At 63.6% G+C, this 55,515-nt stretch carries 60 protein-coding genes and 1 pseudogene (1 of these 61 only partly in view); 14 read left to right on the top strand and 47 right to left on the bottom strand.

Going from position 1 to position 55,515, the window contains the following annotated elements; genetic code table 11:
- Together IV500_RS21500 and IV500_RS13180 are read right to left on the bottom strand one after the other, a co-directional pair.
- Positions 1-129, bottom strand: the 5' portion of a protein-coding gene (locus IV500_RS21500) for a hypothetical protein (RefSeq protein WP_230854928.1). 126 nt of this gene lie to the left of the window's left edge; 129 of the gene's 255 nt are visible here — the first part of the coding sequence; its start codon is at positions 127-129; its stop codon lies off the left edge, out of view.
- On the bottom strand, positions 126-440 hold the full coding sequence (locus IV500_RS13180; protein WP_196397271.1) for a HigA family addiction module antitoxin: 315 nt from the start codon (positions 438-440) through the stop codon (positions 126-128). The genes IV500_RS21500 and IV500_RS13180 overlap by 4 nt, the downstream gene beginning before the upstream one ends.
- Here IV500_RS13180 and IV500_RS22435 point away from each other — a divergent pair.
- Complete coding sequence (locus tag IV500_RS22435; protein ID WP_446680231.1) at positions 379-711, top strand: hypothetical protein; 333 nt, start codon at positions 379-381, stop codon at positions 709-711. The two genes, IV500_RS13180 and IV500_RS22435, sit on opposite strands and share 62 nt — an antisense overlap.
- Before the next feature lie 18 nt (positions 712-729).
- Here the strand turns inward: IV500_RS22435 and ychF are convergent, their stop codons facing one another.
- Positions 730-1,815, bottom strand: a complete 1,086-nt coding sequence (gene ychF / locus IV500_RS13170) for a redox-regulated ATPase YchF (protein WP_196397269.1) — start codon at positions 1,813-1,815, stop codon at positions 730-732.
- A gap of 111 nt (positions 1,816-1,926) precedes the next feature.
- Here ychF and IV500_RS13165 point away from each other — a divergent pair, with 111 nt between their 5' ends.
- Complete coding sequence (locus IV500_RS13165; RefSeq protein WP_196397268.1) at positions 1,927-3,111, top strand: DNA recombination protein RmuC; 1,185 nt, start codon at positions 1,927-1,929, stop codon at positions 3,109-3,111.
- Positions 3,112-3,168: 57 nt separating this feature from the next.
- Here the strand turns inward: IV500_RS13165 and IV500_RS13160 are convergent, their stop codons facing one another.
- Together IV500_RS13160 and IV500_RS13155 are read right to left on the bottom strand one after the other, a co-directional pair.
- Positions 3,169-4,254 (bottom strand): 4-hydroxy-3-methylbut-2-enyl diphosphate reductase, encoded by a 1,086-nt coding sequence (locus IV500_RS13160; protein ID WP_196397267.1) that lies wholly within the window; start codon positions 4,252-4,254, stop codon positions 3,169-3,171.
- A gap of 9 nt (positions 4,255-4,263) precedes the next feature.
- Positions 4,264-5,121 carry a hypothetical protein gene (locus IV500_RS13155; RefSeq protein WP_196397266.1) on the bottom strand — a complete coding sequence of 286 codons (858 nt, stop codon included), beginning with the start codon at positions 5,119-5,121 and terminating at the stop codon, positions 4,264-4,266.
- A 347-nt stretch (positions 5,122-5,468) separates the two neighbouring features.
- Here IV500_RS13155 and xseA point away from each other — a divergent pair, with 347 nt between their 5' ends.
- Together xseA and IV500_RS13145 are read left to right on the top strand one after the other, a co-directional pair.
- Entirely contained in the window at positions 5,469-6,722 is a 1,254-nt protein-coding gene (gene xseA, locus IV500_RS13150; protein ID WP_196397321.1) for an exodeoxyribonuclease VII large subunit, read from the top strand.
- Between the two features lie 45 nt (positions 6,723-6,767).
- Positions 6,768-7,028, top strand: a complete 261-nt coding sequence (locus tag IV500_RS13145) for an exodeoxyribonuclease VII small subunit (RefSeq protein WP_196397265.1) — start codon at positions 6,768-6,770, stop codon at positions 7,026-7,028.
- Here the strand turns inward: IV500_RS13145 and IV500_RS13140 are convergent.
- The 9 genes from IV500_RS13140 to IV500_RS13100 form a co-directional block, all read right to left on the bottom strand.
- Positions 7,025-7,894: a PPK2 family polyphosphate kinase gene (locus IV500_RS13140; RefSeq protein WP_196397264.1), complete on the bottom strand. Its 870-nt coding sequence runs from the start codon at positions 7,892-7,894 to the stop codon at positions 7,025-7,027. The genes IV500_RS13145 and IV500_RS13140 overlap by 4 nt on opposite strands.
- 72 nt (positions 7,895-7,966) lie before the next feature.
- Positions 7,967-9,184, bottom strand: coding sequence for a pyridoxal phosphate-dependent aminotransferase (locus tag IV500_RS13135; protein ID WP_196397263.1), 1,218 nt, complete (start codon positions 9,182-9,184; stop codon positions 7,967-7,969).
- Positions 9,185-9,376: 192 nt separating this feature from the next.
- Positions 9,377-10,327: an ABC transporter substrate-binding protein gene (locus tag IV500_RS13130; protein ID WP_196397262.1), complete on the bottom strand. Its 951-nt coding sequence runs from the start codon at positions 10,325-10,327 to the stop codon at positions 9,377-9,379.
- Positions 10,324-11,025, bottom strand: coding sequence for an ABC transporter permease (locus tag IV500_RS13125; protein WP_230854944.1), 702 nt, complete (start codon positions 11,023-11,025; stop codon positions 10,324-10,326). The genes IV500_RS13130 and IV500_RS13125 overlap by 4 nt, the downstream gene beginning before the upstream one ends.
- A gap of 65 nt (positions 11,026-11,090) precedes the next feature.
- The gene (locus tag IV500_RS13120; protein WP_196397260.1) at positions 11,091-11,789 is read right to left on the bottom strand and encodes an ABC transporter permease; all 699 of its coding nucleotides are present in this window, start codon (positions 11,787-11,789) and stop codon (positions 11,091-11,093) included.
- Complete coding sequence (locus tag IV500_RS13115; protein ID WP_196397320.1) at positions 11,789-12,892, bottom strand: ABC transporter ATP-binding protein; 1,104 nt, start codon at positions 12,890-12,892, stop codon at positions 11,789-11,791. The genes IV500_RS13120 and IV500_RS13115 overlap by 1 nt, the downstream gene beginning before the upstream one ends.
- 328 nt (positions 12,893-13,220) lie before the next feature.
- A complete protein-coding gene (locus tag IV500_RS13110) occupies positions 13,221-14,609 on the bottom strand; it encodes an NAD-dependent succinate-semialdehyde dehydrogenase (protein ID WP_196397259.1) in 1,389 nt (462 codons plus the stop codon).
- A gap of 310 nt (positions 14,610-14,919) precedes the next feature.
- Positions 14,920-15,837 (bottom strand): N-acetylglucosamine kinase, encoded by a 918-nt coding sequence (locus tag IV500_RS13105; RefSeq protein ID WP_312875926.1) that lies wholly within the window; start codon positions 15,835-15,837, stop codon positions 14,920-14,922.
- A 63-nt stretch (positions 15,838-15,900) separates the two neighbouring features.
- Entirely contained in the window at positions 15,901-16,731 is an 831-nt protein-coding gene (locus IV500_RS13100) for an alpha/beta hydrolase (RefSeq protein WP_196397258.1), read from the bottom strand.
- An 87-nt stretch (positions 16,732-16,818) separates the two neighbouring features.
- On the opposite strand from IV500_RS13100, the gene IV500_RS13095 reads away from it, so the two are divergent.
- On the top strand, positions 16,819-18,105 hold the full coding sequence (locus IV500_RS13095) for an MFS transporter (RefSeq protein WP_312875922.1): 1,287 nt from the start codon (positions 16,819-16,821) through the stop codon (positions 18,103-18,105).
- On the opposite strand, the gene IV500_RS13090 is transcribed toward IV500_RS13095, so the two are convergent.
- Complete coding sequence (locus IV500_RS13090; protein WP_196397257.1) at positions 18,102-19,106, bottom strand: Rossmann-fold NAD(P)-binding domain-containing protein; 1,005 nt, start codon at positions 19,104-19,106, stop codon at positions 18,102-18,104. The two genes, IV500_RS13095 and IV500_RS13090, sit on opposite strands and share 4 nt — an antisense overlap.
- A gap of 190 nt (positions 19,107-19,296) precedes the next feature.
- On the opposite strand from IV500_RS13090, the gene IV500_RS13085 reads away from it, so the two are divergent.
- The gene (locus tag IV500_RS13085) at positions 19,297-19,815 is read left to right on the top strand and encodes an Lrp/AsnC family transcriptional regulator (protein ID WP_196397256.1); all 519 of its coding nucleotides are present in this window, start codon (positions 19,297-19,299) and stop codon (positions 19,813-19,815) included.
- Here the strand turns inward: IV500_RS13085 and IV500_RS13080 are convergent.
- Both IV500_RS13080 and IV500_RS13075 read right to left on the bottom strand, forming a co-directional pair.
- Positions 19,812-20,975 carry a trans-sulfuration enzyme family protein gene (locus tag IV500_RS13080; protein WP_196397255.1) on the bottom strand — a complete coding sequence of 388 codons (1,164 nt, stop codon included), beginning with the start codon at positions 20,973-20,975 and terminating at the stop codon, positions 19,812-19,814. The genes IV500_RS13085 and IV500_RS13080 overlap by 4 nt on opposite strands.
- Before the next feature lie 272 nt (positions 20,976-21,247).
- On the bottom strand, positions 21,248-22,504 hold the full coding sequence (locus IV500_RS13075; protein WP_196397254.1) for an MFS transporter: 1,257 nt from the start codon (positions 22,502-22,504) through the stop codon (positions 21,248-21,250).
- A 164-nt stretch (positions 22,505-22,668) separates the two neighbouring features.
- Here IV500_RS13075 and IV500_RS13070 point away from each other — a divergent pair, with 164 nt between their 5' ends.
- The 3 genes from IV500_RS13070 to IV500_RS13060 all read left to right on the top strand — a co-directional run bounded on the left by IV500_RS13070 (position 22,669) and on the right by IV500_RS13060 (position 25,252).
- Entirely contained in the window at positions 22,669-23,142 is a 474-nt protein-coding gene (locus tag IV500_RS13070) for an Lrp/AsnC family transcriptional regulator (RefSeq protein WP_196397253.1), read from the top strand.
- Positions 23,143-23,217: 75 nt separating this feature from the next.
- Positions 23,218-24,213 (top strand): magnesium/cobalt transporter CorA, encoded by a 996-nt coding sequence (gene corA / locus IV500_RS13065; protein WP_196397252.1) that lies wholly within the window; start codon positions 23,218-23,220, stop codon positions 24,211-24,213.
- A 94-nt stretch (positions 24,214-24,307) separates the two neighbouring features.
- Positions 24,308-25,252 (top strand): alanyl-tRNA editing protein, encoded by a 945-nt coding sequence (locus tag IV500_RS13060; protein ID WP_230854927.1) that lies wholly within the window; start codon positions 24,308-24,310, stop codon positions 25,250-25,252.
- Positions 25,253-25,324: 72 nt separating this feature from the next.
- Here the strand turns inward: IV500_RS13060 and IV500_RS13055 are convergent, their stop codons facing one another.
- The 30 genes from IV500_RS13055 to IV500_RS12910 form a co-directional block, all read right to left on the bottom strand.
- On the bottom strand, positions 25,325-26,302 hold the full coding sequence (locus IV500_RS13055) for an aldo/keto reductase (RefSeq protein ID WP_196397251.1): 978 nt from the start codon (positions 26,300-26,302) through the stop codon (positions 25,325-25,327).
- 86 nt (positions 26,303-26,388) lie between these two features.
- The gene (gene csrA / locus IV500_RS13050; protein WP_196397250.1) at positions 26,389-26,667 is read right to left on the bottom strand and encodes a carbon storage regulator CsrA; all 279 of its coding nucleotides are present in this window, start codon (positions 26,665-26,667) and stop codon (positions 26,389-26,391) included.
- Positions 26,668-26,776: 109 nt separating this feature from the next.
- Positions 26,777-27,742: a hypothetical protein gene (locus IV500_RS13045; RefSeq protein ID WP_196397249.1), complete on the bottom strand. Its 966-nt coding sequence runs from the start codon at positions 27,740-27,742 to the stop codon at positions 26,777-26,779.
- Positions 27,720-29,717: a flagellar biosynthesis protein FlhA gene (locus tag IV500_RS13040; protein ID WP_230854940.1), complete on the bottom strand. Its 1,998-nt coding sequence runs from the start codon at positions 29,715-29,717 to the stop codon at positions 27,720-27,722. Before IV500_RS13040 ends, IV500_RS13045 begins: the two co-directional genes overlap by 23 nt.
- A 55-nt stretch (positions 29,718-29,772) precedes the next feature.
- Positions 29,773-30,906 (bottom strand): EscU/YscU/HrcU family type III secretion system export apparatus switch protein, encoded by a 1,134-nt coding sequence (locus tag IV500_RS13035; protein ID WP_196397247.1) that lies wholly within the window; start codon positions 30,904-30,906, stop codon positions 29,773-29,775.
- The gene (locus IV500_RS13030; RefSeq protein ID WP_196397246.1) at positions 30,907-31,665 is read right to left on the bottom strand and encodes a flagellar biosynthetic protein FliR; all 759 of its coding nucleotides are present in this window, start codon (positions 31,663-31,665) and stop codon (positions 30,907-30,909) included.
- A 1-nt stretch (position 31,666) separates the two neighbouring features.
- Entirely contained in the window at positions 31,667-31,945 is a 279-nt protein-coding gene (gene fliQ, locus IV500_RS13025) for a flagellar biosynthesis protein FliQ (protein WP_196397245.1), read from the bottom strand.
- On the bottom strand, positions 31,945-32,688 hold the full coding sequence (gene fliP, locus IV500_RS13020) for a flagellar type III secretion system pore protein FliP (protein WP_230854939.1): 744 nt from the start codon (positions 32,686-32,688) through the stop codon (positions 31,945-31,947). The genes fliQ and fliP overlap by 1 nt, the downstream gene beginning before the upstream one ends.
- Positions 32,689-32,903: 215 nt before the next feature.
- A complete protein-coding gene (gene fliO / locus IV500_RS13015) occupies positions 32,904-33,404 on the bottom strand; it encodes a flagellar biosynthetic protein FliO (protein ID WP_196397244.1) in 501 nt (166 codons plus the stop codon).
- Positions 33,405-34,109 (bottom strand): flagellar motor switch protein FliN, encoded by a 705-nt coding sequence (gene fliN, locus IV500_RS13010; RefSeq protein ID WP_196397243.1) that lies wholly within the window; start codon positions 34,107-34,109, stop codon positions 33,405-33,407. It lies immediately after the preceding gene.
- Complete coding sequence (locus tag IV500_RS13005) at positions 34,106-35,053, bottom strand: flagellar motor switch protein FliM (protein ID WP_312875921.1); 948 nt, start codon at positions 35,051-35,053, stop codon at positions 34,106-34,108. The genes fliN and IV500_RS13005 overlap by 4 nt, the downstream gene beginning before the upstream one ends.
- A 39-nt stretch (positions 35,054-35,092) precedes the next feature.
- Positions 35,093-35,971, bottom strand: a complete 879-nt coding sequence (locus tag IV500_RS13000; protein WP_196397242.1) for an OmpA/MotB family protein — start codon at positions 35,969-35,971, stop codon at positions 35,093-35,095.
- Positions 35,968-36,810, bottom strand: a complete 843-nt coding sequence (locus IV500_RS12995) for a motility protein A (protein ID WP_196397241.1) — start codon at positions 36,808-36,810, stop codon at positions 35,968-35,970. The genes IV500_RS13000 and IV500_RS12995 overlap by 4 nt, the downstream gene beginning before the upstream one ends.
- Positions 36,811-36,814: 4 nt before the next feature.
- On the bottom strand, positions 36,815-37,117 hold the full coding sequence (locus tag IV500_RS12990) for a flagellar FlbD family protein (protein ID WP_196397240.1): 303 nt from the start codon (positions 37,115-37,117) through the stop codon (positions 36,815-36,817).
- Positions 37,118-37,231: 114 nt separating this feature from the next.
- On the bottom strand, positions 37,232-38,404 hold the full coding sequence (locus IV500_RS12985) for a flagellar hook protein FlgE (RefSeq protein ID WP_196397239.1): 1,173 nt from the start codon (positions 38,402-38,404) through the stop codon (positions 37,232-37,234).
- A gap of 98 nt (positions 38,405-38,502) precedes the next feature.
- A complete protein-coding gene (locus IV500_RS12980; protein ID WP_196397238.1) occupies positions 38,503-39,033 on the bottom strand; it encodes a flagellar hook assembly protein FlgD in 531 nt (176 codons plus the stop codon).
- A 17-nt stretch (positions 39,034-39,050) separates the two neighbouring features.
- Complete coding sequence (locus IV500_RS12975) at positions 39,051-40,793, bottom strand: flagellar hook-length control protein FliK (protein ID WP_196397237.1); 1,743 nt, start codon at positions 40,791-40,793, stop codon at positions 39,051-39,053.
- Positions 40,790-41,320, bottom strand: coding sequence for a flagellar FliJ family protein (locus IV500_RS12970; protein ID WP_196397236.1), 531 nt, complete (start codon positions 41,318-41,320; stop codon positions 40,790-40,792). The genes IV500_RS12975 and IV500_RS12970 overlap by 4 nt, the downstream gene beginning before the upstream one ends.
- On the bottom strand, positions 41,320-42,666 hold the full coding sequence (locus IV500_RS12965; RefSeq protein WP_196397235.1) for a FliI/YscN family ATPase: 1,347 nt from the start codon (positions 42,664-42,666) through the stop codon (positions 41,320-41,322). The genes IV500_RS12970 and IV500_RS12965 overlap by 1 nt, the downstream gene beginning before the upstream one ends.
- Positions 42,663-43,358: a FliH/SctL family protein gene (locus tag IV500_RS12960; protein WP_196397234.1), complete on the bottom strand. Its 696-nt coding sequence runs from the start codon at positions 43,356-43,358 to the stop codon at positions 42,663-42,665. Before IV500_RS12960 ends, IV500_RS12965 begins: the two co-directional genes overlap by 4 nt.
- On the bottom strand, positions 43,348-44,412 hold the full coding sequence (fliG, locus tag IV500_RS12955) for a flagellar motor switch protein FliG (RefSeq protein WP_230854925.1): 1,065 nt from the start codon (positions 44,410-44,412) through the stop codon (positions 43,348-43,350). Before fliG ends, IV500_RS12960 begins: the two co-directional genes overlap by 11 nt.
- Positions 44,409-46,004, bottom strand: a complete 1,596-nt coding sequence (gene fliF, locus IV500_RS12950; protein WP_196397233.1) for a flagellar basal-body MS-ring/collar protein FliF — start codon at positions 46,002-46,004, stop codon at positions 44,409-44,411. The genes fliG and fliF overlap by 4 nt, the downstream gene beginning before the upstream one ends.
- Complete coding sequence (fliE, locus tag IV500_RS12945; RefSeq protein WP_196397232.1) at positions 46,004-46,309, bottom strand: flagellar hook-basal body complex protein FliE; 306 nt, start codon at positions 46,307-46,309, stop codon at positions 46,004-46,006. The genes fliF and fliE overlap by 1 nt, the downstream gene beginning before the upstream one ends.
- Positions 46,309-46,701: a flagellar basal body rod protein FlgC gene (locus IV500_RS12940; protein WP_196397314.1), complete on the bottom strand. Its 393-nt coding sequence runs from the start codon at positions 46,699-46,701 to the stop codon at positions 46,309-46,311. Before IV500_RS12940 ends, fliE begins: the two co-directional genes overlap by 1 nt.
- On the bottom strand, positions 46,698-47,039 hold the full coding sequence (locus IV500_RS12935; protein ID WP_196397231.1) for a flagellar basal body rod protein FlgB: 342 nt from the start codon (positions 47,037-47,039) through the stop codon (positions 46,698-46,700). Before IV500_RS12935 ends, IV500_RS12940 begins: the two co-directional genes overlap by 4 nt.
- A 150-nt stretch (positions 47,040-47,189) precedes the next feature.
- Positions 47,190-47,471 (bottom strand): hypothetical protein, encoded by a 282-nt coding sequence (locus IV500_RS12930; protein WP_196397230.1) that lies wholly within the window; start codon positions 47,469-47,471, stop codon positions 47,190-47,192.
- Positions 47,458-47,886 carry a flagellar export chaperone FliS gene (gene fliS, locus IV500_RS12925; RefSeq protein WP_196397229.1) on the bottom strand — a complete coding sequence of 143 codons (429 nt, stop codon included), beginning with the start codon at positions 47,884-47,886 and terminating at the stop codon, positions 47,458-47,460. The genes IV500_RS12930 and fliS overlap by 14 nt, the downstream gene beginning before the upstream one ends.
- Positions 47,887-47,891: 5 nt before the next feature.
- Positions 47,892-49,229, bottom strand: coding sequence for a flagellar filament capping protein FliD (gene fliD / locus IV500_RS12920; RefSeq protein WP_196397228.1), 1,338 nt, complete (start codon positions 49,227-49,229; stop codon positions 47,892-47,894).
- Positions 49,230-49,395: 166 nt separating this feature from the next.
- Positions 49,396-50,253: a flagellin N-terminal helical domain-containing protein gene (locus tag IV500_RS12915; RefSeq protein ID WP_281064037.1), complete on the bottom strand. Its 858-nt coding sequence runs from the start codon at positions 50,251-50,253 to the stop codon at positions 49,396-49,398.
- 138 nt (positions 50,254-50,391) lie between these two features.
- Positions 50,392-51,216 carry a sigma-70 family RNA polymerase sigma factor gene (locus IV500_RS12910; protein ID WP_196397227.1) on the bottom strand — a complete coding sequence of 275 codons (825 nt, stop codon included), beginning with the start codon at positions 51,214-51,216 and terminating at the stop codon, positions 50,392-50,394.
- A gap of 206 nt (positions 51,217-51,422) precedes the next feature.
- On the opposite strand from IV500_RS12910, the gene IV500_RS12905 reads away from it, so the two are divergent.
- The 5 genes and pseudogenes from IV500_RS12905 to IV500_RS12885 all read left to right on the top strand — a co-directional run.
- Complete coding sequence (locus tag IV500_RS12905; protein WP_196397226.1) at positions 51,423-51,905, top strand: flagellar protein FlgN; 483 nt, start codon at positions 51,423-51,425, stop codon at positions 51,903-51,905.
- Positions 51,906-51,915: 10 nt separating this feature from the next.
- Positions 51,916-53,349, top strand: a complete 1,434-nt coding sequence (flgK, locus tag IV500_RS12900) for a flagellar hook-associated protein FlgK (RefSeq protein ID WP_196397225.1) — start codon at positions 51,916-51,918, stop codon at positions 53,347-53,349.
- Between the two features lie 4 nt (positions 53,350-53,353).
- Positions 53,354-54,268, top strand: coding sequence for a flagellar hook-associated protein FlgL (flgL, locus tag IV500_RS12895; protein ID WP_196397224.1), 915 nt, complete (start codon positions 53,354-53,356; stop codon positions 54,266-54,268).
- Positions 54,265-54,651: a flagellar assembly protein FliW gene (gene fliW, locus IV500_RS12890; RefSeq protein WP_196397223.1), complete on the top strand. Its 387-nt coding sequence runs from the start codon at positions 54,265-54,267 to the stop codon at positions 54,649-54,651. The genes flgL and fliW overlap by 4 nt, the downstream gene beginning before the upstream one ends.
- A gap of 355 nt (positions 54,652-55,006) precedes the next feature.
- Positions 55,007-55,515, top strand: a pseudogene (locus IV500_RS12885) (hypothetical protein); the annotation flags it as partial.

Raw genomic sequence — 55,515 nt, 5'->3', positions numbered from 1 at the left:
GTACGGCTGGCCCGGATCCCACTCGCCGAAGTCCGCGAGATACTGTCGATCGAACAGCTCTCGAAGCTCATCGACGAGCGCCGTTGTCAACGCGGAGTGCGGGACGACGTCGATAGAACCTGCCTTCACGCGACCTTGAGCGGGGTTATGGCAGCGATCTGCCCGGCCACACGATCCTCGGCGAGCTCCAACTCATAGTGAGTCTGCAGGTTCAGCCAGAACTGCGGGTCAATGCCGAAATAGCGCCCGAGACGGAGCGCCGTGTCAGCGGTGATCGCGCGCTTACCATGAACGATTTCATTGATGCGTCGCGGCGGCACGCCGATCGACACCGCGAGCTTGTTCTGCGTGATCCCAAAACCGTTGATGAAGTCCTCCATGAGCACCTCCCCAGGGTGGACGGGAGCCCACTTCTCAGTGGTAGTCGACGAGTTCGACATCTTCAGCACCTCCTTCTGTCCAAGTGAAACAAATCCGCCACTGATCGTTCACGCGGACACTGTACTGACCCACTCGATCCCCCTTCAGCTGCTCCAGCCGGTTTCCCGGTGGTACACGCAAAGATTCGAGGAACCGGGCCGCGTGGATCTGCGTCAACTTCCGGAGGGCGACCTTCTGTACACGGGGATCGATCGACGGCACCCGGTCCCGCTGCCACAGTCGCTCGGTCGCCCTGTCAGCGAAGGATCTGATCACGAGACCAGTCTATAACGCAGCGCGTCAATAACGCTAGACGTTAAAGCGGAACTCCACCACGTCGCCGTCGACCATCACGTACTCTTTGCCTTCAATCCTGACCTTGCCGCGGGACTTCGCCTCCGCCATCGTCCGGGCCGTCATGAGATCATCGAAACTAACCACCTCGGCCTTAATGAAGCCGCGCTGGAAGTCCGTGTGGATCACGCCGGCGGCTTGGGGCGCCGTATCACCGCGGTGGATGGTCCAGGCCCTTGTCTCTTTAGGCCCGGCGGTCAGGTAGGTCTGCAGGCCCAGGGTGTGGAAGCCGACCCGCGCCAACTGGTCCAGCCCGGATTCCTCCTGGCCGCTCATTTCCAGCATCTCGCGGGCTTCTTCCGGATCCAGCTCCACCAGATCGGATTCCAGCTTGGCATCCAGGAAAATCGCGTCCGCCGGCGCCACGAGGTCGCGCAGCTCCTGCTGGCGTTCCGGGCTGCCCAGCACCGCGTCGTCAACATTGAAGACGTAGATGAACGGCTTGGCCGTCAGCAGGCTCAACTCGCTGAGGTATTCGGGCTCCAGCTTGTCGGAGGTGACGGAGGAAAAGATGGTGTCGCCGCGCTCCAGGACGGACTGGGCCTTCTGAATTGCTGCCAGTTCCGCTGGCTCCCGCTGCTTGAGCTTCACAGCCTTCTCCACGCGGGGGATGGCCTTTTCAATGGTCTGCAGATCCGCCAGGATCAGTTCCGTGTTGATGGTTTCCATGTCGGAGCGGGGATCGACCTTACCGTCCACGTGCACCACGTCGGGATCATCAAACACCCGGATGACCTGGGCGATCGCCTCAGCCTCGCGGATGTTTGCCAGAAACTTATTGCCCAGCCCCTCGCCCTCGGAAGCGCCCTTGACGATGCCGGCAATGTCGACGAATGAGACGGTGGCCGGCAGCAGGCGCGCGGAGCCGAAGATTTCGGCGAGCTTGGCAAGCCGGGGATCGGGAAGGCTGACGACGCCGACATTGGGCTCGATCGTCGCGAACGGGTAGTTCGCCGCGAGCACGTTATTGCGCGTCAGCGCGTTGAATAGGGTTGATTTGCCGACGTTGGGCAGTCCGACAATGCCAATAGTAAGAGCCACGGTATGAAAGCTTACCGTCCCTGCACGGTCCGGCGATGTCCGCGCCGCCGTCGCTCCTGCGCCGCTGTTGATGTCAGGGGTGATGTCGGTGCCGCATGGGAAGGTAGTCAGATGAATGGATTTGTGGTTTTACTGGTGTGTTTGATGTTGCTGATTGGTCTGATTTCCGGTGCTGCCATTGCGGCGGTGTACTTCCGCCGGCGGCTGGCGGAGGCGGAGAAGGATTTCGACGGCGTCAGTAACCGGCTGGGGCAGGTGACAGCTCAGCTGGCGGGGGCCGACGCCGAACGCCGCCTGCTCGGCACGGCTAACCGCGCGCTGGACGAGCGGCAGGCCACTGACGCTTCTGTGCTCAACGCACTGGGTCCGGTGGCGGAAAAGCTCTCCGAGGTGCAGCGTCAGGTTGCGCTGCTGGAGCGGGACAGGGTGGAGCAGTACAGCCAGCTCTCCCAGCAGCTTCGCGATGCCAAAGATGCCGATGCACAGCTACTGCTGACGACGACGTCCCTGGCGTCCGCGCTCAGGTCCAACAGCGCGCGGGGAAAGTGGGGCGAGGTACAGCTGCGTCGTGTGGTGGAGGCCGCTGGAATGCTGGCACACGTGGATTTCACCGAACAGGTCCACACCGCCACCGCGGACGGGGTAAGCCGGCCGGACATGGTGGTCCGGCTGCCCGGCAATAAGGAAATTGTCCTCGATGCCAAGGTGCCGTTGTCAGCATATTTGCAGGCCCATGAAAACACCGCGGCGAGCACCGCAGAAGAGCTGCTGCTCCGTCATGCCAAAGCCCTGAAGGCGCACGTGGACGCGCTGGCAGGCAGGAAGTATTGGGAATCCGGCGCCAACACCCCAGAACTGGTGATTTGCTTCGTGCCGGCGGAGTCCATCTTGTCCGCGGCGCTGCTGACGGATCCAATGCTGCTCGATCATGCAATAGCGCGCAATGTGGTGCTGGCCTCCCCCGTCAGCCTGCTGGCGATCCTCAAGGCGGTGGCTTTCAGCTGGCGCCAGGATGTGCTGACCGAAAGCGCCAAGGAACTTTTTGAACTCTCCAGCGCCCTCTACACCCGGCTGGGGACTCTCGGGGATAACGTGGGCAAACTTGGTTCGTCGCTAAAGTCCTCGGTGGATCGTTATAACGCGCTGGTGGGCACGCTGGAGGCCCGGGTTCTCCCCACCGCCCGCAAGCTTAACTCCCTTGATCCGCAGACGCTGGCTACTCCACCGTCCGTGGAGGTCTCTCCGCGATCGGTGAGCGCGCCCGAACTGCTGTCCGCCCCGGCCGGCCCCAACTAGGTAGCAGCAACTGCACTCATTGAGGCTTTTGGGTGCATCTGCTGCTACCTAGTTGGGTCAGCTCGCTGGGCGGGTGCCTCGTCCGCCCAGCCCCCGGCTGGTATCGCCGGCAGCCTTCAGCGTGGCGCGTAGCTCCTTGGGCAAGGAGAACAGCAGGTCTTCTTCCGCGGTGACGATTTCCTCAACGTCTGCGTATCCGTAATCCGCGAGCAGGCGCAGCACATCCTGCACCAGAATCTCCGGCACCGACGCGCCACTGGTGACACCAACCGTTGCCACACCCTCAAACCAGCTTTCATCCACTTCATTGGCGAAGTCCACGCGATACGAGTTCTTGGCCCCGTACTCAAGAGCAACTTCCACCAGACGCACTGAGTTGGAGGAATTTGCCGAACCGACAACAAGCACCAGATCCGCACGCGGGGAAATGTTCTTGATGGCGACCTGGCGATTGGTGGTTGCGTAGCAGATATCATCGCTGGGCGGGTCCTGCAATGTGGGGAAGCGTTCTTTAAGCAGCCGGACAGTTTCCATCGTCTCGTCCACGCTCAGCGTCGTCTGCGACAGCCAAATGACCTTTTCCGGGTCGCGGACCTTGACGTCGTCCACTTCGTGCGGACCATTGACTATCTGAATGTGTTCGGGAGCCTCGCCGGCTGTTCCCTCGACCTCTTCGTGGCCCTCATGCCCGATCAGCAGGATGTCGAAATCGTCCTTGGCGAAACGCACGGCCTCGCGGTGGACCTTGGTCACCAGCGGACATGTTGCATCGATGGTGCGCAGTCCCCGGTCCGCGGCGGATGCTATGACGGCGGGCGAAACTCCGTGCGCCGAAAAAACGACGAGTGCGCCTTCCGGCACTTCCTCGTTCTCCTCGACAAAAACCGCGCCCTTGGCCTCCAACGAGCTGACGACGTGCACGTTGTGCACAATCTGCTTACGGACGTAAACGGGCGGTCCGTAGTGTTCCAGCGCCTTTTCCACCGCTATCACTGCCCTGTCAACCCCGGCACAGTAGCCGCGCGGCGCGGCCAGCAGAACCTTTTTTGGTCCGGCAATTGGCATTGCATCCGCGATCTGGGCGGGCGTCCGGCGCCTGCGCGGTACCGCAGGCATGGGGATGGAAACGGCAGTGCTGGTCATAAAGCCATTCTACGTGCTGCCCCGGGGCCGTCTGGAGGAACCACGCTCTCGGCGCAACACCCTCCCCAGGCTGCCCACCACTACCAAAAGTACAGCGACCAAAAGAGCGACTACGATCCATTGCCCGAAGTCCTTGGTGGCAGCGGAAACAAATTGTTCCTTGAAGAGTTCCGCGATCGCATTACCGCTGCTGCTCGCCAGCACTGCTGCGCTGATACGATCCAGGGCCAGCTTCCATAAACCGGCAACAACAGCGAGACCAAGCCCAGTCAAGACCAGGGTGCTCGATCGCCGTCGTGCAATCACCAGAGCAAGCAGCAGGGCAAGCCCAGCCCCGCCGGCCAGCCAATAGCCGAGGGGCGCGTACGTGCTCAACCGGACGATGGCAGTACGCTGGGCGGGCTGACCAACCTCGATCAATACCTGCTCAGGCGGCGTTACTGCCACGTCAAGGCCGGCCGCGACTTTATTCTCCAGCAGCGTCAGCAGCGGCGCGATATCCAATGTCAACCGGTCCGCTCCGCCGGAGCCGGGCGTGTCGGCAACCGTGAGCCGGTGGCTGCGGCGCAGGGTTTCGGTCCAGGCGGCAGGGTAGCCCGGGTCGGAACTGAGCGCCTTCGCAGCCGCCTCGATGCTGGGCTGGACCAGGGCCAGCAGCGCGGAATTGAGGTCCAGTTGCGAGGACACGGACTTTACTGTTGCGTCCGCCAATGCCTGCTGGAACTCGGTGTCCGAGCCCAAGGGTGCCGCCATCGCGACGAATCCGTCTTCCTGGACAACATTGCGGTCAGCCCAAATGGCCGGGACGGCGACCGCAGTCAAAACCAAGGCCAGCAACACCATGATGGCGGCGACAAGAGTGCGCATCAATCTCCCATAAGTTCAGCCGTCAGTGCGTATTCGTTCATGCCGGGGCAATTTAAGTCTGTTGGTGCATGCCGGTGCAGTTTAAGTCTGTTGGGGCATGTCAGTGCACAACTGTATCCGGGCGCGAGGTCTCCGCAGTCATCGGAGCTAAAGGACAAGGTGTCGGTGGGCTGGGGCATGATGTGGTTAGAGTGGAATTGTGACCGAATCTGGAGGTACTTCCCGTGGCTGAAATATCCTTTCCGCCCAGCGGCAGCCCTGCTCCGGGAACCTCTCCCGGAGTATCCGTCGGCGACGAGACCGGATGGGCCAACGACGCCGGTTCCGGTTCCGGTTCCGGAGGAGCAATGCCGGCGCAAATGGCTATCCCGGCGACGGCGGGTGAGACGACTGCCGAAAATCCCTGGCCGTTGCATCTGCTTTCCGAAAAGCTTAAAGCGCACATTGAACGCGCGCCGTCCGCTTGGGTGGAAGGGCAGGTCATTGAACTCAATCGCCGCGCCAATGTCAGTTACGTGACGCTGCGGGACATCGACGCTGAAGTTTCACTCAGCGTCACGGTATGGGGCTCTGTGATGGCGGCTATGGAGCGCCCTTTGGAGCGTGGTGCCCGGGTGGTGGCCCAGCTTAAGCCGGATTTTTGGGTCAAGACCGGCCGGTTGTCCATGCAAAGCCGCGATATTCGTCCCGTCGGGCTGGGAGACCTCCTGGCGAGAATTGAACAACTGCGGCACACTCTGGCTGCCGAGGGTCTCTTCGACGCGGACCGAAAAATGAAGCTCCCGTTACTCCCGCATTGCATCGGGCTGATCACTGGCCGCAATTCGGATGCCATGAAGGATGTCTTGCGTAACACCTCGCTTCGCTGGCCTGCCGTACAGTTCGAGGTCCGGGAAGTAGCCGTTCAGGGTGTCAACGCCGTTGCACGGGTAAGCGGTGCACTGGCCGAGCTCGATGCCAACCCGGCCGTGGATGTGATCGTCATTGCCCGTGGCGGCGGTTCCCTCGAAGACCTGCTCGCATTCAGCCATGAACGTCTGATCCGCGCCGTGGCGGCGGCACGAACCCCGGTGGTCAGCGCCATCGGCCATGAAGCGGATCATCCGCTGCTGGACGAGGTCGCTGACCTTCGAGCGTCCACCCCGACCGATGCCGCCAAACGGATAGTTCCTGATGTCGCGGAGGAACGTGCCCGCGTCCAGCAGGCACGGGAGCACCTGCACCGGAGAATCCATTCATTGATTGAGCGGGAAACGGAACGCCTCCACCAGCTGCATTCGCGCCCGGTGCTGGCTGATCCCGCCGGCATGGTCACGGTGCGGCAGGAGGACATCTCCCGCTTGCGCTCACACTCCTGGTCCGCCATGGGCGCCAGCCTGGACCGGCACACGGATAATATCAGGCATCTGTTAGCCCAGGTCACAGCCTTGTCACCGCAGAAAACCCTGGACCGTGGGTACGCCGTCGTGCAGTTACCGGACGGAAGCGTTGTCCGTGCACCGGATCAAATCTCCCGTGACGTTGCGCTGCGCATTCGCGTAGCTGCCGGTGAGTTCGCAGCGGTGGTTGCCGACCCGGGTAAGACACCTCTGCCCGCCTAAACCCGTTTGTCCCCCAGCACTGCCGATATCGAAGAACGGATCCCCATGAGCACCAACCAGAACAGCCCGGCTGCACCGGCACCGGACACCGACGTAGCTGCCCTAAGCTACGAACAGTCACGGGAGCAGTTAGTCAGCGTCGTCAGCCAGCTTGAGGCCGGCGGGGCCAGCCTGGAGGAGTCGCTGGCACTGTGGGAGCGCGGTGAAGCGCTGGCAAAAAAGTGTGAGGAATGGCTGGAGGGCGCCAAGGCCCGACTTGCGCGCAGCGCCGACTCAGCAGGCACGCCCGGCGAAGTCCAGAGCTAGGCTTCGGCGACCTTTCGACGTTCCTCGGCGAGGTTGAAATCACCTTTCGGCCACGTCAGCCCCAGGCCGGTAAGAGTTTCCAGCAGGATCTCCTGCACGGCCAACCGGGCATACCATTTCTTCCCCGCGGGTACCACGAACCATGGAGCAGCCGTTGAACTGGTCCGCTCGATCGCTACCTGGTAGGCCTCCATGTACTGCGGCCAGAATGCTCGTTCGGCCAGGTCGCTTTCCCGGTATTTCCAGTACTTCGTGGGATTCTGCAGGCGCGCTGCCAGTCGTTCCTTTTGAATCTCCGGATTGATATTGAGCATAATTTTGATGATGTGCGTGCCGCTGTCCGTCAGCCTTGCCTCAAAATCGTTGATGGCTTTGTAGCGGCGATCCAGTTCCGCGGGGGTGGCCCAGTGATGGACCCGATGAATCAGCACGTCCTCGTAATGCGATCGGTCAAAGACTCCGATCATCCCGGCCCTGGGCGCTTCCTTTTCGATCCGCCAGAGAAAATCGTGCCGTTTTTCCGCCGCTGTAGGCGTTTTGAACGCCTTCAGCTGCACCCCCTGCGGGTCGACGGATCCCACCACGTGGGAAACGATCCCACCTTTTCCGGCCGTATCCATCGCCTGCAGAATCAGCAGCACCGAGTTGACACCGCTGTACTGGCCTTGCGCGAACAGCTGCTCCTGAAGCACACCTAAGCTCTCCGCCCGGTCGGCCAAGAGCAGCCGGCCGTCGCGCTTTTTGCCGATGAATCCGGGGGCTGTATCCGTCGGCGCGTCTTCGAGCACAAAACCCGCTCCTGCCTTGAGCAATTTGACCGGATCCTTCACAAAACCGGAATTCTTTGCCTTGTGCCGCTTCGCCATGTCCCGTCCTTTACACGTCGTTTCTGCCGCCGATGCCACCGCCGCATCGGTTTGGTCCAGCCTAGTCCGCCATCACGGCCGGTAGTGGCTGAGAAATTCTGCAATGCGGCCAACTGCCTCTTCCAGATCCGTGACATTGGGCAATGTGACCAGGCGGAAGTGGTCCGGGCGGATCCAGTTGAAGGCGGTCCCATGGGAGATCAGAATTTTCTGCTCCTTCAACAGGTCCAGGGCGAACTTCTCGTCATCCTTGATCGGAAACACCTCCGGGTCCAGCCGCGGGAAGAGATACAGCGCGCCGTGGGCCTGCTCCACACTGACCCCCGGAATGTCGTTGAGCATCCGGTAGGCAACGTCACGCTGCTCCTTGAGCCGGCCGCCGGGAAGTATCAGATCCGTAATGCTCTGATGACCGCCCAACGCAGTCTGGATGGCATGCTGACCGGGTACATTGGCACACATGCGCATATTCGCGAGCAGATTGATGCCCTCCAAATAGTCCGCGGCCATCGACTTTGGCCCGGAAATCGCCAGCCAGCCGGAACGGTAGCCGCAGATGCGGTAGGCCTTGGACAGACCGCTGAATGTCATGCACAGTACGTCCTCGCCGGTGATCGTCGCGGTGTTAATGTGCACGGCCGTGTCGTAGAGGATCTTCTCGTAGATCTCATCGGAGAAGACCACCAGGCCGTGTTTACGGGCCAGCTCCACCATGCCGGAGAGGATGTGCCGCGGGTAGACCGAACCCGTCGGGTTGTTTGGATTGATGATCACAATCCCTTTGGTGCGCGGCGTGATCTTCGCTTCCAGATCGGCCAGATCGGGCCACCAGGCGTTGTCTTCGTCGCACAGATAATGCACGGGCTGCCCCCCTGCCAGGCTCACAGAGGCTGTCCACAGGGGATAATCCGGCGTCGGGACCAGCACTTCGTCGCTATTGTTGAGCAACGCCATAAGTGAGAGCGTGATGAGTTCGCTGACACCGTTGCCGAGGTAGACGTCGTCGACATCGATGGTGCTGATGCCTCGCGTCTGGTAGTACTGCACGACGGCGGTGCGTGCGGAAAAGATGCCGCGCGAGTCACTGTAGCCCTGGGCATGCGGCAGGTGCCGGATCATATCCACCAAAATTGCGTCCGGTGCCTCGAATCCGAATGGAGCAGGGTTCCCGATGTTCAGCTTCAGGATCCGCTGACCCTCGGCTTCCATTTTCTGCGCATGTTCCAGGACAGGTCCGCGGATGTCGTAAAGGACGTTATGAAGTTTGCTGGACTGCCTGAATTCTGCCATCTACCCAATATTGCATATCCGCCCGTGTGCCGACGCTGCTGTCACCCGCGCCGCAGACGCCAATACAGGAAAGGTGGCCCTGCGCCCGGCTTTCGGATAACCGAAGGGGCCGGGCGCAGGGACCACCGGTACTGACCTGCGCTGCTGACTGATCTGCGCTGCTTACGAGGCTGGGCTACTTACGAGGCTGGGCTACTTCGTGATGCCCTTATCCTTGAGCCAGGTTTCCGCGGCCGCCTTCGGATCCATCTTTTGCTCGCCGCTGACCTTGCGGTTCAGTGAGATCAGGTCATCGGTGGTGAGCAGGCTGGAGACCTTGTTCAGGGCCGCCTTGGCGGTGTCGCTGACCTTATCCGTCTTCACCAGCGGAATGACCTGCTGCGCCGCCCAATTGCCCTTCGGATCGGCAAGCACCACCAGGTCCTGATCGACAATGTCAGGGGTGGTAGTGAAGATGTCAGCAAACTGAACGTCATCACTGGTCAACGCCTTGACCGTCACGGGCCCGCTGGGGAGCTTCTTGAAATCAGCCGGGACACAGTTGTATTTGGATTTCAGTCCGGCCAGTCCATTGGACCGCTCGGCGAACTCCGGCGGCGCGCCAAGGGTGAGTTTGTCGCAGACCTTGGCGAGATCCTCGATCGACTTGAGGTTGTATTTCTGCGCCGTCACCTTGGTCACCACCATGGCGTCCTTATCCTCGGCCTTCGCCGGGTCCAGCACGCTCAGACCGGGATCCAGCTTGGCTTTCAGCGCCTTGACAATTCTGTCGGCATCTGTTGCCGTGTTGCTCGGATCGATTTTGGTCAAGAGGTTGCCGGTATAGTCCGGAATGATATCTATTGATCCGTCCAGGAGGGCCGGGTAGTAGATTTCGCGGGATCCGATATTGAGCTTCGTGGTAGCCGTGACGCCCGCGGCGTTCAAAGCGCCCGCATAGATCTCGGCAATGGTGGCGTTTTCCGGGAAGTCCGCGCTGCCCACGATCACTGACCCCCCGGATCCCGCTGCGGCGCTGGTGGCTGAGTCACTGAGTGGACTTCCGCCGCCACCGCACGCGCTTAGCGTCAGGGTCAGGGATATCCCCGCGGCGAGGCCAAAAACGGCACGGCGTGCAATCATCCGGCGCTGAATGTGCGTCATGAATTTCCTCCTTGTACGCCGGCTGTGATGGTTTCACGGCCAGTCGGTGAATCGCCCCTTTGACGTCGGGGTGCTTTAAGACCGGGTGATACGGCCAGGCGTTGGATGCCTGCCAGCACAATATCAAGACAAATGGCCAGTGCGGCGATCACCACGGCACCGCCGAGAACGCGGCCATAATCGCTGACAGATAATCCATCGATCAGGAATCTCCCCAAGCCACCCAGATTGATGTATGCCACCACCGCGACGGTTGCCACCACCTGCAGGACACCGGCACGGAAGCCGCCCAGGATGACCGGCAGGCCGTTGGGGACCTCTACCCGGAACAGGATCTGCGGCTCCGTCATCCCCATGCTACGTGCAGCATCGACCGTGTCCTTACTGACCGCCGAGATTCCCGCGTACGTCCCTGCCAGAATCGGCGGGACAGCCAGCAACACCAGCGCCCAGATGGGCGGCATCAGCCCCAGCCCGGCGAGCAGCACAAAAAGAGTCAGCATGCCCAGAGTGGGCAAAGCGCGCAGTACGCCGGCAAGCGAAATAACGACGACGCGTCCCCGGCCGGTGTGCCCGACGTACAGACCGATGGGCACGGCAATAGCGACGGCGATGGAAAGCGTCAGGGCGGTGTACCCCAGGTGCTCCAGCGCCCGCAGCGGAATTCCCTCAGGTCCCTGCCAGTGCATCGGATTCATTAACCACTCGTAGCCCTGAACGAGCGGGTTATCCGAGGAGTACTCCTCCACCAGCGCAGGCACGCTCATGCGCTCACCACCGCAGGCTCATCGTCGGAGTTGCTCTCAGCTGTGGCCTTCGTGAGTCCTCCGTCGTTCCGCAGCCACGGCGTCAGCAGCCGCTGGGCCAGCACCAGAAAAGCATCCATTAGCAGTGCCAATAACAAGGTGCCGATAATTCCGATCACGATCTCCGTCACGAAATCACGCTTGAGCCCATCGGTGAAGAGCGAGCCGAGACTTCCGATCCCGAGCAGCGCGCCAACGCTTACCAGGGAAATATTACTGACGGATACCACCCGCAGCCCCGCGAAAAGGACGGGCACGGACAGCGGCAGGTCCACGGTCAGGAACCGCATAAACGGCTTGTACCCCATGGCCACCGCCGCCTGCCGGATACCATCGTCAACTGATTCGAGTGCATCCAACGTCGATCGCAGCAGCAGTGCCACGGCGTAAATTACCAGTGCCACCATGACATTGGCCATGTCCAGGATCCGGGTGCCCAAAATGACCGGCAAAATCACAAACAGCGCCAGCGACGGAACGGTGTACAGGATGGAACCGGCGGAAAGCAGGAGGCCCCGAAGCGTCTTATTCATCCGTGCCAACTGCGCCAGCGGTACGGCAATCAACACGCTGATCAGCAATGGAACCACTGATTGATACAGGTGCAGTCCGGCCAGCGAAAGCACCTCACTGAAGTTGGCCACCAGCCAGGCCATCAGAGTCCGCCTTCGCGCTGCCGCCGCGCGTTTTCGATCGCGGCCAGCACTTCAGGGGCCTTAACCACACCGGTGACACTGCCGGCGTCGTCCACGGCGACGCCAAGCCCGGCCGGGGACGAAAGCACCGCGTCCAGTGCACGGCGCAGCGTCTGCCCCTCGTGGAACAGGGAACCGCCGGGCAGCAGAGCGCTTCCGTCTGCCGGGGAGATCCAGCCGAGGGGGCGATGGGCATCATCCACAGCGAGGACCCACCCGGCGGCGTCCGAAGGCGGCCGCGACTGCTGTGCAGACCGCTGCCCGCGTTCGGATTCGGTAGCGGTGCGCACCGGATGAATCGGGACGGAATCCGCTGTGGAGAAAGCCAAGTGCCTGAATCCCCTGTCCCGGCCAACAAAATTCGCCACGAAGTCATCCACCGGGGCCCGCAGGATCTCCTCCGCGGCAGCATACTGCGCCAGCCGGCCGCCGGTGGCAAAAACGGCCACCTTGTCCCCCAGCACCGTGGCCTCATCAATGTCATGCGTGACAAAAACGATCGTCTTCGCCAGGTCTCGCTGCAGCCTGAGCAGTTCCTGCTGCAGCTCCGCCCGCACCACCGGATCCACGGCGCTAAACGGCTCGTCCATCAGCAGTACCGGCGGGTCCGCTGCCAGCGCCCGGGCCACGCCCACACGCTGCTGCTGGCCGCCGGAGAGCTGGCTGGGGTAGCGCTTGCCCATTCGGGCCGAGAGCCCGACGACGTCCAGGAGCTCCTCTGCCCTGTGCCGCGCCTGCGCGCGCGGCACCTTATTGAGCCGCAGCACGGTTGCCACGTTGTCCGTCACAGTGCGGTGTGGGAGCAGCCCGGCGGACTGCATGACGTAGCCCATAGACCGGCGCAGCGAAGCGGCGGGAATCGTGGAAACGTCCTTACCGTCGACAGTGATGGTCCCGCTGGTGGGCTCCACCATTCTGTTGATCATCCGCAGCGAGGTCGTTTTACCGCAGCCAGACGGACCAACGAAGACGGTGATGGCACCCTTGTCGATGGTCATCGACAGGTTTTCCACCGCTGGCTGGTTCTCCAGGTAGCGTTTGGTGATTGAGTTGAATTCGATCATCGGCCTTGTGCCGGAGCCGGCGGCGGGAGCGGCTGATGCCGCATCGACCTGCGGTGTTGAGGTCCCGGAATCGGGCAGGGAGATCCGGGCGTCTGATACTGCCATCGTGGGGTTCCTCACTGTTGGCGGCAATCGCGGTCAGGATATGTTCCCGGTGCCTGATGATCATAAGCAGAGTGATTTTCCACTGTAAAGCCCGGTCAGAGGCTTTGGGTAAACATTCACTCCCGTACCGGTCAGCCAGCCGGCACGTCCAACTCCCCGTGGAACGCCACGCGGGGTGGACGTGCCGGCCGGATATGCCGACCTGACGGGCTATGTGGCCTGGCTATTTGGCCGGGCGTGCCGCAGGCTGGCGGATGAGCTTCTTATTGACGAACTCATTCATGCCGAACTTGGCCAGCTCGCGCCCCACGCCGGAGCGCTTTACTCCGCCGAAGGGCAGGTCCGCCTGGGTGCCGGTCACCGAATTGATCCAGACCATCCCGGTTTCCAGCTGCGCAGCGACGTCTTGGGCCTTCTGCGGGCTGGAACTGAAGACCGACCCGCCCAGCCCGAATGGCGAAGCATTGGCCAGATCCACGGCTTCCTCGGCGCTGGAGACCTTATAGATCACCGCGGCCGGTCCGAACAATTCCTCGGAGTAGGCGCGCATGTCCTCGGTCACGCCGGTGAGCACCGTCGGGGCAAAATAGGAGCCCTGCCCGTCCACCTTGCCGCCACCTGTGTGCACCGTGGCGCCCTTGGCGACGGCGTCGTCGATCTGCTCGGCCAGGGAATCGGCAGCACTTTGCGAGGACAGCGGGCCCAGCCTGGTCGCCGGATCCGCGGGATCCCCCGGCTGCAGCGCGGCAGCACGTGCCGTGAACTTTTCCACAAACTCCTGGTAGTAGTCCGCCAGTACAATGAAGCGCTTGGAGGCCGTGCAGGCCTGGCCTGCATTGCCCATCCGGCCCGCCACTGCCGCCTTGACGGTGGCGTCCATGTCATCGCTGTCCAAAACAATGAACGGATCGGATCCGCCCAGTTCCAACACGTAACGTTTCAGGTTCCGGCCGGCAATCTCGCCGATGGCCGAGCCTGCCCGTTCGCTGCCCGTCAGGGAAACCCCCTGGATGCGAGGGTCCGCGATCATATCCGCAATTTGTTCCTTGCTGGCAAAAATGTTGATGTATGCATCCGCCGGCAGCCCTGCGTCCCGGAAAATCTGCTCGATCGCCTGTGCGGACTGCGGGCAGTTTTCGGCATGCTTGAGCAACACCGTGTTACCCAGCATCAGGTTCGGCGCCGCAAACCGCGCCACCTGGTAATAGGGGTAGTTCCACGGCATGATCCCGACCAGCGAACCTATCGGTTCGGTGCGCACCACGGCATCCCCGCCGCCGGCCGCATCCAATGTTTCATCCTGCATGAAGCGGGGACCCTCGGTGGCGTAATAGCTGTAGATGCTCGCAACCAGGTCCACCTCGCCCTGCGCTTCACGGACGGGCTTACCCATTTCCAAGGTAATGATCGCCGCGAGCTCTTCCTTGCGTTCGGAGTAAAGTGTGGCGACCTGGGCGAGGATCCGGCTCCGCTCGGCCACGTCCGTGGTCCGCCAGGACCCGAACGCCGCATGCGAGCGCTGCATCGCATTTTGAATATCCGCATCCGTCGCGGAAGGAAATTCCTGTACGGTTTTGCCGGTGGCCGGGTTGACGCTCTTGTATGAAGTCATAGCTCTACCGTATCCACTCGCCCGCATTTTCCGCCACCATCGTGACCAAAAGGACAGCCCAGCAGCGGCACCGGGATGTACAAAGTGACCTGCGGCCCCGGTTCCCAATACCTGAAACCACGCCAGGTCCTTCCAAGAGGTAAAGTCCGGCCGGACTTTGGCGGGAATTCTGTGCGGCTACCCATTGCGCAGCAGTTGGCCGACGTGAATGGTCAGGGCCTGCTGGCTGTCATTGTGCTCCATGTTCCCTCTTCGAGGGTTGTGGCGCCCGGCGCCCGGGAAGATGGCGTCGGGCAAGCGGCCGGTCGGCTCAGCCGAAGGCGAGCTTCAGCACGCCAAAAATCGGATCCTGCGCCAGCACGTGCACGTCAGTCAGCCCGGCGGCGGCCAAATGGGTTCTGAAGGTCTCCTGCAGCGGAGGCTGATGCATTCCCAGGCCGCTGCCGAGGACTATCGGGCCCGAAATCTTCAGTTGAGCGGCGCACTGGGCTGCGAGCGCCGCCAGATCCTTGCCGGCACGATCGATCATCGCCAGGCTCTCGCGGTGTCCCTCGACCGCGGCCGTAAAAACCAGTGGCGACATGGCAGCCCAGTAGCGCCGCCCCGTCCCGCCGTGAAAGTGCGCTATCAGCTCCCCCGGATCCTGCAGCCCGCACTTGGTCAGCAGCGCGGACGTGAGCCGGTCGGGCGGCAGGTCAAGGTTCATCCGGTGCAGGCTGTGCCGGACGGCTTCGCGGCCGAACCAGTATCCACTGCCCTCATCACCGAGCAGGTAACCCCAGCCCCCGGCCCGGGACTGAGCACCGTCGGCGTTGACTCCCCAGGCAGCGGACCCCGTTCCGGCGATCACGGCAATCCCGGTGTCCGCGCCGCCTGCGGCCAGCAACAGGCGCGTGTCATGGACCACCGTAATCCTGGCTTCGGGAGCACAGGGGGCAATCAGCGCGGCCAGCGCCGCGGCGTCCTCGTCCGTATCCACCCCGCCGGAGCCGGCATAGACCCGGGACACTTTCTCAGCGGCCAAGGTGCCGAACAGCTCACGGAGATTAGCCGCGGCTTCAGCACGGCTGACGTTCTGCACATTCGCGCTGCCTGCCTCAGCGTCCGCCTGCAGCGCGCCGTCAACCCAGTGAATTCCCCTGGTCTTGGAACCACCAATATCCAGGCCGACAATACTGCTGGGGCTCTCCTGGTTGCCAGGTTCACAGACGGTGCCGGCTTGCTCAATAGTCACGTGATTAGACTAGCCACCCGCGCCCAAACTATCCGCATCCGCAGCGCTAGTGGCGAATTAGTTGCGTAGAGCGGAGTCAACGAAACGAGTGACGGCGGCGAGCACCTCGTCTTTGTTGGTCTCGTTGAAAACTTCGTGGCGGGCGCCGTCGAAGATGTGCTCGGTCAGTGCCGAACCACGAATCTGCTCAACGCCTGCGCGGCTGTCTACAAGCGGCACAAGCTGATCATCCGTCCCCTGCACCCAGAGGGTCGGGAGGGCGCCTAGATTGCCGGAACGGCTTATTAGCGCAAGGCTGGATTTCAGCGCCTGGAGGGTTGGGCGCCTGAAGGCGCCGTGCCATACGAGGGGATCTGCCACATATGAGTCGCCGACAGCAGAGTCGCGCGAGAGTGTCGCGGGGTCGATGGGCGTTTCAGGGACGGGGTCAAGCGGAAGCAGATTATCCACTGTTTGCCATCGGCCGAGCACGGGGCCGGAGAGCACCAAGGCCGTCAGCTCGTCACCATAGCGCTGGGCGTAACGGGCAGCAATCATGCCGCCCATCGAGTGGCCAATGAGTACGAGGGGCAGGTCCGCAGTAGCGCGGCGGGCCAGGTCTGAGAAGGTATGGAAATCGGTGACCACGTCTTCGTAATCGTGAATCACCACGCGCTCACCAGCGCTCTTGCCATGGCCGGCGTGATCGACGCCGTGCACGATCGCACCATGGTCAACCAAATAGTCTGCAACATATTCGTAGCGGCCGATATGCTCTCCGTATCCGTGTGCCAGGAGCGCGACGTAGCGGGGCGCGGGGGCGCTCCCGCGAGAGCCGGCTGCGCCCCAGGTTCGAGCTACGCGTTCTCCATCGGTCCCGTTGAAGGTCCATTCGTTCGAGGTTGTCATAGGCGTGAGTATACGTTTGACCTCAGGGACAGCGTGGACGTATCAGCAGCATTAGACGCAGCCCGCAGGTCTTTCTACGCTGGAAGGGTGAAGAACCTCCTGCATAGGTCGCGGAATCCGGCACCTGATTCGACGTGGCCGGGTCACAAGAAGGGCAGCCGGGGGTACCAACGGATTCTGTTGGCACTGCTCTGCGCTGGAGTAGCAACCTTTGCGCAGTTGTATTCCGTCCAGGGTCTGCTGCCCCTGCTGGCGCAGGGGCTGCGGATCAGCGCCCCGCAGGCAGGGCTAACCATCTCCGTGGCAACGATCGGGCTGGCGGTTACCGTTATACCCTGGTCCTTTGCGGCGGACCGATTCGGCCGGGTGCCTGTGATGGGGACCGCCATTATTGCAGCCACGATGCTGGGATTGCTGGCGCCGCTATCGCCAAATTTTTCCGTACTGCTGGTAATGCGCACGCTGGAAGGAATGGCCCTCGGTGGCATACCGGCACTTGCCATTGCGTATTTGAACGAGGAAATTACCAAGGTCCATGCCGCTATGGCGGCCGGGGCCTACGTGGCGGGAACCACAGTGGGCGGCCTGCTGGGCCGGCTTCTCGCAGGGCCGATCGGCGAACTTGCCGGCTGGCGGGTGGGAATTCTGGCCGTTTCGGTTGTGTCCGCCGCCGCGGCTGTGGGCTTTCTGGTGCTGGCACCCGAGCCACGCGGTTTCACTCCTGCGCCGCGGGTGGGGCTCGACCGGGCGTTGTCCCGGCTGCTGCCGGCCCTGCGGGACAGGCGGCTCCTGGCTCTTTACGCCGAGGCGTTCATCCTCATGGGCTCTTTTGTCAGCGTCTACAACTACATGGGATTTCGGCTGGAAGCACCCCCCTACCTGCTGCCGGTAGCCGCCGTCGCCCTGATATTTCTGGCATACCTGGCCGGAACGGTATCATCACGGTGGGCTGCAACACTATCGGTCCGGGCCGGACGCCGGAACATTCTGCTCGGCAGCATCGCTGTCATGACCGCCGGGCTGGCGATCACCGCGCTGGCCCCGCTGCCACTGATTCTGCTGGGGCTGGTGTTCTTCACCGCCGGGTTCTTCGCCGCCCACAGCGTTGCCTCGGGGTGGACCGGCAGTTTGACCCCGGTAAGGCCAGTGACGGACGAAGGGTCCGCACCGGCGCAGCCTGGACGGGCGCAGGCAGCGTCCCTTTACAATCTGAGCTACTACGCAGGCTCCAGCGCCATCGGATGGGCTTCGGGATTTGTCTTCCAATTTGCCGGCTGGTCCGCACTCGTGGCGGTGCTGGCCGCTCTCGGCGTGCTGGCCGCTGCGACAGCACTGCTCCTCCTGCCCGGCGGCAGACCCGGCTACGACGGCTAAGCCCGCAGGGCGGCCAGCTCAGCGAGCAGTGCTGCTTCCTCACGCATTGTGAGCCCCGCACTTCTTATTCTTCCGGCACCCGCTCTTCGCTCCCAGTCCAACGTATCGGCGAGCGTTTCCGCCAGTGGGCGCAATTTCAGGCCGGCTGCCTTCGCCCGGAGGTTCGACCGTGCATTCATCCCCTGCCACTGGGAATCGGCCAGCCACAGGGGAAGCGACTTCGGCCCGGCCCACTCCTGCACCCCGCGCCGCTGCAGCCATGAGGCCCCGGCCGTAGCGATCGGCCCCTCGTGACCGGCAACTTTTCGGGCGACGGCGATGTGCTCACCGAAGGGATGAGTCTCACCCATGGCGTTGAAAACTCCTCCGAGGCCCTCTTCGCAGCCATGGACCAGCCAGACCGCCAGGTCCCGCACGTCGATGATCTGGACGGGGAGAAGGGGCGCGTCCGGCACTAAGACAGTGCCGTCGTCGGACGCAGGCCGGCCGAAACGCAACGGCCAATATCCCGTGCGCCCCGACGTGTCTCCCGGGCCACCAATGAGTCCAGCGCGGACGATCATGGACCGCCTTGGCCCGAATTGCGCGAGGACGGCCTGCTCGCAGGCTGCCTTGGCCTGGCCGTAGTCCTCCATTGTTTCCATCACATCTGCCGCGAGGGGAGCCAGGAGCGGGGCATCCTCGTCCTGCCCAAGCGGACCCTGATCCGCGTACGCACTGCCGGAGGAGACAAAGACGTAGCGAACGGCATTAAGGTCCCGAACCGCCCGCCGCACTTGGCCGGGCTGCCGGGATACGTCCACGACTGCGCCCCAGCTGATCCCGGCCACCGCGCCGAGGCCGTTTTCCTCGTCCCGGTCAGCGCGAATAAACGCAGCCCCGGCAGGAACCCGCCCGGATTTGCCTCTGGCCACACAGGTTACGGCATGGCCGCGTTTTATGGCGCGGCGACCTACTTCGTGGCCAAGCCAAGCGGTGCCGCCAAGGATCAGAACCTTCATTCCGACAGCCAACCATCAGGAAGGGAGCGGCGGATAGCGGTTTCCCTGTGGGTGAACGCAGAAGCGATATTCCCGCCCGTGTGCCGGGCCGCCCGTGTGCCGGCCCGCCTGCGGCACTCGGGACGTTCCGCATAAAATTCGGATACTGATAGTGTTCCGCGGGTAATATTCGAATAGTGAGGGAGCTTCCATGACATCAGCGGCGAAACCCCCCAGACGCACGCCGCCGGCTGGCGCGCGGACCGCCGAACCATTGGACGCCGTCGACCGTCAGATCATTGATGCGCTGGTGAAGGATGCGCGGATCACGAACCGGGACCTTGCCGAGGCGGTCGGCATCGCGCCCTCGACCGCGCTCATGCGCACCCGCGCCCTCATTGACCGCGGCGCGATCGAGGGCTTTCACGCGAACCTGAATCTTGGCGCCATCGGCAGAAGCGTGCAGGCACTCATTGCCGTCCGGCTGCGCGCCCATGACAGGGACCAAATAGACCGGTTTACCGGCAGCGTTCCGCGGCTTCCTGAGGTGCTGTCCACCTTCCACGTCTCCGGGTCCGTGGACTATTTATTACATATTGCCGTGCCGAATACGGACGTATTGCGCGACTGGGTGCTGGATAATCTCACGACAGACCCGGTGGTCAGCCACACCGAGACCACATTGGTGTTCGCCCATCTGCCGGGCAACACGGGGCCACTTCCGTATTAGCGCGTTGATTCAATGGCCTGGATAAGATCCGCGATCAGATCCGCCGGGTCCTCCAGCCCTACGGAGACCCGCAGCATCGTGGCATGCGGTTTGGCTTCGGCGGCAACGGGGCGGTGTGTGAGCCCGGCGGGGTGCTGGATCAGCGTATCCACCCCGCCCAGGGAGACAGCATGGATTATCAGCTTCACTGCACCGGCAATCCTTTGCGCGTGCTCGGCGCTGGCCACCTCGAAGGACAACAGTGAACCCGGACCGGACATCTGCGTGCCGACCAAGGATTCCGGGTCACACTCCGGCAACCCGGGATACAGCACCCGGGTCACGAGCTCGTGCGAGGCAAGGCCGGGTGCCAGCTTAGCGGCCCCCTCCTGCTGGGCACGGACCCGGATGGGAAGTGTGGCCAGCCCGCGGTGCAGCAGGTACGCCGGCCACGGCGTCAGCAGGCCGCCGGTCACCGCACGGATCTGCCGCAACCGGACGGCCCACTCGGCGCTGGTGGCCACCACCCCGCCCATCGCGTCTCCGTGGCCGCCCAAAAACTTGGTGGCGCTGTGCAGCACCAGGGCCGCACCGTGGCGGAGGGGCTGCTGCAGCACCGGGGTGGCAAAGGTGTTGTCCACCAGAACGGGAACGCCGTCTGCGGCGCGTACCAGGGCGTTGATGTCCACTAACTGCAGGTCCGGATTGGCGGGGGTTTCCACCAGTACCAGGCCGGTATTGGGCCGCAGCGCCGCGTGGACTCCCGCTGGCGTGCAGAAGGTGACCTCCGTGCCCAGCATTCCGGTGGCAAGGATGTGATCCGAGCCGCCATACAGCGGACGCACCGCCACCACATGCGGACGGCCACCGGCTACCACCGCCAATAGAACCGCTGTCAGTGCGGCCATGCCAGTGGCGAAGGCGACGGCCTGCGGGGCATCTTCCAAGGTGGCAAGGCCGCTTTCAAAGCGCGCGACCGTGGGATTCCAGAGCCTCTGGTACACCGTGCTCTGACCGGGCCCGGGGATCCCTCCGGTTGCCATCTGTTCGTAGGCGAGACCTCCCTCTTCAACAGAGGTCAGCGGAGCAGTAGTGGACATATCCAGCGGAACGGCGTGCAGGCCCTGGGCGGTCAGGCCCTCCCTGCCCGCATGCACTGCGATGGAATCCGGACCAAGCATCTGCGCCGCCTCACCTCTGCCCCGGTTATCGGGGATTCTTTCGAAACTTTCCCTCAGTATGCCGCCAACGTTCGGTGTTTGGCTATAGAACCGAACATATGGACGTTGTATTTGAAGTTCCCGCTATAAAATGATGGTTCAACGGCGGCTTACCTGAAGTTTACGGGCGAATCTTTGCTGGCCTGCTCCTCCTCTGCTGGAGACATCTGCGGCGGCGGACAGAGTCAACCAGTGGAAGGTAACGGGGGTATTCTGCCCTGGAGAGCAGCGGCTCAACCGACGGCAGGCTGGCTAACGCAGTGGATTCGGGGCCAGGCGACGACGGCGAGCACGGCGGACGCTGCGGCGACGAGGACCGCGAATCCGGCCACCACGACGGGCAGCCCCCAGACACTGGCCGCGGCGCCCATCCCGATCACCGGCAGCGCGCTGCCGAGATAAGTAATGACGAATACGCCACTGATGATCTGTGCATGCCGGGCCGGTTCCACCTTGCCTGCCACCTCGTTGAAGACAACGCGGAAGGCTATGCCTTGTCCTGCCCCCGCCGCAATACTGGCCAGCACCAGCAACCACGGCGAGTGCGCTACGCCCGCTGCCGCGATCAGCAGCACGGACAGTCCAAGCACGATCAGACCGACGGGAACCAGCAACCGCCCCCGTACGCTCAGCAGCTGGCTCGCCGCAGAGGCACCAAGGGTCAATGCCGCGAGAAGCCCGATCAATGGGCGCGAATCCACCTGAACAACCTGGGCGAAGTACCCGGGAGCAAGGGAAAGGCAAAAGCCGAAGACCGCAAAACTAAGGAATCCGACGCTGGAGGCCAGCCAGAAAGCTCCGCGTGCCTTTCGTGAAACGCCGGGCCGGCGCGGCTTGAGCGCAGCCAAAGCCGTTCCGCCCGCTGCGGGCCGGATCGCCGGACGAGCGTCCAGCAGGTACAGCGGAACGAGCAGCAGCACGAGCACCACGGCATGGACCATGAACGGCGCCCGGGTATGGTCCGGCAGCAGTGAGAGCAAACCGCCGATGATTGGCCCGGCCGCCACACCCCCGGAGGAGGCCAGCAGGGTGAAGCGGGAGGCCCACTCCGGCCGGGACGGCAGCAGGTCCCGCAGCGCCGCGGCACTGGCGCCCGTGGCGAGGGCGACGGCGAGTCCCTGCAGTGCGCGGCCGGCGGCGAGCATCGGCAGGTTCTGCGCCGAGCCGAACACGAGGCCACCGGCCAATCCGATCAGCACGGCCAGCACCAGCGCGGCCCGGCGGCCAATATGGTCCGACCAATGGCCGAACAACAACAGCCCCAGCACCAGAGCCAGCACGTAACTGGCGAAGGCGGCCGTGACACCCAAGGGGCTCATTCCGAGCCGAACCTGCAGCAGTGGGTAGAGCGGGGTGGCCAGGTTGGCGCCAACAAGAAGCGTAAAAATGACGACACCGGCGAGGACCAGCCGCGCAGAGGTCGAGGCATCCCAGCCCCGTCGGCCGGCCATCACGACGGGACGCATCCGCAACTCACTCAGGACGCTCATACTGCTCACCTCTTCGACTCTCTCCGGCGGCGTGTTTGGCGATCGGAGAACTGTACTATTTCCCCTATAGACTGAAGCAGCGAAGATCAATTGAACGCTAAATTAGCAATGAACTGACTATTCTGCTCAAATTATCCCGCGCCAGCTGAAACGGAGTGACCCCAATGAGCAAACTTGATGCAATGGACCTGAAATTGCTGCTGGAGCTGGTCCGCGATCCGCGCGCCCAGATCGGCGAACTGGGCGAGACTCTCGGCGTTGCCCGCAATACTGTCCAGACACGGCTGCGGCGCCTGCTGCGCTCGGGAACACTGCGCGACGGCGGACGCGAAGTTGATCTGGCAGCGATCGACTACGACGTCGTCGCCTTCGTGACGATCGAGGTGACACACCGCGAGCTGGACGGCGTTATCACCGCCCTGCGCAAACAGCCGCAGGTACTGGAGGTGTATGAAATCTCCGGCCGCGGCGACGTGTGGTGCCGGATCGCCGCCACGGACGTTCACCATCTGCAGAATGCCCTTCGTGCGCTGCTGCGCATCCGCGGTGTCATCCGCACCGAAACGTCACTGGCCCTGCACGAGCACATCCCTTACCGGGTCCAGCCGCTGCTCGGCGGAATGGCCGCGGACCAGTGACGGGGCCGGATCGGGGCCCGCAGCCACACCCGTGGCAAAGCACAAGTTCCGGCATGGGAGAAGGATAATAAACCGGTGACTATTATCGACAACGCGGTTTACGTCAATGGCGTCCGCACAGCCGATCCGATCAGCCTGGAACGGACTCACGGCACGCTTGCCGAACGCGGCGGAATGGTGTGGATTGGCATGTTCCGGCCCACGGCGGCCGAGATGGATTCCGTTGCCGCCCAGTTCGGACTGCACGAGCTGGCCGTAGAGGACGCGATCAAGGCCCACCAGCGGCCCAAAATGGAACGCTACGATGACATCCTTTTCACCGTCCTGCGGCCGGCGCACTATATTGACGCCGATGAAGTGGTGGAGTTCGGCGAGCTGCATATCTTCACCGGCCGGGACTTTGTCATTGCCATTCGCCATGCCGAGACGCCCGGGCTGGCACGCGTCCGCCGCCGGCTCGAGGACAAACCCGCGCTGCTGGCGCTGGGCCCCGCGGCCGTGCTCTACGCCATCCTTGACCAGGTAGTGGATGACTACGCGCCGGTGATTGCCGGCCTGGAGAATGACATCGACGAGATCGAAGACCAGCTCTTTGCCGGCGACCCCACCGTTTCCCGCCGCATTTACCAGCTCTCCCGCGAGGTGATCCAGTTTCAGCGGGCCATTCATCCGCTCACTGACATGCTCACCAATCTGGAGCTTGGGTTCGAAGATGCCAACGTGCACCGCGAGCTGGAACGCTCGCTGCGCGACGTCCAGGACCACGTCCAAAACGTCACGGCACGCGCGGATTCCTTCCGCCAGCTGCTGCAGAACGCACTGACCGTGGATGGCACGCTGACCACTAACCGGCAGAACGAGGCCAGCGCCGCACAAAACGAGGAACTGAAAAAAATCTCCTCCTGGGCTGCGATCTTCTTTGCCCCTTCCTTTGTCGCCTCGGTGTACGGGATGAACTTCCACATCATGCCCGAGCTCTCCTGGACGTTCGGCTACCCCTTCGCGATCGGCCTGATGGTGATTCTGTGTGCCCTGATGTACACGATTTTCAAACGAAAGACGTGGCTCTAGCGGCACAATCTCCCCGGTGCTGCTGATGTTCAGTCCAAGCAACGCGCAACCGGCCGCGGGAGCAGTCCGCTCCCCTTTGGTTACGCTGTTCTTCATGACACTTCCCGCAGCCGATACTCTCGTTACCTACCCCGCAGCGCAAACAGCCGGCGCCGCCGTCGTCCTGCACAGCGAACTCGTCAAAAACACTGAAATAGGCAAAGACTTAGAAACGTCCGACGGCGGCAGGCTGGCGGTGCTGCTGGACGTCACCCCGTGCCACCCGGTGGACGCGGGCTGGCCTGACCAGGGTCCGGACCGGGCGGTGATCCGCGTGGCCGGTACGGATGGCGGGCAGGGGTGGCCGGTGCTGGACTGCGTTGTGGCGGCGACAAACGGCCAGGAGCTGTTCATCGGCGCCGCAATCCCGGTGCGCAAGGGCACCGAGGGCTGGAACTTCGTGGTGGCACACCTGCTGCCGGCCGATGCACACCTGCCGGAGGGGGCCGCCGTCGAGGTTGTCGTCGATGCCGGTCATCGCGCGGCCCTGAGCGCCGGCCACACGGCGTGCCACGCGGCATCGCTGGCGTTGAACCGCGCCATGGCGCCGCGCTGGTCCAAGGAGACCCGGGCCGATGCTTTGGGCAGCCCCGACTTCGACGCCGCTGCCATTGCGTCGTCGACGATTCAGGAACACGGCTCGGTGGACGTTTTCCGGCTGAACAAGTCGCTGCGCCGTAAGGGATTCAACACCGATGGCCTGGCCGGGGAATTGGCCGCCATCACCTCCTCCATTAACGCAACGTTGGCCAGCTGGGTCCTGACCGGATCGCCGGTACGGATAGAGCGCGACGGCGACGCCCTCACCGACCGCCGGTACTGGGTCTGCTCCCTGCCCGATGGTGAGGCCCGCATTGCCTGCGGCGGCACCCATGTTGCGTCGCTGGCGGAGCTCGGTGGCCTGCACGTCGAACTACTGACAGAGGAGGATCAGGGCACCGCGGTCCTGCGGATGGTCACCTACGCCGGTCCTGCTGATGAGGTGAGCTCGGGGCGCTGACAACCCGCTGCCGGCGCGGGACGGGGCCTATTTATTCAGGACCTATTTATTCAGGACCTATTTATTCAGCGTCTATTTATTCAGCGGCGACATGTCCGCGTAGCGGTCCCCCGCGGCGGCCGGCAGTCCGCTCAGCGCCGCCAGCTGGTCGCTGGTCAGCGTCAAGGCATCGGCGGCAACGTTTTCCTCCAGGTAGCTGATCCGCTTGGTCCCGGGGATGGGTGCAATATCGCCGCCTTGTGCCAGCAGCCAGGCCAGCGCCACCTGCCCGGGCGTGGCGCCGGCCTCGGCCGCCACCTTGTCCACCTGCTCCACAATCGAGATATTGGCCGTGAGATTCGCCCCCTCGAAGCGCGGATTCTTCCGGCGGAAATCGTCCTCGTCCAGTTGGTCGACCGAGCGGATCCGTCCGGTGAGAAAGCCCCGGCCCAAGGGTGAATAGGGGACAAATCCGATGCCCAGCTCCCGCACAGTCGGCAGGATTTCCTTCTCAGGGTCCCGCGTCCAGAGCGAATATTCCGTTTGGACCGCGGTGACCGGATGAACGGCATGGGCGCGGCGAATTGTCCCGGGCGCTGCTTCGGAGAGTCCGTAGTGACGGATCTTCCCCTCGGTAATCAGCTCCGCGAGGGCCCCGGCGGTTTCCTCAATAGGCGTGTCCGGATCCATCCGGTGCTGGTAATACAGATCGATGTAGTCCGTCTTCAGCCGCTTCAGCGATCCCTCAACCGACAGCCGGATGTTCTCAGCGCTGCCGTCCAACCCGGGCCCGCCCCCTCCGCGGTGCGCCATGGTGCCGAACTTCGTGGCGATCACGGCTTCATCCCGCCACCCCGTCAGTGCCTTGCCGAGCAGTTCCTCGTTAGCATACGGCCCATACATTTCCGCCGTATCAAAGAAGGTCACACCCAATTCCCTGGCCCGGTGAATGGTCTGCAGTGCACCTGCCTCGTCCTGTCCGCTGCCCGTATAGAACGCCGACATTCCCATACATCCCAGTCCCAGCCGGGAGACTTCGAGCCCCTGCGATCCCAATGCGATGTTTTTCATGGCGTGCCCTCTTCCCGTAGCGATTCCCCACCACCTACGCTAGGACCCGCAGGGCCCCTTCCGTCAAGGGACAGCCGTCCGCAGGATCAGGACCGGGGTGCTTCAGGATCCACTGGGCGCGGCCTGGGCACAGGCACCGCGTGGCCGAGCAGGTTCCTGATATGTTCCTCGGCGCCGGGATCGCTTTGGACGGCGGCGATGTTGGCCTGGCTGACCGCCTCGACCACTTCGGCGCGGGCAATAGTAATCCCGCGCGGGGCATCGATGCCCAGCCGGACGCTGTCTGAGCGCACGTCGAGGACGGTGATGACGATGTCCTCCCCGATGAGAAGCTTTTCACCGAGCTTTCGTGTAAGTACCAGCACTGTTTGACCCTATCTTGTTTTGGCCGAACGCAGCCTTTGCGGAACGGCAGGGGGTGTTACCGGGCGACGGCGGCGCTTCAGACACGAGGGAAGCTGCCGGAGTGCGCCGCTAGAGATCAGCACCGGTTCCCGGTCCACCGTCGATCCAGCCGATCGGCAGACCGAGCTCGTGCACCGTTCCCGGCGTGAGCGTTTCCATGCTTCCCAGCACCGCCAGAGCGTCGGCCGCCACCGCCCAGCCGACCCGGTCCACCCAAACGGCGGTATCGGCCTGTTTACGTGCCGCATCGACCACCACCCAGATCTGATCCGCTCCCACCTCGCTTAGCGCGGCTGAGGGGACGTGCCCGCCGGGAGTGAGGCCGAAGGCAACGATCACCGTGCGGCCGCCCGCAGCACCAGCTGCCCGGGCGGCGGCGAGGCCAAGACGCCCGGCCACGTGGTCCACGCTGACGGCTTTAATGGCACCTGCCGTCCTGATTTCCGCGGTTTTGAGCACTCGGCTCATGGACCGGGCAATGTCCATCGGATCCGTTGCCAGGCCGACGATCATCACCACCTTGCCGGCCCCCGAGAGGAGGACGGGTGCGTCCGGGGTCACCGGAGTGGCTGCTGCGGGGACCGTTGTCGCCAGGTCCGCCAGAAGCGCGGCAAAACCGTCTGAGGCCGTGGATACGGAAGGAAATTCCTTCTCCCCGGCGGCTTGCGTGCTGCCGAAGGATCCGTCGGCGTCGTCGGCATCCTGCAGCAGCGCGTCGATCCCGGACTCGGCCGGGATCCCGGCGGACTTCCCCCGCTGACCGGTACGCTTCTTCGCCTTAGCGGAGGCGGCCCGCCGGGAACCCGGCTCTCCCGGAGACTGCGCTGCCCCCTCCGGCGCTGCCCCCTCAGGCGCTGCGGCGCCGTCGTCCACCTCCACCACAACTTCGAAAAACTGCCGGGCAAAGAACCCGCCCAAGCCACCCTCGGAGACCTTCTCCGCGGAGATGATCCGCGCTGTACTGCCGTGGCTGTTGAAGAGCCGCCATTCAATTCCCTCCAGCGACTCCCCCCTAAGCTGAAATCTGTTCGGCACTGCGCACCACCCCTACCGTTTCAATGGCCACATTGGCCGCCGACGCCTCCTGATACGACAGTACCGGCAAGCCGGCGGACTGTGCCGAGACGAGGCGCCGGATAGCCGGCCGCAACGCCGGCGCGCAGACCAGGACCACGTCCCGGCCCATCGCGCCCGCGGCGTCGACCGATGTTTTCAGCGAGTCCAGCACGTTTTCAATCCAGCCGGCATCCATCACAATCTGGGTGCCGTGCTCGGAGACCCGCACCGCCTCCAGCATGGACTGTTCCAGCAGCGGATCGATCATGATCACGGACAACGTTTGTCCGTCCAGGTATTTGGCCGCGAGCGCGGGGCCCAGCGCCTGCCGGGAGGCCTCAATCAGACCCTCGGGGTCAGTGCCCGCCTTCGCCCGCAGGGTCAAAGCCTCGTAGATTCGCGGCAGATCATTGATCGGCACCTGCTCCGCCAGTAGTCCCTGCAGGACACGTTGCACCTCGGCCAGCGACAGGGTCCCGGGGATAAGCTCCTCCACGGCGGACGGGTTGACCGCCCGTACGCCATCGGTCAGCACCCGGACGTCCTCGCGGGAGAGCAGCCGTGCGGCGTTGTCCGTGACGATGGCGGACAGATGCGTGACAAGCACCGAAACCCGGTCAATGACGGTGGCACCGGCCATCTCGGCGCTGTGCCGCATTTCCGCCGGAATCCATTTGCCGGCCAGGCCGAACACCGGCTCGGCCGTGGTGATCCCGGGCAGCCCGTCCAGATTATCCCCAAGGGCCAGAACCTTGCCCCCCGGCGCGCTGCCGCGCCCGGCTTCCACCCCGGCAATCCGGATCACATAGGTGCCCGAGGCCAGCTCCACGCTGTCGCGCGTGCGCACCGGCGGAACCACCAGGCCTAGCTCCATGGCAATTTTGTGCCGCAGCGAGCGCACCCTGGCCAGCAGGTCATCGGAGGCGCCGGAGACCAGGTCCACCAGATCCGGGGCCAGCAGAATCTCCACTGCGTGCACCCGCATCGCTTCGATCAGGTCCTCGGTGGTTTCCGACCTGGGAACAGCGGCTTCCAGTGCAGCCGCGGCAGCGCTGGCGGCCTTGTCCGCCCGGTCCTTGGTCTTGATCCGCTGCGATGCAATCAGCAGGCCCAGGCCCACCAGCATGAACGGAATCACGGGCATGCCCGGAATCAGTCCCATTGCAATGGCGGCCAGGCCGGCAATCTGCAGTGCCGTCCGGGACTGCCCCAACTGAGAGGATGCCGTGGTGCCCATGTCCGATTCGGCGTTTGAGCGGGTAACGATCATACCGGTGGAAACAGCCATGAGCAGGGCGGGAATCTGGGTTACCAGGCCGTCGCCGATGGTCAGCAGCGCGTAGGTATTGAGCGCATCGGTGATGGACATCCCGCGCTGCGCCATGCCAATGGCGATGCCGCCCACCAGGTTAATGACAATAATGATAATGCCGGCAATGGCATCGCCCTTGACGAATTTGGACGCACCATCCATGGCACCGTAGAAATCCGCCTCCGCGGAAACCTCCGCCCGGCGCTCGCGGGCCTGGACATCCGTGATGAGACCGGCGTTGAGGTCCGCGTCAATGGCCATCTGCTTGCCCGGCATGGCGTCCAGGGTGAAGCGCGCTCCGACCTCGGCCACGCGTTCGGCTCCCTTGGTCACCACCACAAACTGGATGACCACCAGCAGCATGAAGATCACAGAACCGATGATCAGTGATCCGCCGACGGTGACCTTGCCAAAGGCTTGGATCACCGCACCGGCGTGGGCCTCGCCCAGCACCAGCCGGGTGGAGGAAACATTGAGCCCCAGCCGGAACAGCGTGGCCACCAACAGCAGCGAGGGGAAGACGGAAAAGTCCAACGGCTTCTTCACGAACATGGTGGTCAGCAGCGTCACCAGCGCCAGCGAAATGTTGATGATAATCAGCACGTCCAGCAGCGACGACGGGATCGGTACGATCAGCAGCATAATGACGCCGACCACGCCCACCGGGACGACGAGCTTGGAGAAGTTGCGGTTCACTCTAGATTCCTTCTGAACTTAAGCGGGTGCTGGCTGTGCTGGCTGTGCTGGCTTGTGCTGCGCGGGACCGGGCCCGCCCGGCCGTACCGGATCTGCCGCGGGACTTCATCGCCATCACGAACGCCAGCACGCGCGCCACGGAATCGTAATGCTCCAGCGGAATCTCCGCGCCGATCGCGCAGCCGGCATGCAGCGCCCGGGCCAGCGGAACGTCACGGATCATCGGCACCCCGGTCGCCTCGGCCTCCTTACGGATCCGCGCCGCCATGTGTCCTGCCCCCTTAGCCACTACCCGCGGAGCCGATTTCCCTGCTTCGTAGGTCAGCGCAACGGCCAGATGCGTCGGGTTCAGCAGGACGACGTCGGCACCTGAGATGGCGGCGATCATCCGGTTCCGGCTCATGGCGAGTTGCCGGGAACGGCGCTGGGACTTGATCAGCGGGTCGCCGTCGGTGTTTTTGTTCTCATCCTTGACCTCCCGCTTGGTCATCCGGGTTTTCTTCCGGTTCCGCCGCATCACGACAATGACATCCGCGGCGGCGAGTACCAAACCGGCCGCAACAGCAAACTCGAGCATCGATGCGGCGCCGTCGCCCGCCGCGGACGTCAGGGCGCTGATGGACAGACCACCGGCGTTAAGCAGCACCGGCATGAGGCCCTGGATCACAACGTACAGCACCAGCGCCACGACGGCAGTCTTCAGCAGCGCTTTCAGTCCGCCCCACAACGCCTGGGTTCCCAGGACGCGTTTGAGCCCCTTCAATAGATCGAAGTGATCAAACTTCACCTCGAATTTCTTGAAGTGCACACCGCCCTGCAGCGCCGATCCCGCCAGCACCGCCAGTGCCACCACGATCAGCATCGGAGTCAACGAACCAGCCAGCGACGCACAGCCCGCGCCCAGGGCCGAAAGCGCCGCACCGGGATCCGGGCTGGACGCAATGGAGCGAAGCGTGAACAGCTGATCCGCCGCCGCGTCTCCTGCCCGGGCAATGGTGACCGGAAGCATGACGGCAGCGGCCCCCACGCCGAGCCAGGCGGTAACGTCCTGGGACCGGGACAACTGACCCTTGGACCGGACTTCCTTCATCCGCTTGTCGGTTGCGTTCTCGGTCCGCTCCTGGGAATCGGCCATCTAGCCGCCTCCCGACAACTGGCTGAAAGCCTGGCCGGCAAGGGCTGCAACAATCCGGGGCAGCGCGGCGTAAACCGCGCCTGCCAGGGTCAGCGTGAGGAAAATTTTCAGCGGGAAGCCCAGCGCAAAGGCGTTCAGCGCCGGGGCCACCCTTGTCAGCAAGCCCAGCCCGACGTCGGCCAAAAACAGCACCACCAGCAGCGGCCCGGCGATCTGCACGGCCGCCAGGAACATCTGTCCGGTGGCCGCAGTCATCGCCTGGATCGGGTGGCTGAGATTGATCCCGCCACCGAGCGGGAGTGCGGTGAAACTGCGGATCATGCCGCCAATGACCAACTGGTAACCGTCCGTAACGAACAGTAGAGCAAGAGAAGTCATCTGAAATAGACGGGTGAACTGGGCGCCATTAAGCATGGCCTGCGGGTCGAAGGCCTGCGCCATCTGGAATCCGCCGAACATGTCAATCAGGCTTCCGGCGGATTGGATAGCGGAAAAGATCAGCATGACCAAAAACCCCAAGGTCGCTCCGACCACAATCTCCAGGACCAGAGCCGTGATAAAACCGGCTGTATCCGGGGACTTGTACGTTGAGGCCACCCGCGGCGAGACGGCCAGCGCCAGCCCCAGTCCCAACATGGCTTTGATCCGGATTGGAAAGCCGTTGTAGGAGAACGGGGGGGCTACCACGAAAAACGCGATCATCCGCACGCTGGCCAGCATCAAGGCTTCCAGCCAGGCCGGATTCAGTGTCAGCGCCACGTTAGCCGCCGCCGTTGAGCAGGCCGGGGATCCGCGCAAACATTTCATGTGTGAAGGTCACCGTTTCGCTGATCATCCAATGCCCGGCGACCAGCAGCACCAGGGCCACCGCCACCGCTTTGGGCACGAAGGACAGCGTGACTTCCTGTATCTGCGTGATGGACTGCAGCAGCGAAATCAACAAACCCACGGCCAGTGCCGTCAACAAAACGGGTGCGGCCAGCTTGGCCGCCAACAAAAGCGCCTGCGCTCCGATGTCCATAACTGCACTGGTATCCATCAGCCGCCCCGGTAACTTTGGATCAGGGCGGTAATAACCAGGCCCCAGCCGTCCACCAGGATGAACAGCAGAATTTTGAACGGTAGTGAGACCATCACCGGCGGCAGCATCATCATACCCATCGACATCAGGGCCGAGGAGACCACAATGTCGATGATCAGGAAGGGAATGAAAATGACGAATCCGATGATGAAAGCAGCCCGCAGTTCGGAAATCATAAAGGACGGAATCAGCGTAGTCATCGGGACATCGGCGGCGCTGGCGGGGTTATCCATTCCCGCCGCCCGCGTCATAAGCGCGATGTCCTCCTGCCGTGTGTGCGCCAGCATGAAGGTCTGCAGCGGCTTGGACGCCGCCTCAATCGCCGCACCAAAATCGAGATTGCCATTCAGATACGGCTGGACCGCCAGATTATTCACGTCCGTCAGCACCGGCATCATGATGAAAAAGGACAGGAACAACGCCAGTCCGGCCAGCACCTGATTTGGTGGAATGTTCGGCAGGGCCAGGGCGTTCCTGGTCATTGCCAGCACCACGAAAATCTTCGTGAAGGAGGTCATCATCAGCAGCAGCGCCGGCGCCACCGACAACAGTGTGATGCCGATCAGCGTGACAACGGCGGACGACGGCGTGCCGTCCGGCCCGTTGATCTGGACCGTCACGCCGCCGTCGGGTGAGGAAGGGCTGGCCGGGTCAGTCGGATCAGCCGGAGCGGTGGGATCGGTCGGATCCCCGGGCGCCAGCGGAAGGTGCGCCTGCGGAGCCTGCGCGGCCTGAAGGTGCGCGGCCGGAAGGTGGACGGTCTGAGCGCTTATCTGCAGGGTCTGCACGGATTGAGTCTGCAGCTGCGGTGCGGCCTGGGCGCTGGCGGAGCCAACCAGCAACAGTGCCGCGGCGGCCAGCAGCGCCAGTACCAGCAGCACCACACGCCTGCCCACCCGTGCTGTGACGATGGCCGTCACCCGGTCAGTCCTTTCCGGACCGCGGCTGCGGCCTGCCGCCAGGTGGCAGCGGCGAGGATTGAACCGCCCAGGGCGCCCGCCGCCGGCACGTTACGGCTGGCCCTGCGCGAGGGGAAAGTCCCGGCGCAACCGTTCAGATCTGCGGTGGTCAGATCCGCAGTGACCAGATCTGCAGTGGTCAGGAATGGATCGGCTGTTTTGGCCTGCTGGAGGGAATGCTCAAACGCCGCTGCAGCCACTTCCTCTGCGGGTACTTCCAACTCATGGAGCACATTGACCGAATGCTCGGTCACACCGAGCAAAAACCGCTGGCCGCCTGTTTCGATGACCACTACCGAGGCCTTCTGGCCCAGACCCTTACGGGCAACAACCTTCAGCGGATCGGCAGCCCCGCGGACGCCTGCGCCGCGGCTGACGCGCCGCTGCACCAACCACAGAACGGCTATCACCGCACCAAGGGAAAGCACCACCCGCAAAGCGAGGATCAGTGTGTCCATCTAATTTGCCGCTTCAACCACGTCGAGGATTTTCGTAATTCGGATGGCATAGTCCTGGTCGACGACGACGACCTCGCCCTTGGCGATCAGGCGGCCGTTGAGCAGCACATCAGCAGGAGCGCCGGCGGACCGGTCCAGTTCAATGACGCGGCCCGGTTCCAGCGCGAGCACGTCGCGGACGGACATGCGGGTGCGGCCGATCTCGACGGTCAGCGTCATCTCGACATTGTTGATCCGCCCGAGTTTACCCAGCACCGATTCATCCGTGGCCCGGGCACCGGATCCCGACAGCGCGTGTTCGCGGATGCGAATGGCAAACCAGCCCGCCGCACCGGCGCCGCCGAGCTCAAATACAACAGTTTCCTGGTCCGCAAAGAGGGCAGAGGCATCCTCGGTCCTGGACTCGCCCAGCACGCCGGCACCCAAGACGGACGTAGCGCGCTCGAAAGCGGGGCGGAGCACATCCTGGAGCGAGACAAGCCCGGGAGCGGCGCCGCCCGCGCCCGCCATGGACGCTCCGTCCGTGAGCACCAGGGCGACATCGGCCGACAGCGCGCCGACAAATGAGGCCATCACCGCCTCGGCTGCCGAAACTCCGGCAGGAAGGCCGCCGGGGTGCACCGCAGCGGTCAAGGGCGTCATGGTGGGCAGTAGCTCCGCCAGGGCAGCGGCGGCGGTGGTGTGCAGGGTCTGATTCGCGCTCATCGCGGGTTCTCCTCAGTAGTTACGATGACGCCGGCCAGGCGGGATCCTTTTGAGCCCAGCGCCGCGTGGGCCAGCGGCAGCCCGTCGACGGCAACATCAACCGGACGGTCCTTCGGATGCGGCAGCTCAATGAGATCTCCGACGGCGAGATTCAAGATGGTGCTGGGACGGACCGTCGTTGGCGTCAATTGCAGTGAAACATCCACGGGCACATGAACCAGCTGCTCCAGGATCCGTTCCCGGCTGTGCTCGGGCGAATCCACCGGATTCGCCGCGCCGAGGTGCGGGAGCAGGATTTCTGCGGGGATGGCCACGGTGGCCGGGGCCGTGACACCGGCCACCGTGATTTTAAAAGCCGAAACGATCATCAGGTCCAAAGGACCAGCGGCCTGGGCGAACTGTGCGTTGTACTGAATGCCGGCCAGGCTGATCGGAACGCTGAGCAGCGAATCCAGTGAATAGCGGAGGTTTTCCAGGGCATCGTCCATCAGAGCCATGACCAGCGCCTGCTCAATCTGGGTGAATTTCCGGTGCGGAAGCCGCTGGCCCCCATCGCCGCCAAGCATCTGCACCACCAGACCCAGACCGGCCGCAGTCGGAAACTGGATCACGGCCTGCGCGGAGTTGCCTTCCAGCGCACACAGCACCATCGCCGTCGTCGACGGCAAAGACGCCGCATACTCGTCGTAGGTCTGCATGATGACCGTGGTTGATGCGATCAGCGATTTCACCCTGACCCGGGCGCTCAGGTGCGTACCCCATTGCCGGGCAAACGTTTCCATCGCCAGCTCCAGGACGCGGCTGTGCTCGCGCGTTAACGTCGTCGGACGCCCGAAGTCGAAAATTTCGACGTTTTTAACCGGCCGTACGGCTATACCGCCGGCAGTGCCGCCGGCTGCAGCACCTGCTGACAGACCAAGGATTCCTTCTTGCACAACGCTCACTTCTGCCACTATCGGCCGAAATCTGCGCCCCGTTAGCAGTTACTGTCCGGCAGATTTCAGTAATTGCGGAATCAGCGAGCGGACGCTATCGGGTTGGTCGGAAAGCACCACAATATCCACCCGCCGGTTCTTCGCCAGATCGTCTGCAGCGGTGGTGGTGCCCACCGGTCTTGCAGCCCCAAAACTGACGGCCGCCATGCGCTGCTGGGCTATCTTGTTCACGTCAATAAAGTGGCGGACCACATTGGTGGCCCGCGCGGCGGAGATTTCCCAATACTGCGGATTCGGGATCGACTCCGGCACCAGCGCCGCGTTTCCCTCCACCGAGACATCCAGTGAAACCTCCCCCAAAACCGGCGCAATCGCGTCCAGGACAGCAGTCGTTGGGGCTGTCAGCCGGGCATCGTCGGGCATGAAGAAAGTCTCGGAACTAACCAACCGGACGGTGAGACCGCGTTCGTCGATTTTGAACTTCACGGCAGCAGTCATGCCAATCGCTGAAAGGTTGGCCGCCATCTTGTCCCGGAGGGCTGTCAGCCGCGCGACTTCCTTCTCCGCCAGCTCCGTTTGGGTGGCTTCTGCCGGGGCGGCTTCTGCCGGGGCGGACGCTGCCGGTACGGCGCTGGGCTGCACGATGGCCGGACCGGCAAAGCCCTCGGCTTCCGAATTTACTTGGTCCGGCGGGACGACGACGCCGGTGGCCGTATCGACCTTGGTGGTCTGCTCCACGCCAAAGCCCGTGGCGAGTGAATTCTTCAGCCGCTCGAACTTGTTCGCGTCCACCGTGGACATGGCGTAGAGCACGATGAACATGCACATCAGCACGGTGACCATGTCCATGTAAGAGGCCATCCAGCGTTCATCGGCGTGCTGTTCAGCCGGCTTGCCGAAATTCCGCCGGCGCGGACGTGCACTCACGCCGCTTCCTTTTCCTTGCTCTTGGAGCCCTTGGAACCTTTGGAGCCCTTGGAACCGTCGGCGTCCTTACTCTTGGAACCCGGGGCCTTGAGATCGTGGGAAGGGACCATAGCCTTTAGCCGTTCCCGCAGCACCAGGGGCTGGCTTCCGGCCTGGACTGCCAGCACGCCCTCCATCAGCAGCATCATCCGCTCCACCTCCAGCTCCGAAACCCGCCCCATCCGGCTGCCGATCGGAAGCCAGATGAAGTTCGCCGACAGCAGGCCCCAGAGTGTTGCCACAAAAGCGCTGGCGATCATGGGGCCCAATTTGTCCGGGCTGCTGAGGTTCTCCAGGACGTGGGTCAGTGAAACGACCGTGCCGATGATCCCTACAGTCGGTGCGTAACCGCCGAGACTATTGAAGAATTTGGCGGCCCCATGATCGGTTTTGATTTTGGTCGCCACCTCGTCCTCGAGCATCATCCGCAGCTCGTCGCCGTCGGTGCCGTCCGCAATGCTCTGCAGCGCGCCACGCAGGAACGGATCGGTTACCTTGGCCGCTTCCTGCTCCAGGGCGAGCAGACCTTCGCTTCGGGCCGTTTCCGCGAGTTTCACCACCTGGTCGATGCTTTGCTGCGGCGGCGTGGTCTTGCCCTTAATGGCTACCGGCAGCGCCTTCCACGCCTGGATCACATCTTTGAGCGTGGAACCCGCCAGGCCGACGGCCAACGTTCCGCCGAAGACCAAAATCATCGGCGGCGGCAGCAGCAGGGACTGGATATGGGCACCTTCGAGGGTGACCATGCCGAAGAGCGCGCCGAAGGCCAGGGCCAGGCCAATGAGTGTTGACGGATCCATGACGCTACCTTGCCGGGGGCAGCGGAACGGAGTTGCCAGGACGATCGCTGCCGGGATCGGAGGGCGGAACAATGCTGAGGGTGCGGCCGCCGTGCTGCGCGGTCACAGGGTGTGTGTCACGGGCCAGCCCGATGACGTATGCACGGTACTGGGCAATGAGCTCGATGACTTCGGACATCGACTCGGTGACGATGTACTTGGCGCCGTCGGCCATCACCAAGGTGGTGTCCGGATTGGCATGAATACGCTCAATGAGGTCGGGATTGATCGCGAACTCGCGGTTATCCAGCCGGGTCACTACGATCATTAATTCATCCTCGCCTCATAGGCCCTGTGGACCGTTCAGGCCCATTGGACCGTCGCAAGGTACTCTCGGCCGTCCCCGGCGTTTTGTTAGCTGCCGGGGACGGCTTTTAGCGCATTAGCGCTTCAGGTTGGTCAGTTCCTGGAGCACTTCATCCGAAGTGGTGATGATGCGGGCGTTGGCCTGGAACCCGCGCTGGGCCACAATCAGATTGGTGAACTCCTGCGAAAGGTCCACATTGGACATCTCCAACACGCCGCTGGCGAGCGTCCCCATCCCCGCTGACCCAGCGGTCCCGGTGGTCGCCGCACCGGAGTTGGAGGTAACCGAGTAGGAGGAATTTCCGGCCTTTTCCAGACCTCCCGGGTTGGTGAAGGTGGCAAGCGCCACCTGGCCAACGGACTGGGTTATGCCGTTGCTGAACGATCCCACGATCGTGCCGTCCTGGCTCACGGAATATGACTTAAGCGTTCCCGCGGCCCTGCCGTCGTCGGCCTTTGCGGTGACGGTGCTCAAACCGGCGAATCCGGTGACAGTGGACAGGTCCACAGTCACCCCCGCCGCGGTCATGGTGGTATTGGCGGGCAGATTTCCCTGCGCGTCGAAGGTCAGAGTCGTTGCCGGCGAGCCGGGGGCCGACACCGTCCAGCTGTTCCCCGTCGCGGTTGAGTGGGTGAAGGTCATGGCGATGTTACTGACATTCCCGAGGGCGTCGTAGACCTGAATATCGCGCGTCAACGGCGAACCGGCTCCGTCCGCGGGCAAGTTCCCGCCCGCCGTCGCTTTGCCGGTGGCTGCTGCCGGCACGGTTGTTCCCGCAGACAGCACAATGTCACTGACCGGGGCTCCCGTGCCGACGGTACCGTCCGGCGACGCCATCCAGCCCTGCAGAATGCCGCCGTCGGGGGTCACCAGCCTGCCCTGCGCATCAGGATTCATCGCGCCGGCACGCGTGTACAAGGTATCGCCACCATGTTTGGTGATGAAGAATCCGTCCCCGGAGATCATCATGTCCGTGGACTTGCCGGTGGCCTGCGTGGAACCCTGGGCAAAATTCGTGGCGATCCCGGCGACCTGCACACCGAGCCCGACCTGCGCGGCGTTGGTTCCGCCCGCTGTGGCCTGCGGCGATGAGGCGCTCTTGGTCACCTGCGAAAGCGTGTCCTGGAACTGCACCGAGGACGATTTGAAGCCCTGAGTGTTGACATTGGCGATGTTATTGCCGGTGACGTCCAGCATGGTCTGGTGAGCACGGAGTCCGGAGATACCGGAGTACAGGGAACGAAGCACGGTGTTTTCCTTTCGGGAGGGGTGGGCGGTGCTGAAGATTTAGGGAATTAGGTGTGGGAGGATCCGGATCCTTGGATCCGGTGAGCAGGCTTTCGCGGTTACGTTGTCGGCACCGGCGTATTTGGTGCTGCTGTTGCCGGCGTCGGCACCGGAGTCGGCCCCGGTGTTTTAGGCACCGCTGCGGTGACGCCGGAGACGACATCCAGCGCAAGAGTTTTTCCGTCCACGGTGATCTGTGGAACAGGGCCGGCATAGGACACCGAGCTGGCGAGACCGGTCACAGTCTCACCGTCTTTACCCGCGTAGCTGACTTGCTGCCCCACGAGGGCCGCTGCAGCCATGCGCATCTGAAGGGAAAAATTCTCGTTGCTGGTGGTATCCAACGCCGTGAGTCTTTCCATCATGGCCAGCTGCGTTGTCTGGCCGATCATTTGGTTCGTATCCATCGGCGAGCTTGGATCCTGATTCTGCAGCTGGGCCACCAGCAGGGACATGAACATGGAGCCATCCATCACCTGTTTGGGTGCCGCACCCGACGGAGCTGAGTACAAATTGCTGGCGCTGCCCGCTTCTGCCGGTGACACCGCTGCAGGGGTTGCCGTTGCTGCCGATACAGGGTCAATAGCCATAAGTAGTGCTCCTCTTCTCAGGTGATGACATCAAGGGTGGATCCTGCTCTGGAACGCCGTACCGCGAATCCCGGCTCGGGTCCGGCCGCTGGTAAGTGTCCGTTGCCGCGGGCGTTCTGACGGAACGGCGCCGGACCGCCGCGGTCCTGCGCGTCCCTGGACTCGGGTTGATTCCCGGATGCCAGGTCCAGACTGGCGTTCATCCCGGATGCAGCCAGATCGCGCTTGAGCTCCGGCATGGCGGCCCTTAGCGCATCGCGCCCGGCGTCGTTAGGAGCGTAAAGCTCGATCCTGACGTGGTCCGAGGAGATATGTGCCCGGACCGTCACGGGTCCCAGCGAATCCGGCGCCACACGGACCGTCATGACGTGTTCGCCGGGTCTTGCCGTGGCCAATTCGGCTAACGGACCAGAGATCTGACCGGCCAGCGGTGCGGCGGACGCCTGTGCGACGGCGGCGGACGGGGCGGGCGTCGTTCCGGCCAGCGGTGCGGCGGCTGCCAGTGGGTGCGCAATCACAGAAGTGCTGCCGGGCGCCGCTGCTGCGGCGACCGGTGCCGCTGCCGGTGCCGATGGGGCAGCGACCGGCGTAATTGCGCCGGCAGCAACAGATGCCGTCGGGAGAGCAGCGCCCCATCGGTCCGTCGCTGCCGCCGCTGCGGGAACTGCCGCGGTGATCGTCGCTGCCGCGGTGATCGTCGCTGCCGCGGGAGCTGCCTCGGTGGTCGTCGCCGTGGCGGCAGATGCCGCGATGGGCAACGGTGCGATGGTCGTTGGCGCCGCAGCAGGATTTTGCGCGTCGGCCAGGACCGGCGAAACCAAAGTTCCAACAGCGGCCGGAACCCCGTTGTCGGGCTGAGCAGCCGTTGTCGACGACGTACCGGCATTCGAGGTCATTGCGTCCAACGGATGGGTGCCCGACGCCGGCACCTCCGACGTCTGCGCGCCCGAGGTCTGCGCGCCCGAGGTCTGCGTGCCCGACGGCTGAGTACCCGACGGCGGGACGGCATGGCCGAGCTTGGGGATTGGCCTCCCGGACGGTGCGACGGCCCCGGAGGCTGCTGCCGGTGCCGGTGCCGTTGCCGTTGCTGTTGCTGTTGCTGTTGCTGTTGCTGGCGTTGTCGCTGCTGCCGGTGTTGCCGCTGCTGCCGGTGCTGCCGGTGTTGCTGCTGAAGCAGGCGTTGCTGCTGGTGCAGGCGAAGCGACTGCGGCGGACATGGCAGGAACGTCGGCAGTTCCGAGCGACGCGACCTGGCCCGTAGCAGCGCAGACCGTTGGGCCGGGCACTGCAGTAGCTCCCACTGCGCCGTCAGTATCTGTCGTTGCGCTATCAAGCGCTGGTTTGCGCGCTTCGCTACCGGCCACAGCTGTACCAGCCACTGCAGAACCCGCCAGCGCAGAACCGGCCAATGCAGAACCCGCCACTGCAGAACCGGCCAGCGTAGTGTCGGGGAACGGGAACGTTGTGGGTGGCCCGGCAGGATTGGCGGCAGCGAAACTGTCTGCGGCGACACTCGTTGCGGCGACGCTGGTTGCTGGTACATCACGCTCGCCGGCCTGGGCGGTCTTGGCCGTGCCGGTCCCCTTTTCCGCGGTTCGGTCCGGTCCGCCCAGCACACTTTGCAGGACCGAGCCAAAGGACGCCTCGCCCTGCCTTCCGGCACCGGGACCACGCTGGCCTGCAGCCGACCCGCCGGCAATGGCCGCGCCCGTACGGAAAGCCTGTGCCGTCGTCGTCGGCAGTCCCAGTGACGTACTCATCGTTTCCCCGCATTCTCAGCAGAGCCCGTGCCAACCGACCCGGCCGGTGCGGGCCTGGCGTGAGCCGACGCGCCCTTTACGGCAGCAACAGGCTCGGACGTGTCCTGGTTCCGGTTGCGGTGCCACGATGTGACAGCAATTTCGTCCAGCACGGTCTGCTCGGCGTGCAGCAGTTCCGCAGCCATGCGCTCGTCGTGTTTTGCGGCCAGCTTTTCCAGCCGGACCGACGCCGCCCGTGCTTCGTTGAACACCGCCTGGGCCTGGTCCTGGTCCGCCTGAGTCTCCAGGGATGCAGCTTCCAGCTCGGACAACATGCTGCGGGAGGAGGAGCGTGCGGCGGCTACGGCACTGAGCGCGGCGGCAGTGGCCACCTCACTGGAGGTTTCCTGCAGGTCCCGCCGGGCAGCACTCTGCCGCGCTCCATTGGCCGAGGCACGGGCGTTGGCACCCGCCAGGTCGGCCGCAGCGGCGTCCTGGCGCAGATGCTGCAGGCGCAGCAGACCGGCGAGCGGAAAAATACGGGACATTATTGGCCTCCGAGAGTGTGGGCAAGCCGGTTCAGCTGATTCCATGCATCGGCCCCGGAGGTCTGGTCGTCCATCCGCTGCTGCAGGAACGCATTGATCGCCGCTTCGTTATCCACCGCGGAGTCGACCAGCGGGTTGGTCCCGCGCTGGTAAGCGCCGACGTCGAGCAGGTCCTGCACGCCCTTGCGCGCAGCCAGCACCCTCCGCAGGTAGGTCGCTGTGCGGCCCTCCTCGGTGGAGATCACTTTGGAGGCGACCCGCGAAATGGAGCCGAGCACATCGATTGACGGAAAGTGCCCGGCAACAGCAAGTTTGCGGTCCAGGACCACGTGCCCGTCCAGGATGGACCGTGCGGCGTCTGCAATGGGCTCGTTGTGGTCGTCTCCGTCTACCAGCACGGTGTACACGCCGGTCACCGAGCCACGCTCAGCGGTCCCGGCGCGTTCCAGCAGCTGTGCCAGGACCGAAAAGGTCGACGGCGGGTACCCCCGGGTGGCGGGCGGCTCACCGACGGACAAACCGATTTCACGCTGCGCCATGGCGACCCGGGTCAGTGAATCCATCATCAGGACCACATCCGCCCCGCGGTCCCGGAACGATTCCGCAATCCGCGTTGCGGTGAAGGCGGCACGCATCCGCATCAAGGCCGGTTCATCCGAGGTGGAAACCACCACAATGGACCGTGCCAGTCCTTCGGCGCCCAGATCATCCTCGAGGAACTCCCGTACCTCACGCCCGCGCTCCCCCACCAAGGCAATCACGGACACTTCCGCGTCCGTGCCGCGGGCAATCATGGACAGCAGCGAGGACTTCCCCACGCCGGAGCCGGCAAACAAACCCATCCGCTGGCCCTTGCCGACGGTCAGGAGGGTATCCATGACCCGCACCCCCAGCTGCAATCGCTCGGAAATCCGGCTGCGGTGCATGGCGGAGGGAGTGTCGTGATCCACGGGCACGCGACCATCCACCACCAGCGGGCCTTTGCCATCGATGGGGCGGCCAAGCCCGTCCAGGACACGGCCAAACAGCCCTGCTCCGGTGGGCACCAGCAGCGGTGTTCCCTTGCTGCGGGCGGGCGAGCCGGCCCCGATACCGGTCATCCGGCCCAGCGGCATGCACCGGATGCCGGTCCGCGTAGTTGCCACCACTTCGGCATCCACGCGCGGGTTCTCCCCGATAGTGACCAGGTCCCCGATAGAGGCGTTCAGGCCCGCCAGTTCGACGCCGAGGCCGACGACGGAGGAGACCGACCCGACCCGCTCGGGGCGCGCAGCGCTCAGGGCAGCCTCAAACCGCCGGGCATGCGGGCGCCAGGTGGTGGTGCTCGTGGGTTCCGGCAGCGTCATTGCGGGTCCTCCACTAGGGCGTCCTTCGCCCGGGCCAGGGCAGCAACAATCCGGGCGTCCAGGTAACCGTGCTCAAATTCCGCTATGGCATCACCGCGGGCCAGCGCGGCGTCCGGGACAAAGCGGATACCAGTCTGCACAAGCGTGGTTTCATTGAGCTCATTGAGATCTGCGGGGTTCATCCGCACCGCGTACGTCCCGGCGGTGGCCTGTAGTGCCAGCGCACGGGTCAGTGCAGACTTCGCCGCAGTGGGGCCATTGGCCAGCTCGTGTCCCAAGATGGCCTCAGCCAGTTCAACCGCACCGGCCAGCAGCACATCCTGGGCCTCGGTGATCACCGGTGCAACCACGGCGTTGAGCGCCGTTAGAGCGGTCGCCAGCAAACCAACGGCGTGCTCCAGCTCCGCCTGCCGTTGCACCATGGCCGCGGCATGCTCAGCTTCCATCTCGGCGCGGCGGATCTGAGCCTCGGCAGCGGCGGCCCGCATCCCAAAGGTGTAACCGATGGAGTGTCCGCGGATGTAGCCCGGAGAGCCGGGACTGTCGGGCGCATCCGAGTCCACAGCCGCGAAGCTTATCGGCTTGAAGGCGCTGCCGGCTGCCGAGGATGGGACCAGGTTGCCGGAGCGATCCGTACGGGCGGAAGCAACGCCGGAATCAAGAGCGAATTTGGTACCGGTGTTAGTAAACAAGGTCATCCTCCTCGCTGCGGCGCACGGTAATGGTTCCCGCCGCTTCCAGCTCGCGGATGGACCGCACAATGTCCGCGCGGGCCTGCTCAACGTGCGAGGCCCGCACAGGACCGGCAGCACTGCTTTCTGACTGCAGGATTTCGAGGTTACGTTCGGTGATATTCGAGTGCACCACCTCGATGAGCTCGGGATCGGCACCCTTCAGGGCCAGGGCCAGGATCCCGGCGTCGATGCCGCGCAGCACCTGCTGGACATCCTTACGGTCAAGTTTCACGATGTCCGGGAAGGTCAGCATCCGCGAGCGGATTTCCTCCGCCAGCACCGGATCACGTTCCTCCAGTCCGTCCATCAGGGCTTTCTCAGTGCTGACGTCGGCGCGGTTGAGGATCTCCACCAACGACTCAACTCCGCCAATAACCTCCGCCGTTTCGCGCAGCGATACAACGGAGTTAGCCCGGGCACGCAGCGTTTCGGCCACAATGCTGACCGCTTCGGGCGTCGGGGTCCCCATCGAGGCAAAAGCCTGCGCCACTTCTGCGCCCAGCGGCTCACCCAATCCGGCGAGGACGGCAGAACCTTTCTGCGCTCCAATGTGCCCCAGTATCAGCGCAATGGTCTGCGGCAGCTCCCCATCCACCAGGATCAGGATCTGCCGCGGATCAGCATCGGCCATGAACTCAAACGACGTTCCCGCCATATTGTGTTCCAGCCGGCCCATGACGCTCGCTGCCCGCTCTGATCCGAAAGACGCCTCCAACAGTTCGCGGGCAAAGTCGCGGCCACCGCGCGTGTTCGACGTGGTGTGGAAGGTCATCTCATGGAACTCGCTGATCACCTGTCCCGCCACGGCCGGATCCACGCGTTGCATGGATACGATCTCCGCCGCGACTTCCTCGGCCTCTGCCTCGGTGAACTGCTTCATCACGCGGGCCGCATTTTCCGGGCCCAGCTGCATCAGGATGATTGCGGCCTTCTGCATCCCGGTCAGCGTCATGTCGGTGCTGGTCATAGCGGTGCTGGTCATGTCACTGCTGGTCATGGCGGTGCCGATCATACCGGGGTCCTGTCATCCATCATGCTGCGCAGGTAACCGGCGGTCTTCTCCGGTTCGTGGGTGGCCAGAGAATCGATCCGGGCGCGTTTCCCGTCCAGGTCGTCAGGCCCGGTGTCGGGCAACCGCGGGATTTCCCGCACCGCCAGCGGAGCCACCGGCGCTGGCGGCAGCGCCATGGACGTAGTGGCCGGGTCCAGCAATGCCATTGGATCCAGCCGTTCGCCCAGATCAATGGGCTGCCGGCTCTGGCGCCGGTTCTTCATCGCGTAGAGCAGCAGGGCCAGGGCGATCAGGAGCAGAATGCTGGCCACAATGATGATGGTTTTCCAGGTCTCTGCCGTGCGCTGGGCATCCGCTTCAACTTTGGCAGCGTCCAGTGCGGCCTTGGCGTCAGCCGCACCGGCAGTGTTGAAGGGCAGCGCGGCCACCGTCACCACGTCCCCACGGGCAACATTGATCCCCGCCGCAGAGGAAACAAGGTCACGCAGCGTGGACATATCCAGTCCATCGGCGGTCGCCTTGTTCACCGCCACGGACACCGTCTGCCGGGTCACCGCTCCGGCCGGGATGGTGGTGGTCTCGGTCGTTTTATTAATCGCGTTGTTCTTCGTCGTCTTATCGGAAGTGAAGGTGCCCTTGCTGCCGTCGGCCGGGGCCGTGCTGTCCGCTCCCAGCACGCCCGCGGCGCCGGCTCCGGAGCCGGTGGAGGACTCGGCGGTCTTTGATTCGTTCAAGGCCGGCGCGTTCTCCGGTTGAGTAAAGGATTCCTGCACCTTTTGCCCCGACTGCTGGCTCATATCCGCAGCTACGGCCACGGTGGCATTGCCGGGTCCGGCCACGCGGTCCAGCATGGTCTGCACGGCAGCGCTGATCCGTTTTTCATAATCGGTGCCCTGCTTGTCCGCTCCCCCGACTGCCCCGGTTCCCACCGCGGAAAGCACAGTCCCGGACGAATCAATGACCGCCACGTTCAGCGGCTTGAGTCCGTCTATGGAGGCGGACGTCAGGTGCACGATTGCCTGCACCTGATCCGAATTCAGCGCCGCGCCCTTGGCCGTTTCGATGAAGACCGAGGCCGTCGGGTCCTGCTTTTCGGAGGCAAACACGGTGTCCTTGGGGATGGCGAGTTTCACCGACGCGGTTTTCACACCGTCCATGGCGGAAATCGTGGACGCAAGCTCGCCCTCCATGGCACGCTGATACGTCACGGTCTGCTGGAATTCCGAGGACGTGACGCCCATATTGTCCAGCAGCGAATAACCCGCCGTCTTGTTCGCCGGCAGTCCCGCGGCGGCCGCCTTGAGCCGCTCGTCGTAAACCTTCTCCTGCGGCACCATAATCGTGGCGCCGCCGTTCGTCAGCTCATATGGCACGCCGTCGGTGCGCAGCTGGTCCACAATGGTGTTCGCGTCCGCGGCAGCGAGTCCGGAAAATAGCGGGGTAAGCGTGGGCTTGGTCAGCCAGGACGTCAGGGCAATGCCGCCGAGCACCAGCGCGGCAATACCAATAATGGCGATGGTCCGCTGGGCCACGCTGAATCCGCCGACCGTGCGCCCCAAACGGGCGAAGAATGCGGAGAGTTGTACCGGCATCAGGCTTGCATCCGCATGATCTCGTTGAACGCGTCCACGCCCTTATTACGGACCGCAGCCACCAGTTCAAGCGTCACCTGGGCCCGCGTCGCGGCGAGCGTCGCGGTGTGGATATCGTCCAAATTGCCCGTCACGGCCTTAACCGCCAAATCGTTGGAGGTGGACTGCAGTTGCTGCAGGCCGTTGACCGCGCCGGTAAGCGTCGACGCAAAGCCTGCGCCGTCGTCGGACACGGTTGGCTGCACGGACGGCAGATAGCCGGTCGCCGTGACTCCCTGGACCGACGGGATTGCGGGAATGACCATCAGGAGCGTCCGATCTGCAGTGCTGCTTCGTAAGTAGTTTTAGCGCGGTCCACCACGGCGGCATTGGCCTGGTAGCCGCGCTGCGCCATGATCAACTTGCCCATCTCGAGCCCCAGATCGATGTCCGGGTAGCGGACATAGCCGTCCTTGTCCGCCAGCGGATTGTCCGGCTCGTGGACCAACCGCCCGGCAGCGTCGCCGTAGGCGGTCCCGGCAACAAAGACGCCGGAGTTCCCAGGCCCCTCCTGCGCCTGCACGTAGCGCGCCTGAAACGCGGAGCCGTCCGTGCTTTTGGCGGTATTGACGTTGGCCAGGTTGTCCGCCACGGCATCGAGCCATTTGCGGTGCACCGTCAGTGCGGAGCCGGCAATGCTGATCGCGTCCGTCATCAGTTGGTCCGCATCGCGGTGCGCACGCCGGTAAATTGAGCGTTGGAGGCTTGAGCTGCGAACTGGTAGCGCAGCACCGTCTGAATGTTCGCGAGCGTCTCGGTATCCAGATTGACGTTGTTCCCGTTCAGCTGCGTCGCATCCAGCGATCGGGTCGTCGTGGCCGTCGCGTGCCCATCCTGTGCCTGCACCGAGGAACTCAGCGCGGCTTCAAAGGCAACTTTTTTGGCATGGTAATTAGGCGTATTGACGTTGGCAATATTGTCGGCGATGGTGCGCTGCCGCATGGCCAAACCGTTCAGTGCACTATCAAGCGCCACCGTAGTCACGGAATCGAACAACTTTTACCCGCTTCGTTAAAAAGGGACAAGCTGGCCGATCCGTGGCCATTTCAGTGAGCGATCCGTGCTCTTCTCTAGCTATCGGCATCCGTGCGGGATTGGTAAGGAGAATTGTCAGAAGTTTATTTGTTGGGTTTATTGGCAGGCTTACTAGCCGGTCACATCCAGGAAAACCGGACGCCCCGCACCGGCGGATTCGGGTACCGATTGGATGGCCGTCAGGTGCTGCATGGTCTGCCGCTGCTGCACTTCGAGATGCTCGACGGCGGCATGCTGGTCCGCGAGCAGTCGGCGTGCCCGCTCCATCAGTTCCACGGGAATCGGCCCGGCATCGGCCGGCGGATGCCAGGGAACGTCGGAGCCAGTGAGCTGTTCTTCCAGCCGGTCCAGAATGCGGTCCCACTCAGCAGCCTGTGCCTCAGCCGATGCCAAGGTTTCCGCCCGATGACGGTGCCGCGGCCATTTGCACGGGCAGTGACGCAGCCGCCTCATGCCAGGATTGCCGCAGCGGTTCCAGCACCGTAATGCAGTCCCGCGTTTTCGCCGCATCCCTGCGGATGTTGGCTTCAATCATCGTGTTGGACGCGAACGTATAGAGTGCGACCAGCTGGTCAGCACCATCCCAAGCCTCCGTATTCAGTGAAGCGGATAACTCCGCAATAATGGCCTGCGCATGGACAAGGTTCTCCGATGCGGCCGCCCAATTTTGTTCCTGCTGGGCAACCTCGGCCCGGCCCAGATCAAGCAGCAGCCGGTCATAGAGCATGGTCAGCAAGCGCGCCGGCGGTGCGGACAGGACCGCCTCCCGGTTGTATTTGGCCATCTGCTGTGCGTAGGCAGTGCTCATGGTACTCAGGCTCCCGTGCTCGATGACGATAGGCCGGACAGCTGTGCGGTCAGCCAGGACTGCTGTGACTTCATTTTCCCCAAAGCAACCTCGAGGGCTGCATACGTTGACTGCAACCCGGCCTGCCTGCTCGCCAGCCTAAGGTCCCAACTGCTGATCTGATCACTAAGGTCTCTGATGGCACTCTGCTGGCCCGTGATCTGGGAGGTTACGGTACCGCTGTATTTATCGGAGGCTGTAGCGGCGGCCGTACTTACCCGGGAGGCAATTTCAGCGAGGGCGGCTTTAGTCCCGGTGGGATCCTTCGCCAAAGCGGCTGTCAGTTTGTCCGCGTCAAAGAGCAGGTTTCCGTCGCGGGTAATGCCAACGCCGTATTCTGATGGCGAGTGACCATTCACCGGCATCGATGCCGCGGAGAGGATGGACTGGTTGACGCCCCTGACGGTGCTGTCCCCGGTGAAGGGTCCCGTCGCGGTGACCGTCTTACCGCTGGCATCCGTGCTGGTACTAACGGCACTGCGGGCGGCAATCAGGGAAAAGATCCCATTCAGGGCGGTAACCAGATCCGAGGCCATCTTGGCCGCCTGCTTGTCATCGCGTGCCACGGTAACCGTGGCCGGGCCCAGGGAACCGGAAGCCAGCGTCACGGCGACGCCCGGAAGCAGCTCCGGAAAAGTGTTGGTGGACGACATAACGGCTTGGGCGGCGGCGGTGCCCGCCCAGAGAGTCACCTGCGCGTCTTGGGCGGTTTTGATCTCTGTCACAGCGGCGGTGGTGCCGGAAATGCTGAACTGGCCGGCGGCACCGGGCGAAGCTGCAGTGAGCTGGAGGCGGTACTGGGGGTTACCGCCCGAGTCTGTCCCGCTAGCCACTTTCATCGCGGTGACACCTGCCGGTGCGGCATTGATCGCTTTGACCACGTCATCCAAGGAGTTGGAGGGCACTGCGATGGTGGTCGCCGTGCCGTCCTTGGCCGTAAGGGTGAGCCCGCTGTCCGGCCATACGGTCAAGGCGTCCGTTACGCTGACTTGGGTTTGCGAGAGTCGATCGACCACAAAATCGATTTGCCCCGCGGAGGCCCCAGCTGTGGACACAGCCGTCACCTTGTCGGAGCTGCTCGTCGCCGCATAGACATCGAAGGCGGCGGGCTTCGCGGCCGTCTTAGCGAGATCGGCCAGCGCAGCAATTTTAGTGTTTAGCGCCTGCAACGACGACGCCATGACCTGGGTGTCGGAGACCTTGTTCTTCAGGAGGGTCTGCGGAATGGCCTCTACCTTCATCAGCGAGGCAATAAGCGTGGTGGTGTCCAGACCACTCGACAAGCCATCGAGAGTGATTCCCATGCGCGTAACTCCTGATACGTCTCTAACTGCGGGAGCGGCCTACCTGCGGCCGATGAACGGGTGAGCAGCACTCGTCCATCGGCCGCAGGAGCCGCGGTCAATTCTGTTCCTATTACCCGTACCCTGTTACCGGAAGAAGCCGCCCACAGGGTCTGGTTCACCAGGTTTAGCGCAGGAGCTGCAGTACGCCCTGGTTGGACTGGTTGGCCTGCGCGAGCATGGCGGTTCCGGCCTGGGACAGGATGTTGTTGCGCGTGTACTTGACCATTTCCTCTGCCATGTCTGTGTCGCGGATGCGGGATCCCGCGGCGGAGAGGTTTTCCTTGGAGACTGCCAGGTTCTTGATGACGCTCTCGAACCGGTTCTGGTTCGCACCGAGGGAGGCGCGTGCGGTCGAGACGTCGGTAATGTGGCCGTCCAGAGCAGCTATGGTGGTGAGGGCAGTTCCCGCCGAGCTGAAGCCGGTGGCGGCCAGAGTGGTGACGGCGGCTCCAATGGCGGCTACGTCTGTGAAGTCAACCGAGATCTGGTCCGCGGGTGTGCTGCCGGCGCCGACCTGAAAAGTAAGCGTCTTCTGACCGTCAGTGCTGCCGTCAGCGACTTTGCCGTCAAGCAGTTTGGTGCCGTTGAAGTTCGTCGACGCGCTGATCCGGGTTAGCTCGGCGCCCAGCGCCGTTACCTCGGTGGAGATCGCGGCACGTGAATCCACACTGTTCGAGTCGTTGCCGGCCTGAACGGCCAGGTCACGGACACGCTGCAGGATGGACTGCACCTCGTTAAGGGAGCCTTCAGCGGTCTGGATGACGCTGATGCCGTCCTGGGCGTTGCGGGCCGCGACGGTCATGCCGCCCACCTGTGACTTCAGGCCCTCGGAGATGGCCAGGCCGGCAGCATCATCACCGGCACGGTTGATGCGCAGGCCGCTGGAAAGCTTCTCCAGCGACTTGGACAGGTCGTTCTGCGTGTTGGCGAGATTGCGGTAGCTGTTGTTTGCCGCGATGTTGGTGTTGATCTGCATACCCATGGTGTATTCCTCCGTGATTGGGTCAAATTCACCAGGCCATCCATGGCCTGGTAACCCCAACTATCGGCGGAACCTTTAGCGCCGTTAGCAACTGGAGAAAAATCTTTGCGTCCCCCCCTGCACTACCGGACAAAACTGCTAAGACACGGCGGTGCTCATCGCCGGCGCCGGATGATGATGCGCCCCGCGGGTGATTCCGCCAAAGGTATGGCCACCCATGGTGGTCAGGTAGGCGTTGCGGCGCTGCGGCGCGATCCGGGACAGCGGAACGTAAGTGTCGGCGTCGTCGTGCCCGTAATGCGTGCTCATCCCGTCACCGAGCAGCCGGATCGCCTCGGCGCGCTGCTGAGACACTGCGGAATGCGTGGAGCCAAGTTCCGCGGCAAGGTCCTTGACGCTGCGGTCCTCAAAATATATTTGCTCCACCACGTAGCGCATCTTTTCCGGCAGGCTGCCGACGGCGGCGCGAAGGTACTGCAGCCGCTCTGCGTCCAGCAGCTCACCCTCCGGGGAAGCATTTTCCGCGACCAGGAACTCGGCCGTGACCTCGTCAATGGTGGAGACGGTGCGGGCTGCATCGGCCAGCGCCGCGTCGGCTTCATCCCGGGTCACCCCCATGGAAGCGGCAATTTCGTCCACCGATGGCGTACGGCCCAGCGCGGCGGTGAGAGTCTCGCGGATGGCGAGGGTCTCCTTGATCCGGCGGCGCACCGAGCGCGGTGCCCAGTCGCCGGAACGCATTTCGTCGGCGAACGCGCCGACGATCCGCCGGCGGGCAAAGGCACCAAAAGGGACACCAAAGTCAGGGTTGTACGCCTCTGCCGACGTAATCAGGGCGATTGCCCCCACAGAGGCAAGGTCATCCCGGGAAAGATGGGTGGCCTTGGCACATAGTTCAGAGACGAGATAGCCCACTAGGGGCAGGTTCTCGACAACCAGCTCATTGCGTTTAATACGATTCATTTGTAGGTTCCCCCAGGAGCCATAAAATACCGTGAGTACAGGAAGCTCCCGAAGAGACCAAAACCATAAGCTGAGACGTGCTCGGGCGCGCTAGGTGAAACCTATCATCTCCGCGGACTAACATTGAACCATTCCGTGCCGATAGTACATATCAATCCAGACGCGAGTGCGTTGTCTGTCGGAATCTTGAAGAGGAGCTGATCACGTTGGGCGCCCAGGAACTGTCCTCGTTGCTGTGGAAAGAACGGGAGCTTCTGGAGCTTTTGACGTTCAAACTCGAGGAGGAACAGCTGATCCTGACCTCCGGGAATACCCGCTGGCTCCAGCATGCAACACGGGAAGTGGAGCAGGTGGTTGATCGTTTGCGCACTGCCGGACTTGGCCGCACCGTAGAGGCTGCCGCGCTGGCCAAGGAGTGGGGCCTCGACGCGGAGGCCAGCTTGCGTGACATTGCAGCTAAGGCGCCGGCCGGTCCGTGGGAAGAAATTTTTGCCGGCCATCTAAAAGCTTTGGGTGAACTGACCGTACGCATCCGCGAGCTCCGCGACGCCAATGACCAATTCCTGCGCGCCGCCGCCCGCTCCACCCAGGAAACAGTGGCCGGGCTGGCCCCGGACGCCGGCACTTACGACTCCCGCGGCGGCACCGGGCTGGACGCCGGCGCCAGACTCTTTGATAAGGACCTGTGAGGATTTCGCCATGAGCACCTTCGGAACATTGAATGCGGCGCTTTCCGGCGTGAACGCGGCCCAGCAGGGCCTGAGCGTGACCGGCCAGAACATTGCCAACGCGAACACCGCCGGGTATACCCGCCAACGCGTGACCACCTCCGCAGTCGGAGAAACGGCGAACGTTGGCCTCTTCTCCAACGGAGCCCGCGCGGGCCAGGGCGTTTCCGTGGACGGCGTGGCCCGCTTGGGAGACACTTTCCTGGATGCGCAGGTCCGCTCCACGAGTGCGTCGGCCGGCTACACCGCCATCCGCAGCAATGTCCTCACCGCCATGGAGGATTCCACCCACGAACCCGGCGCCAACGGAATTTCGGCCAAGCTGCAGACCTTCTGGGCCGGCTGGGGCGCCATGTCCAACAAGCCCGGCGAATCCGGCCCCGCTGCCACGCTGCTGGCTGCCGCCAATGATCTGACCGGCCAGATTGCCGGGGGTTACCGCGATCTGGAGGCCCAGTGGTCCAAGACCCGGGCACAGGTGGACGGCATGACCACGGATCTGAACAACGCCGCCTCCCAGGTTGCGGACCTGAACCTGCGCATTCGGTCAACTGTGGCCGCCGGCGGCTCGGCGAACGAAATGATGGACCAGCGAAGCCAGCTCACCGCCACCATCGCTTCCCTGGCCGGCGGCTCCGTCCGGGACACCGGTGACGGCATGGTGGATGTGCTGGTGGGCGGGAACGCGATTGTGACCGGCGGGACGGCCCGTGGCGTGCAGGTTACCAAGGTCTATGCGATGGATGCCTCCAGTAACGGCGGCAATCCGGTCCGGCTGGAATGGAACGACCGGACGGGAGCTGCGGTACCGCTCGACGGCGGCGAGATTGCCGGCGCGCTGTCCGTGCTGGCCCCGGCAGGAACCGGATCGGCCGGAACCGGTGGCGTGATTGCCGAGGCGGCCAAGTCCTACAACGCTTTTGCGACAGACCTTGCGAAACAGGTCAACGCCGCCCACCAAGCGGGCTACACCACCGGCGGGGAGGCCGGCAAAGCCTTTTTTGCCGTGGACCCGACGCAGCCAGCCAAGGGGCTCGCCGTCGTCGTCACTAATGTTTCTGAGCTGGCCACGGGCGCTAAAGACGGCGGTGCCCTCAGCGGCGCCAACGCCGATATGCTCTCCCAGCTGGGTGCCCGCAAAGATTCCCCGGATTCCGGCTGGTCCAACTTCGTGACCCGGCTGGGCGCCGCATCGCGCACCGCGCAGCAGCAGGGCAACCTCGCTGCCGCCTCAGCTGTCAACGCGGGGCAGCTGCAGGCCTCGTCCTCCTCGGTGAGCCTGAATGAGGAAAACCTCAATCTGCTCACGTACCAGCACGCCTACCAGGCAGCCGCGCGAGTGATGACAGCCGTGGATGAGATGCTGGACGTATTGATCAATAGAACCGGACTCGTGGGAAGATAGCACCATGCTTAGCCGTGTCACAAACCAGACCATGATGGCCTCCGCACAGCGGAACCTTCAGGCCAGTAACTCCGAGCTGGCCAGACTCCAGGACCGCGCCCAGACTCTCAAGGCGATTGGGCGCCCCTCGGACGATCCCAGCGCCACGGCCCGGGCCCTGCAGATCCGCGCGCAGCAAACGGCCGCGGATCAATACGAACGCAATATCGATGACGGCGCCGGCTGGCTATCAACCATCGACACCGCGATGGGCAATGTCAGCGGCATCATGAACAGGGTCCGGGACCTGACGGTTCAGGGCTCCAACGGGTCCCTGAACCAAGGGGGCCGGGATGCGCTCGCCGCCGAAATTGACGGCCTAAAGACGGACCTGTTGAGCCAAGCCAACACCAAGTACCTGGGACGGAACGTCTTCGCCGGGAACTCCGACGCAGCATCACCATTCCCGGTGACAGCACCGGTGCCGCCAGCGACCCTGCCGGCCCTTGGCGCCGTCGAACGTCGTATTGGCACGGATACCACCGTGCGCGTGGACGCGGAAGGTGCCGACATTTTCGGTACCGGCACCGATCCCGCCGCTGCGGACAAGCTCTCCGTCTTCGAGTTGCTGGGAACCATCATCAAAGACCTCAAGACCCCTGGAGTCGACGTCAGCAAGCACCTATCGACGCTGGACACGCGCATGACATCCATGATCACGGACCGCACGGTGATCGGCACGCGGCAGGCGCAACTGGACCGTGCCAAGGATGCCAACACCTCTCTTCAGGGCACGCTGGAAGCCAGCCGTGCCGGCGTCGAGGACCTGGATCTAGGGAAGGCCATCCTGGACCTGCAGCTGCAGTCGACCAACTACCAGGCCGCCCTCGCGGTAACCGCCAAGGTACTGCCGATGTCACTGATGGACTTCCTCCGATGACCGCAACGCTCGTCTTCATCGCGCCACCACCAGGGCTGGAGCCGCTGGTGGATTTTGCCCTGGACGCCGTGGCCGACGCCGACGGACTGTACACGATGCAGTCCATCGGCGGCACACAACGACGGCTCTACGTCCTGGATGCCGCTGTCTATTTGCCCGATTACGCCCCCCTGCTTTCCGACGAGCAATGCACCGCGCTCGGTTTGGAAACGCCGGAGCAGGCGCAGGTTCTGGTTGTGGCGAATTTTGCACAGGGAACCACCACTGTGAATTTGATGGCTCCCATCATCGTCAACACCACAACGTACCGCTGTGCGCAGGTGATTCTTGACGGTCAGGGTTGGCCGCTGCGCGGAGACCTTGCAGAGCTCACCTCGTCCTAGCGTGGCTACCGGCCCGCGGCCCGCTCCGGAGCATTGCTCACTGGGCGGGCGTTTTGGTCATGCCTAACGGGTATTGCATGATCGCCGTCGACGCACTTGTGATCTGTGACCGCGTCCGCGTCCGCGTCCCCGTGAAGGACATTCCGGCACCGGCGTAGCCTGGCGAAGTTCCCCTTGGGAAGATTCTTTAAATACTTTTCCACAGGGGCCGTTTTTGGGGTCTTTTTGTCCTGTTGATGTCAGTGCCTCTTCGTAGCCTTGAAGTAGTTGGAGATCGGGAGGATTTCCAGGTTTTCTTGCCAGGTTTTCTTTCGGTGCAGGTTGCCGGTTCGGGTGTTGAGGGGTGGTGGGTGGTGTGGAGATTGATCGGGAGAATCTGGCGCGGGTGCTGGCTGCGGTCACGGCGAAGTATCCGCATCGGCTCGAGCGCGCGGGCCTAAGCTCCGGCCCTGCCCCTGGCACTGGTCCCGGGACCGGCTCTGCCACCGGCCCCGTCCCTGCCGCAGATACTGTTCCCGGAACCGGCCCCGGTCCTGTTCCCGTCCCTGGTCCTGCCGTAGTTCCCGGGACCGGCCGGCCCGACGACGGCGCCGCCGGTACCGGCGGGTCCGATGACGGCGGTGCCGCCGGCCCGGGTGTTCCCGCTGGGCCACCGGTTCCGGAGGTACCCGTTGATGGTCCGGTTCGGGAGGCTCTGTTTGTGGTGGAGCCGTCGGCGGGGATCGTGGGACGGTTGAAGCAGGTGAACGTGTTGTTGGCGGAGGTTTTGGGGACGGATCCGCAGGCTGTGTCGCAGGAGGCGTGGCTGTCGATTATTGGTGCGGCTGAGAGTACGCGGCGTCGGTTGGATGCGGTGTATCTGCA

The organism is Arthrobacter terrae, assembly GCF_015708085.1.
Taxonomy (GTDB): domain Bacteria; phylum Actinomycetota; class Actinomycetes; order Actinomycetales; family Micrococcaceae; genus Arthrobacter_M; species Arthrobacter_M terrae.
The sequence above is the reverse complement of the archived record's forward strand: the minus strand, read 5'-3'. Positions and strand labels throughout refer to the sequence as shown.

What these genes read in the sequence shown, in the direction of transcription:
- IV500_RS13125 (WP_230854944.1), bottom strand. Translation starts at nt 11,025, where the DNA reads ATGAATCCGATGCACTGGCAGGGACCTGAGGGAATTCCGCTGCGGGCG.
- flgK (WP_196397225.1), top strand. Translation starts at nt 51,916, where the DNA reads ATGAGCACCTTCGGAACATTGAATGCGGCGCTTTCCGGCGTGAACGCG.
- IV500_RS12990 (WP_196397240.1), bottom strand. Translation starts at nt 37,117, where the DNA reads ATGATCGTAGTGACCCGGCTGGATAACCGCGAGTTCGCGATCAATCCC.
- IV500_RS12980 (WP_196397238.1), bottom strand. Translation starts at nt 39,033, where the DNA reads ATGGCTATTGACCCTGTATCGGCAGCAACGGCAACCCCTGCAGCGGTG.
- xseA (WP_196397321.1), top strand. Translation starts at nt 5,469, where the DNA reads ATGCCGGCGCAAATGGCTATCCCGGCGACGGCGGGTGAGACGACTGCC.
- IV500_RS13100 (WP_196397258.1), bottom strand. Translation starts at nt 16,731, where the DNA reads ATGACAACCTCGAACGAATGGACCTTCAACGGGACCGATGGAGAACGC.
- fliD (WP_196397228.1), bottom strand. Translation starts at nt 49,229, where the DNA reads ATGGGAATCACTCTCGATGGCTTGTCGAGTGGTCTGGACACCACCACG.
- IV500_RS13085 (WP_196397256.1), top strand. Translation starts at nt 19,297, where the DNA reads ATGACATCAGCGGCGAAACCCCCCAGACGCACGCCGCCGGCTGGCGCG.
- IV500_RS13180 (WP_196397271.1), bottom strand. Translation starts at nt 440, where the DNA reads ATGTCGAACTCGTCGACTACCACTGAGAAGTGGGCTCCCGTCCACCCT.
- IV500_RS13070 (WP_196397253.1), top strand. Translation starts at nt 22,669, where the DNA reads ATGAGCAAACTTGATGCAATGGACCTGAAATTGCTGCTGGAGCTGGTC.
- IV500_RS13160 (WP_196397267.1), bottom strand. Translation starts at nt 4,254, where the DNA reads ATGACCAGCACTGCCGTTTCCATCCCCATGCCTGCGGTACCGCGCAGG.
- flgL (WP_196397224.1), top strand. Translation starts at nt 53,354, where the DNA reads ATGCTTAGCCGTGTCACAAACCAGACCATGATGGCCTCCGCACAGCGG.
- IV500_RS12910 (WP_196397227.1), bottom strand. Translation starts at nt 51,216, where the DNA reads ATGAATCGTATTAAACGCAATGAGCTGGTTGTCGAGAACCTGCCCCTA.
- IV500_RS12995 (WP_196397241.1), bottom strand. Translation starts at nt 36,810, where the DNA reads ATGGATCCGTCAACACTCATTGGCCTGGCCCTGGCCTTCGGCGCGCTC.
- IV500_RS13115 (WP_196397320.1), bottom strand. Translation starts at nt 12,892, where the DNA reads ATGATCGAATTCAACTCAATCACCAAACGCTACCTGGAGAACCAGCCA.
- IV500_RS13090 (WP_196397257.1), bottom strand. Translation starts at nt 19,106, where the DNA reads ATGAAGGTTCTGATCCTTGGCGGCACCGCTTGGCTTGGCCACGAAGTA.
- fliO (WP_196397244.1), bottom strand. Translation starts at nt 33,404, where the DNA reads ATGGACACACTGATCCTCGCTTTGCGGGTGGTGCTTTCCCTTGGTGCG.
- IV500_RS13060 (WP_230854927.1), top strand. Translation starts at nt 24,308, where the DNA reads ATGACACTTCCCGCAGCCGATACTCTCGTTACCTACCCCGCAGCGCAA.
- IV500_RS13055 (WP_196397251.1), bottom strand. Translation starts at nt 26,302, where the DNA reads ATGAAAAACATCGCATTGGGATCGCAGGGGCTCGAAGTCTCCCGGCTG.
- fliQ (WP_196397245.1), bottom strand. Translation starts at nt 31,945, where the DNA reads ATGGATACCAGTGCAGTTATGGACATCGGAGCGCAGGCGCTTTTGTTG.
- fliF (WP_196397233.1), bottom strand. Translation starts at nt 46,004, where the DNA reads ATGCCGGTACAACTCTCCGCATTCTTCGCCCGTTTGGGGCGCACGGTC.
- IV500_RS13080 (WP_196397255.1), bottom strand. Translation starts at nt 20,975, where the DNA reads ATGCTTGGTCCGGATTCCATCGCAGTGCATGCGGGCAGGGAGGGCCTG.
- fliG (WP_230854925.1), bottom strand. Translation starts at nt 44,412, where the DNA reads ATGATCGGCACCGCCATGACCAGCAGTGACATGACCAGCACCGCTATG.
- IV500_RS12970 (WP_196397236.1), bottom strand. Translation starts at nt 41,320, where the DNA reads ATGTCCCGTATTTTTCCGCTCGCCGGTCTGCTGCGCCTGCAGCATCTG.
- IV500_RS12975 (WP_196397237.1), bottom strand. Translation starts at nt 40,793, where the DNA reads ATGAGTACGTCACTGGGACTGCCGACGACGACGGCACAGGCTTTCCGT.
- IV500_RS12915 (WP_281064037.1), bottom strand. Translation starts at nt 50,253, where the DNA reads ATGGGTATGCAGATCAACACCAACATCGCGGCAAACAACAGCTACCGC.
- fliS (WP_196397229.1), bottom strand. Translation starts at nt 47,886, where the DNA reads ATGAGCACTGCCTACGCACAGCAGATGGCCAAATACAACCGGGAGGCG.
- IV500_RS13035 (WP_196397247.1), bottom strand. Translation starts at nt 30,906, where the DNA reads ATGGCCGATTCCCAGGAGCGGACCGAGAACGCAACCGACAAGCGGATG.
- IV500_RS13165 (WP_196397268.1), top strand. Translation starts at nt 1,927, where the DNA reads ATGAATGGATTTGTGGTTTTACTGGTGTGTTTGATGTTGCTGATTGGT.
- IV500_RS13145 (WP_196397265.1), top strand. Translation starts at nt 6,768, where the DNA reads ATGAGCACCAACCAGAACAGCCCGGCTGCACCGGCACCGGACACCGAC.
- fliW (WP_196397223.1), top strand. Translation starts at nt 54,265, where the DNA reads ATGACCGCAACGCTCGTCTTCATCGCGCCACCACCAGGGCTGGAGCCG.
- IV500_RS13140 (WP_196397264.1), bottom strand. Translation starts at nt 7,894, where the DNA reads ATGGCGAAGCGGCACAAGGCAAAGAATTCCGGTTTTGTGAAGGATCCG.
- IV500_RS13120 (WP_196397260.1), bottom strand. Translation starts at nt 11,789, where the DNA reads ATGGCCTGGCTGGTGGCCAACTTCAGTGAGGTGCTTTCGCTGGCCGGA.
- IV500_RS13075 (WP_196397254.1), bottom strand. Translation starts at nt 22,504, where the DNA reads ATGAGCGTCCTGAGTGAGTTGCGGATGCGTCCCGTCGTGATGGCCGGC.
- IV500_RS13130 (WP_196397262.1), bottom strand. Translation starts at nt 10,327, where the DNA reads ATGACGCACATTCAGCGCCGGATGATTGCACGCCGTGCCGTTTTTGGC.
- fliN (WP_196397243.1), bottom strand. Translation starts at nt 34,109, where the DNA reads ATGAGCGCGAATCAGACCCTGCACACCACCGCCGCCGCTGCCCTGGCG.
- IV500_RS22435 (WP_446680231.1), top strand. Translation starts at nt 379, where the DNA reads ATGAGCACCTCCCCAGGGTGGACGGGAGCCCACTTCTCAGTGGTAGTC.
- IV500_RS12965 (WP_196397235.1), bottom strand. Translation starts at nt 42,666, where the DNA reads ATGACGCTGCCGGAACCCACGAGCACCACCACCTGGCGCCCGCATGCC.
- IV500_RS13155 (WP_196397266.1), bottom strand. Translation starts at nt 5,121, where the DNA reads ATGCGCACTCTTGTCGCCGCCATCATGGTGTTGCTGGCCTTGGTTTTG.
- IV500_RS13110 (WP_196397259.1), bottom strand. Translation starts at nt 14,609, where the DNA reads ATGACTTCATACAAGAGCGTCAACCCGGCCACCGGCAAAACCGTACAG.
- fliE (WP_196397232.1), bottom strand. Translation starts at nt 46,309, where the DNA reads ATGGTCATTCCCGCAATCCCGTCGGTCCAGGGAGTCACGGCGACCGGC.
- IV500_RS13135 (WP_196397263.1), bottom strand. Translation starts at nt 9,184, where the DNA reads ATGGCAGAATTCAGGCAGTCCAGCAAACTTCATAACGTCCTTTACGAC.
- IV500_RS13040 (WP_230854940.1), bottom strand. Translation starts at nt 29,717, where the DNA reads ATGCTGCTGATCGTACCGATCCCGTCGTCGCTGCTGGACGTGCTGATT.